This window comes from Haliea sp. E1-2-M8 (assembly GCF_030649675.1).
GTDB lineage: Bacteria > Pseudomonadota > Gammaproteobacteria > Pseudomonadales > Halieaceae > Haliea.
The window spans coordinates 1-55,437 of sequence record NZ_JAUTDR010000021.1; the positions used below are offsets into that span (position 1 = coordinate 1).

Consider the following 55,437-nt stretch of genomic DNA (forward strand, 5'->3'; position numbering starts at 1 on the left):
GCGCTTGAACCGGCCCTCGGCAATGGCACCCAGTGCCCGGTTGTGCGACTCCAGTGAATAGACCTCGAGATCTCGGCGGGAGAAGCCCCATTTGTCGGCGATCATCTGTGCCGACTTGTACTGCGTCGGCGGTTCGGTGCCGTACCTTTCTACCCAGCCTGTTGAGCCAGAATATGGATCGGTGAATCCCATCGCCTCTGCACAGATAACTGCCGATGAGATCGGAATCTGTGACATTGTTTGTACTCCGCCGGCAATCAAAACATCCATTGTGCCGGACATCACTGCCTGTGCCGCGAAATGCACGGCCTGTTGCGAGGAGCCGCACTGACGGTCGATGGTGGTACCCGGAACAGTCTGCGACAGTCCTGCAGCAAGCCAGGAAGTACGCGCTATATCACCGGCAAGCGGCCCGATGGTGTCCAGGCAACCCCAGATCACATCATCGTATTCATCATCAGGGATGCCACTGCGCTCGACGATGGTTTTCAAGACATGAGAGCCGAGGTCGGCAGGATGTATCGCCGCTAACGAACCGTTTTTTCTCCCGGTAGGGGTTCTCAGTGCGTCGACAATGAATGCGTCAGCCATGTGCTTGCTCCAGCGGTGGATTGAGAGACCGACCTTACTGTGGCGGCGTCAGTGTTAGCGGTAATGAAAGCCTCTTACACCACACCGACTCACAACGTGCCTGTCCATAATGTGGAGGCGTCATCTTTAAGCGTAACACGAATAGTATACAATTATAATTATATAATATACGATTATAACACGTTGTCGATTTTGTAGTGTTTCGGCATCAGCTTGCCCTGCGAGACATAAGCTCCTCTTTATTGGTGTGCAGACTAGGGCGATCTTATGGAGGAGCACGTTGACTATGGATATCTGGATTAAGGGGGTTCAGGTCACAGCGTGGGATGTCGCCATTGATCGCCCTTGCGTAGCAGAACTTCAATCACCACTTGGATTTTCGAGCAGCGATAGTGACCAACTGTATGTGGGATTGAGTTCCCATTTAATTGATGCGGTTTGACATTCGATCTATGGAGCGAACCTTGATGAAGAAACTACACTTGTATCCCACGCTAGACATTGATGAGCTGGAGTACCCAAAGGAGAGAGTCAGCTTGTCACTCGACTCCTCGGCACTGGAGTTTTTTACGGATTTTCACGACATAACACCCCTGATCATTCCTGACTCTATGACTGCGGTTGACGCGCTCAAATTGATGCGGCAAACCCATGTGCGTATGAAATTTGTCGTAGATAATCTCGGACAATTCGTCGGTGTAGTGTCTGCGGATGACCTAGTCGAGAGCAAAATCGTCATGAAGGTTGCTGAAGGCTACGCAAGAGAGGCCCTACAAGTTCGCGAGTTCATGGCGCACAAGAAAACAATGAAAGCACTTGATTTTGAGGAGATCGTGTCAGCTCAGATTTCCGATGTGATTGCCGTGCTGAAGCAGAGCGGGCAGCAGCATTGTCTGGTAGTGGACCAGAGGAATCATCGAGTACGCGGCATTTTTTCGGCCAGTGATATTTCGCGAAAGCTTCATCTTCCGATTGATATTCAGGAAAAATCGAGCTTTTATAAAGTATTTTCAGCTACTACATAGTTTGCGTTTTGATCTGCTGTTAAAACAAACCCATTTACAATGGGTTAACTCGATTGATCCCACCCGCCAGGAGCGTACACCCTCTCAGCTGACCAGTTTCGGCTTGAACGCTACCTGGCTAATTTACGCGCATGTTTCCAAGTGTACTAGGCCAGAACCTAAAGGATACACTGGGTGATCGATATAATCATGAAAACCATGTGAAGTGGTTTAATGGATGCCAGTAAAACCGCCCAGAGTAAGGATGGCCGCATGGAACTCTGTGTGCTCCGGAACCGTAATTTTTCCGGTATCATAATCCCAGCCCTCGGCCTCTCCTTGTTGGCTCGTCTTTGTGATTGAGAGACATCCTGCTATTCAAGGTGTAAAGTTGTAGAGGTCTACACCAAAGCTGATCCATTACACATGGTTTCCGGACACGACATCTGTCCTGACGGAGGGGGGAGGCAGGATGCACTCTCTCCTGTTCAGCCTGCTTTTAGTCGTATCCCGGTCACGCCGGGCTATTTTTTACCCATAAATTTTCCTGAAGAGCTTTTCTTATAATGACCGGGTTAGAACGCTCGCCGAGGGACAAGGAAATAGCTTTAACGGTTTTCATCGGCGAATTTGCTGCTGAATCACTCGACCCCTGCCTGCCTGACCTACCAATTCGCCAGGGCACGCCGTCTCCATCCTTACGCTTCATTTGACGCACTCCAGCGGCCACTTACACCAGGCTGATTCGCTTCTTCCCCTGGAGCTGATCAAGCCAGCGCAGAGCTGACTGACCCCGTCCCCAGGTTTCAAGTGTGGCTGTTCCATCCGGCCGTACCGTAATATCGGTTTTCATACAGCGGCCCCGGACATAGTCAGCGCGCAGGTGCAGCCCATTTCGGTCAAAGCTCAGACTTTGGAGGAAATCACTCACGGTAAAACGGTCGTTGGCTGCGAACTCCTGCCGCGAGTTCCCGCGTGGTTGCGCATCGTTAAATGACAGTACCGCGAGGGTGTACAGAAAGCCCAGGGCCCCCCATTCAGCAATCTCTGCAGGTTCGGTATCCACGTCTTCCCCGATAAAGACAAGATCAGCGCGCACGGCAACATTTTCGCCGTCAGGAGCCGCTTCGGTGTGCGCATCTAACAGGCGAAACGGGACCAAGGTCCCGGTTGTCAGGAGGTGCTGCCAGGCTGTGGGTGAGGTGCCATCCATGGGGGTCGGTGCTCCTTATCAGTGCTCGCGTTCCAGGTTAAGTTCGTCCCACATCCAGCTGAAGTCATAGCCGACACCTGAGCCGCGACCATTGGTGTTTTCCAGGTGTTTGAGCCAGCAGATAACCTCGCTGCGCAGCGCGGGATCTGCCGCGCACTGCCGCGGGCTCAGGCCCTTGAGCATGGGGATCGGCTCATCCAAGGTAGTGCGGTAGTGGTGGGTCAGTTGTGCTGTGATCGCCGCCTGAGCCTCGACGGGAATATCGGGTCTCGGCATCGGTTTGTCACTGTGATCCGCCATTCGCGACAGGTTTTCGTGAACTGTCAGGGGGGATCCGACAAGGTCACCGAGGAGCGTGCTTAGCAGGGCGGCGCCTCGTTCAGCTCGCTCATCCGAGTTGGTTTCAAGCTCCAGTGCGGTCTCATCCAACGCAATATGTCCCAATACGCTCACGGGCTCGTCAGCGCCGATGTCCTCGTAGGCTTTGGGAAACCAGGTCCATGACAGCGCCTCTCCCTCTCTGTACAACACTGGCGAGATATCGAGGGTAAGGGCGATGTCTTCGAGAGTGCCCCGCAGTGGCAGCCGTACCCGGCTCGGGACAATGGACTCCGCGTCCCTGTTCTGCAGGATCGGGGGCGGCCTTGTTGCCTGAAGGTAGGCGTCCATCGCCCAGATCAGGAAAGCCACGCCGGCCAGGTCCGACGCCTGTGTCTGGCGGATGATATCGTCGAGATTATCGGGTATCAGGTCGATCTCGCCCTGCTCAAGCAGGTCCTGCATCAATTGTCGGGTGTCCTCGGGTATGGCAGAGAGTATCCGCTGGACACGCGCGGCCAACTCCGGACGCAGGGGCAGCATGGCACCGCTGAATGTTGGGCTGTTCCCCGCGTGCAGCACCCGAGCAACCAACCCGTCCCAGATGTGGAGGCTCTCCGTCGCAGCTTTCTCCTTGACGCGTATCGGCTCGTCCTGCGTGCCATAGGGGCGAATCTCCGCGTACGCGCCGGGCTTGACCGCGGTAATCTCCCAAAAACCCAGTTCAGATTCGCCGAGGGCCCGTAAATACCGACGACCTGCGCTACCTTCCCGCCAGCCGCGGTGGGCAAGATAGGCCTCGATCAGATTGTGCTGCTCGTTATCCCACAGGGCTGTGGCATATTCCTCAAAACCGAAGCCGATGACCATGTGGCTGTAAGGTCCGGAATAGAAGAACGCTTTCAGCTCGTCGACGCTCACCTCGAGTTTCTTGGCTAGCGGGCCAAGCAACTCGTCCTGAACCTGGTCCCATCGTCCCGCCCACTCATGGTTCGGCCCGGTATAGTCCATGAGGTGCTTGATGGCCTTGTCGATCTCCCGGCGGGGTTTACGCTCACTCATAGGTTTCCATGTACAACGTTATCAAGGAAAGAAGGGATCCCGCATCCAGCCGGTAATGATTGCGAGATCATCAGTGTCCAGGGTACGGACCGCCTCGAGTATGCTCAGCGGTGCCTGATCACTTCCTGTCCAAACGGCGCGGAAAAACGCGGCCATGATCCGCTGTCCGTGGGAGAAGACAGCCATGGCGTGGTCCAGGCTAGCCTCATCAAGACAGCGGCTCTCCCAATCCCAATAACGGCTTAGGTAATCATAGGGCCGTATCAGGTCCCGGAAACGTCGTTGTTCTGGTGTCAGCTGAAAGTCGCCTCGACTGATTGTCATCGCAAGCACCGGGTTGGCCAGATAGCCGTTAGCGGAATTTGCTGGGTATTGTACGCATGTTTAATCAATTTAATAACGCTCCCTCCTTCGAAGGGTCGCGCCAGTGTGCGCGTGACCCAGAAGTCTTTTTCCACCACGGCGGGCGTAGTGGCGAGCGCCGCGGCCGTTTCGCTGAACAATTCCCGGCATTGTTCGATACTGAACCGAGCAACCGCCTCCATTAGTCGGCCTTCTGACAGATTTGCTTGATCAGGTGGTGGACCCAGCCGGTGATCTGACGAGTGTCCCGAGGGATTCGGTCGCGGTCCTTATCCGATAACCGGGCTCGAATAGCCTGCATGACCGCAGTGTCCACGCGTTCCTGCCCCAGAGCTTTGAGGGCGTGGACCAGAAGACCACTTTTGGGGTGCTTGAAGCCCACCTCCTTCAGCGCGGTCTGCGTGAACACCAACAAAGTTTTGCCGATGGTGTACTCCCGATTGGGACCGTCGGAGAGGTACACCCAGCGACCGGGGACCTGGGTGGACAAGCCCAACATGTTGAGGGCTGCATCGCCCGAGGGCTGTATTCGCCAGTTAAATTTGCGACCCAAAGCATGGGCCACCTGATCGATATCGGGGCTGAGCGGCTGGTAGTGTCCCCATGAGTGGTGTAAATCTTCACGGTGGTGGCGGCCACCGTGGGTCTCCGTAAACTGGAGGTTGCGAAACCTTCACCAACTACGGAGAGACACCACGATGACCGAGGACAGGATGGCATTGATTGAGCTGGCTGAAAAGCATGCGGACGATGACTTGCTGAGGGAACTGGGCCAACTGGTCCTGCAGCGACTGATGGATGCTGAAGCGGAACAGCGTTGCGGTGCCGGTCGGCATGAGCGCAGCGAGGATCGGGTCAACCAGCGGAACGGGTACCGCGAGCGCACCCTGGAGACGCGAATAGGGACAATGGAGTTACGTATTCCGAAGCTACGCACAGGCAGTTACCTGCCGAGCTTCATTGAACCCCGCAAAGCCTCCGAACAGGCGCTGGTTGCTGTTGTGCAGGAGGCCTATGTGAAAGGCATATCGACCCGCAAGGTCGATGACCTGGTACAGGCGATGGGAATGAGCGGTATCTCCAAGAGCCAGGTCTCACGGCTGTGCGAGGAGCTGGATGAGCGCGTAGAGGCGTTCCTGAATCGCCCGCTGAGCGGCCCCTGGGCCTATGTCTGGCTGGATGCCACCTATCTGAAATCACGCGAGCGTGGTGCTGTGAGCAGCCAGGCGGTGGTCGTTGCCGTTGGCGTCAGCAACGAAGGACGCCGGGAAACCTTGGGCATGGCTGTGGGTCCGGCCGAGACAGAAGCCTTCTGGACGGAATTCCTGCGCAGCCTGGTTCGGCGAGGCCTGACGGGCGTGCGGCTGGTAATCTCGGATGCTCACGAGGGCCTGAAGCAGGCCATTGCCAAGGTCGTGTCAGCCGCTGCCTGGCAACGCTGCCGGGTGCACTTTATGCGCAATGCGCTGGCCCACGTGCCGCGCAAGCAGCATTCCATGGTGGCAGCTGTCATCCGCACGGCGTTCGTTCAGGAAAACCAGGCAGAGGCGCGCCAGCAGTGGCGGGAAACGGCGGACAAGCTGCGAGAGCGTTTCGCCAAGGTCGCGGACCTCATGGATCAGGCCGAGGAGGACGTGCTCGCCTTCATGCGGTTCCCGAAGGAGCACTGGCCGCAGTTGGCCTCGACGAATTCCCTGGAGCGATTGAACAAGGAAATCAAACGTCGCTCGCGAGTGGTCGGTATCTTCCCGAACAACGCCGCCATCATGCGGCTGGTGGGAACATTGCTGGCTGAGCAAACAGATGAGTGGCAAGTGACTCGCCGCTACATGAGCCAGGAAACGCTGGCGCGCGTGCTGGGCGACGAAGACCAGGCGAACCTATTGGCACAACCAGAGGCCGCCTGAGGGATGAATCTGGAGACCGGAATTACACCACTTGACGGGACACTACCGCGCGGCTGCTGCAGGAGGTCGCTGTAAGGGGGGTAGTCGTACACGCCCCGGCATATGCGCCGGATACGTCCTGCTTTGCACAGGCTCGAGAGGGCTTGGGGGATGTTGTCTTCCCCGAACTCCGCCGCGAAATCAGTCTTGGTGAAGGCCCACCCCCTGCCGCGGCCATATATTCGGGAAATTATATTATTTTCAATGGGTTGCATGATATATGCGCACCTTGCGTTTTCAGAAAAAAAGGCTGTTTTTCCTGAAATAAGCACAGCATAAAGGGCGGAGGAAATTGATAGAGGGGCGACAGTTACCGGCGGCGCTTTAGTCGACAGTAGGAGGCAGAGGATATCGTGTGGTACAGTATCCAATGGTAATACCTTTGAATACTGAGGTGGCAAGATGGCAACATCAGTAAAACTTGACGAAAACCTGAAAGGCCGGATCCAGCACTTGGCTGAAGTGCGGCATCGTTCATCGCATTGGATTATGCGGGAAGCGATCCGTGAATATGTTGAGCGTGAAGAAAAGCGCGAATCTTTCAAGCAGGATGCATTACGCGCCTGGGAATCGTACCAGGAAAATGGACAACACCTGACGCTTGAAGAAGCCGATGCTTGGCTGGATAAGCTTGAAGCAGGTGACGATGTGGAGTTGCCTAAGTGCCACGACTGATTTGGTCGCCTTCAGCGCTGACTGACGTGCAGCGACTTTATCGCTTCCTTGTCATAAAAGATCAAGAAGCAGCCCGACGTGCCATCAAAACACTACGGGCAGGCGTGAAAATACTCGCACACCAGCCGGAGGCAGGACGTCCTGTTGAAGACATGGATCCGGTGTTTCGGGAATGGCCGATTGATTTCGGAAATAGCGGCTATGTAGCGTTATATCGTTTCGATGGTGAAACAGCAATCATTCTTGCTGTGCGACATCAGAAAGAAGCCGGATACTAAAACAGATGACGGCCAATGAAAAATTCCTGACCCAGGAGGGTATAAAGATTTCTGTGTAAATGGCCGGTTCATCTCAGACCGGCACCCTGTCATCGTACAGGATGAACAAGACAACTAAAGCCAGTCATCTACTTCCTGCCGCCCGATGACTGCCATGATCTCGACGGGTTCGCCGACCACACGATAATTCATGCTTTCGGAGCCACACACGCTGCGCCGGTAGCCTTCACGAATATCAGCTGCAGGGTACAAATGAGGTTGCTCTGCAAGCTGTTTAAAATGGTGAAAAACGCGGCGTAGTATTTGTCCGCTGCCTCCAAACCCCAATTTTCTAGGCCATAGAACCATATGCGTTCCAGGTCGGCTTTAGCTTCTGGGGCGAGCCTATAGCTTACCATCCTGCCGCGCTTTCTCTTTGAATCCTTCGAGCATTTCCTGCGGTGATTCTTTGACCCATCCGTGCTGTTCAACGGACAGTTCTGCAGCAATCAGCTTGGCGCGAAGCACATCAATTTCATTCATGCGCAATTGTTTTTCCCGCAAGGCTTCTCGGATCAGTTCGCTATCCGTGCCGTAGTTGCCCGTCTCCATCTGCGCTTGTATCCAGCGGTCTTGTTGGTCAGTTACGGTAATGCTTTTTTTGACCATTGCCATCAGAAGCCATCCAATAAGAAAGAGAATGTACTACTTTATCCTACTTTCTATCAGTCTCATTGAAAAGGGCGGGATGTCTCGCAGCTAGCATATGCTATTTAACATAATGCACATTATGCGCACTAACATATTGATATAAAAGGGATTAATAGAACCGCCAATATTGTCTACTAACCCTTGTTTTCGGTCAAGTATCGATGTGTTGGGACATTTGATCCCCTTGCCTATGACGGACGTCGCTCAAGGGTAGATTTGACTCAAACACCGGCAGCTAAGTGCCAAGAGCAGACATTTAAAGTTTGAATCTGACCTCGCCAGATCTAAAGAGTATCTTATTCGTTATCCTTCAACGATTTTTTTAGACGCCTGATTCTTCTTTTTAGCTCATCTTCTGGCAGCCTGACCAAAGGGTCCTCATAAAACAGAATAAGGGCATCAAGTATGAGCTGACGGTCAATATCTGTATGTTTCAATATCTCGTCAATCGCCCATAGGACCCCATGCGTTTCGATCTCTTTGGTTTCAGCAAGCTGTCTGAGCGGCTGATCTCCCGTAAAGAGAATGGATTCTTCAGTCGTTTCAGCAAGAACGAGTGCAAAACAGTCATTGAGCTTGAGCCGCCTATTCTCGTTGTAGTAATCCATTGCCGTTGTAACATGCTCGCCAGGGAGTACCGTCACTTCCATTCCGGAAGCTATCAACATGGCCTTTTCCTCGTCTGATATTGAGAGAAGTTCTTCTTCAAATAACGGCTGCGGCATTGCAAAAGAATAAGGCAGGCCAAAAATAGCTTCGAGAAGACCGCCCTTGTGCAAATCAATCAGGCAGGAGCTGTCACTAATTATTATTCTCATATTCTTCTACATTTCCCTGTAATACTTGTTCCATTTTAAAATATGGAATCTGTAGAAATTCGGATGCTTTAGCAGGCGAAATCAGCTTTTCAGACAGAGCCCAATAGCAAAGTCTTTCAAATCGCTTGGGTCTTTCGAATGTTCCTTTCTGATTCTCGGCTTCTAGCGGCCTTGGTTCTTCGCGCCGCCAGGAACGGGCAAAAGTCTGGAACGCATACGCAACGGCAGATTCACTCAATATGCCTGCCTGCTTAAAACGCATAAGCATAGAGGCGGCAGATACACGATAGAGCCTTTTGAGGTCTATGAGTTCGGGAAAGCTGACACTATGCCGCTGACTGCCGATTTCTCCCCTTAGGTGCTCGGAATTAACCAGAAAGGAACCGGCAAAGATGTCAGAGGCCTTCTCATGATCTATAGGGGAAGATTCATCAATGAGACGATGGCCCAGCTCATGGGCCAAAGTGAAGCGTCTTCTTTCAAGCGGGAAGTCCTTGTTTACAACAATAACGGGGACCAAAGCTTTACCTTCCCCCCTATCAACCAAACAGGTCAGACCGGAAACCTTTTCTGGCAATTCGATCACAAGGACCTTAATCCCTTTTTCTTCCAGCAATTCGGTCATGTTGGGGATAGGATCAATACCGAGATCCCATTCTTCCCTCAATCTTTCCGCAAGCTGCTCTGCCGCTTCAAGAGTTTCAAGTCGCACGGGATCAAAGGGCTGGTGCCATTCGGCACTATCCAGCTCCAAAATCTCTTCCACGGACAAATAGCGCTCGACACGCTCAATGACAGTCGCTTCGACGCGAGAACGGTCCTTAACGGAAGTTCCTGATTTCTTTCGAAACTCTACGCCGCTTAGTTCTTTCACCTGATTGCTAAGAAGGTACTCAAGATTAACATCAAGAACCTTTGCCATAGCAGTCAGTACATCGGAGGCGGGCATCATTTGATCACGCTCATACTTGCCAATAGCCTGTGCACTCACCTTGTTGTCCAATGCGTCAGAAAGGCCGCGCAAAGAATAACCCGCCTTCTTTCTGGCCAGCTTCAATCGGTCAGCAAACATTTTCTTCTCCTTTGGACTTGACAGTTTACAGTTCTTATTCTTATACTTTAATTGTAAACCATGTACGCTGATTTTGTCAACTGATGTAAACCATACCTTGAAGGAGGTAAAGATGTCAAAGAACGATCGCTATGTCACGAAACATCCGGATGGTTGGGCCGTGAAAGGACCTGGGGCTTCCAAAGCCAGCAGCGTTCACGGCACCCAGAAGGAAGCGGAATCAAGGGCCAAGAAGATTGTTCACAATCTCGGCGGCGGTGAAGTCCGCATCCAGAACCGTCAGGGTAAATGGCGGGATTCGGATACTGTTCCGCCAGGCAATGATCCGTGTCCGCCGCGTGACAAGAAACACTAATCCAAGTTTTTAAACCGCTTCATAAAGGAGAAACGTTATGAGCAAAGAAGAGGCCCCTGGCCAAAACAAGACCTACGACATCATTGTTAATGGTCGCCCCAAAACTGTGACCGATCACAAGTTGACTTACCTTGCAGTAGTGCAGCTCGCCTACCCTGGTGAACAACCTGCTGACGGCATTGTATTCACCGTGACCTTTTCCAATCCGCACGGCAAGGACGGATCAATGGTAGAAGGTGACACCCAAGTCATCAAGGATGGGATTATCTTCAATGTCCGAAAAACTGATAAGTCTTAGCCATGATCTCAAAAAGCTCCGTGACCAAGGTCTGGAGCTTGAGATCAAACACAGCTATCTCATCGTTCATTCTGTTCCGTATGTGAATGCGGGTGGCGATATTGCCTTCGGCGCACTCGTCACAGATTTGAACATCAATAATGAAAGAACACTCAAACCCAAAGATCATCAGGTCTGGTTTACGGGCAGCTTTCCACACTTTAAGGCCGGGAAGCCGATTGAGGCGCTTCGTCATACCGACCAACCGCAGACCCTATGTGACGATGTAGTGTCAAATCACCGTTTTTCTTGCAAACCCCAAGACGATTATCCGGATTACTACGAGAAAATGACGCGCCATGTCGAGATTATTCAAAATCCGGCGCGGGCCATTGACCCTAACGTCACGGCCTATACCTTCAAACCTGTTATCGGCAACGAAGAGGAAAGCGTCTTCCTGTATATGGACACAGCCTCAAGCCGCTATGGACTGACAGGACTTTCTCAACAATGTGCCATGAACAAGGCCGCGATAGTCGGCCTTGGCGGGACAGGCTCTTATATACTGGACTTGATTGCCAAGACTCACGTCAAGGAAATTCACCTGATTGATGGTGATAAGTTTGTCCAGCACAATGCTTTCAGGGCACCGGGCGCTGCGTCCCTGAAAACGCTCGAAAAAATGCCTTCAAAGGTGGACTACTATGCGGGCATCTACAGCAATATGCGCCGTGGCATTATCCCCCATAACACCTTCCTTGATAGTGAGACCATAGAACTACTTGCAGACTGCGACTTTGTCTTCATGTGCGTAGATAAGCCACCGGTCCGCAAACTTGCCTTTGAATTCTTAATCGACAGAAAAATTCCCTTTATCGATGTGGGGATGGAACTTGAATATATTGAAGAACAGCAATGTCTTATCGGTGATTGCAGAACCACGCTTTGCACGCCCTCGAAGACTGGCCATCTACCCAAACGAGTATCGGTCAGGGATACGATAGCCGATGATATTTATGATGCCAATATCCAGGTTGCCGAAATGAATGCAATGAATGCGGCCTTTGCCGTCGTGAAATGGAAGAAATTCTGCGGGTATTATCAGGACCTCGCTCAAGAACATCACACTGTCTATTCTCTCAACGCCCACGGGCTTTCACGGGATGAAATGTCAGAAACAGAAGACGCATGAAAACGACAAGAATAGATTATGAGTTAGTAGAATTTATTCCCGAGAAGCTTGAGGATGGGGTTTTGTATATTTCAGAGCCTTATAAGACAGCAGCCCATAAATGTGCCTGCAGCTGCGGCGAGGAAGTCATCACGCCTCTTAACCCCACCGACTGGAAAGTGAAGATACAAGGCGGCCGCGTGTCCCTGAATCCTTCCATAGGTAACTGGAGCTTTGCCTGCCGCTCCCACTACTGGATCAGAAATGGTGAGGTCATCTGGTCCTACGCTTTGAGCGAGACAGAGATTCAGCAAGGACGAGACTGGGACAAAGTACTAAAAGAAGCTTATTTCAATAAGGTCAATGAGGAAAAAGGACAAAAGCCTGCTGGATTCCTTGGTAAATTACAGGCAGTTTTGAGCCAGATGATCACCTGGCTCAGGCATTAATTGGTTATTTATATATTTTCAAAACATACAATCCATTGACTATTTTTAGCTTCATCGATCATATGTTTTGCGCCATTGTGTTCACAGAATTAAATTGTACTAAATCAAGTAATGTGCCACCAGCGACCCTTCCCAATGACTCAGCGAAGGCCCGCTTTGGGTCGGAGGACTAAACCGCTACCGCGGTAGGGGTGCTCCGATTGAGGTGCGGTACCAGACGATAGACTCCAAGTGTTTTCCTATGCTGAGTATTGAGGCAGCCCGCCTCGCTCAATGCAAGGAGAATCGTCATGAATCAAACCACACATACCATCAGCCCGCTGCGTCAACGCATGATCGGCGATATGAGGTTGCGCAAACTCAATCCAAAGACGCAGGCCGCCTATCTCAGAGCCGTGGAGAAGCTGGCCCACTTTTTGGGCCACTCTCCGGATACGGCCTCCGCAGAGGATCTGCGACGTTTCCAGCTACACATGGTCGATGTCGGTACCTCCAGTGTCACACTGAATGCCACGATCACCGGCCTGCGGTTCTTCTTTGACGTCACACTCGATCACCCCGAGGCGATGAAGAAGATGAGCCACGTGTACCAGCCGCGCCGGATACCGGAGATCCTGAGTGTGGATGAGGTCGCCCTCCTGCTGCAATATGCCGGCTGCCTGAAGTACCGGGCGGCCCTCGGTGTAGCCTATGGCGCCGGCCTACGCGCCAGTGAAGTCTGCCACCTCACGATCCCGGACATCGACAGTAAACGGATGGTCCTGCGCGTCGAGCAGGGTAAGGGCAAACAGGATCGCTATGCAATTCTCTCGCCCGTGCTGCTGGAGCTGTTACGCGCCTGGTGGCGCGATGGACGTGCCAAGGGGCAGTTGTTGCACGGGGGCTGGGTGTTTCCGGGGCAGAACCCGGTCAACCCTCTGACACCCCGATCACTCAACCGTATTTTCCACCAGGCCTGCGACGCAGCCGGGATCCGCAAGCGCGTTTCATTGCATTCATTGCGACACGCCTTCGCCACCCATCTGCTGGAACGCCACGAGGATATCCGCGTGATTCAGGTGCTCCTCGGGCACAAGAAGCTTGAGAATACCGCTCGCTATAGCCACGTAGCTACCCAGTTGTTGAGCGAGGTAAAAGGCCCTCTGGAGTATCTTCAGTTCGCTTCGCCTGCCTGATCCAGCGCAGTCGTGACTCGACACACTCTGGAGGTTGCGGACATCTTCCGCGACCATGGCGCAGCGTGGCGCCAAGAACAGGCCGGACATCTCAGCCTTGGGCAACTCAAGGTGATGTCAGCCATCGAACGCTGTCGGTGTGCCGCGCTCGGTGGCCACCGGCTGTGCTGTGAGGGCTGTGGCACCACGCAGATCGCCTACAACTCCTGCCGCAACCGGCACTGCCCCAAGTGTCAGACGGGAGCGGCTCATCGCTGGCTGGAAGATCGCCAGGCAGAGTTGCTGCCGGTCGACTACTACCATGTGGTTTTCACCGTGCCCGCACCCATCAGTGACATCGCCTATCAGAACAAGGCCGTGATCTACGCGATCCTGTTCAAAGCCGCAGCCGAGACCCTGCTCACGATTGCCGCGGACCCGAAGCATCTTGGGGCGCATATTGGTGTCACCGCCGTCCTGCACAGTTGGGGATCGGCATTGACTCACCACCCCCACATCCATTGCATCGTACCGGGCGGCGGCGTGTCACTGGACGGTAAACGCTGGGTGGCGTGCCGACCTGGGTTCTTTCTGCCTGTGCGGGTCCTGTCGCGACTGTTCCGGCGCCGCTTTCTGGAGCGACTCATTGATGCTCATCGCGACGGGAAGCTCGCCTTCTTCGGGCAACATCAAGCACTTGCCGAGACGGGCGCCTTCGCCGATTTCCTCAAGCCACTGCGCCAGATCGACTGGGTCGTGTATGCCAAACGCCCATTCGCTGGCCCAGAGGCCGTACTGAACTATCTGTCCCGCTACACCCATCGCGTGGCCATCGCCAACAGCCGCCTGATTGCCTGTAATGAGCGCGGGGTTACCTTCAAGTGGAAAGACTACCGCGCTAAAGGTCGAACCCGGCACAAGACCATGACGCTCAGCACCGGCGAGTTTATCCGTCGCTTCCTCATCCACGTTCTGCCCAGCGGCTTTCACCGGATACGACATTACGGATTCTTCGCGAATCAGGGTCGCGCCAGGCAACGGGGCCGTATTCGGAAGCTCCTGTCGCTACCACCGACAATCAACCCCCCACCGGATCCTGAACCCCCTGTCGCAGCCATCTATGTGTGTAGGTCCTGCGGTGCGTCGATGATGATCATTGAGACGGTCCCGCCAGATCACCCCGTGCGGGCACCGCCGGTACACACGCCATGAACAACAGTTTATCGATAACAACAGTTCGCGTGCGTTCGCCACAATGTCGAGCGCTGGTACTGCTTTGTGTGTCTCGTTATTTGGAGGCACAAGAGTCACGTTCTCTGCAACTACCAACCGTCAGAAATGGAATAATGCAGAGGCGGCACCACACGCTTGGCAGGCCTTGTGATTCATCTCTGACGCCAGAAATACTCTCGACCCCCAAGAGGTTTCCTACTATCCCCATAGATCAGCGCATCGATCCCGCGGTTTCCTCCCCCGAGGCTTAGAAGACACCTGCTCAACGAATGACCGCGTAGCTTCAACGCCATCACTCTGCGAGCAGGCGTCTTCCAACCCTTAACAAAAGTTGCCCATAACGCCGTGATTGGCTGAATGACGACCGTCAAGACATAGGCCCGAGGCATAGTGTGCCAGATCAGATTCGTGTTTTCACAAAAATGGAATGACGGGGCTTCGTCCAGGCGGCATGCAACCGAGCACGAAATCTCAGATTGACCCCCTCTCTTGCATCCGCCGCGACTGCGCATTCTCTATATTCTGGCGGCGCCTATTTACATGCCATTGGAACGTAACTATTATTATCTCCATTCCATTGGACCATAAAGGGTGGATCACCAATGCCTTCCCAACGCGGCCGACCGTTTATTATAAAACCAGACGATGTGCGTCTGTATTACGAGTCGATGTACGCAGTTGTCACCTCAATGGAGTGGCCATGGACTGAGCGAGGGATTCTAGGCCTGGAAGAGCCACCAGAGCGTGATGACGATCTCCCGACAGCCGAGGGACTGATGCACAAGATGGTGACCTACCTGAATCCAGAGGCACTTAAGGCCGTCAAGGCAAGGGCCAGAAAAGTTCGGCATCGACAGAAGAAAAAGCCCGTATGCTTACACCTTGAATACGACGCTTGGGCCCTCCTGAAAGAGTATGCTCAGGAGAAGAACATCACCCTCTCTCAGGCGGTCAGAGAATTATTCCACAACCGAGCGGCTGCCAAAGCAGGGTGAACGGTAATGGTGTCTGGGCATCTCGGGCGGTAGGTTCCACCGGCCTGCGCCTATCCTACCTCTGAGGGGTCTGGCGTCGCATGGTCCGCGTTCTCAGGTCTGTTCCAGAACCCAAACCTCGAAATCCCGGACACCGTTAGTGGCGACAGGCGTCGCATAAAGAGCCGTTGTATACGCACTATGGCATTTAGGGTCGGGGCATCGGCACAGAAGATCCGCGCGCATATTTTTGCAGTATGAGACCAGCTTACTTTTTCTCGCTGGACTTGCGGGCAATTTGGACAAGATCCGCCTGCAGTGCCTTGATATCATTCTTGGATTCTTTCAACTCCGCCTTCAAGCCCTTGAGTTGTTCATCCCGCTCGCTCACCCGGATCGTCAGCGCTGCATTTTCGCTGCCCAGCTTGGCGCTATGAGTCCGCTCTTTATCCAGCATCGACTGGATATCATTTACCGCCTTATCCCTGTCAGCCAGGAGCTGTCGCAGTTCGCTGATACACACTTCCAGCCGACTGATCTCACTCAGGGCTTCGTCGCGCTCGCTGGTGGCGGCGGTGATAGCCGCCTCCGCTTCTCGTTGAACGGTATCGACCGTCATCGATGCCAGTTTGCTGGCGGCGGTCCATACCTGTCCTACCGAGGTTTCAATGGCTTTCTTGAGTCCCGCGGGCATTTCCAGCGCAGCGGCCACGTCTGCCTTGCGCGCTTCCCGCCACTCACGCATGACCGGGGAGATGTGGGATAGGGACCCACCGCCCATACGCTCACGCACCTGGTCGTTGGTTGGGTTGTCGTTGCCCTCGGCGGCCAGGGCGTTAGCGGCAGCGGCGATCTTGTCTTTGATGTCCGGCTTTATCTTCATCTGACCCCCCATCTATCTGTATTGTATGTATGTAACATACATACAATACAGATAGAATGCAAACCCCCCACTGCCCTCCCCCGCTCCCCAAGCCGGTAGTGCCCACCTCTGGGTGAAGTACCGGTACTCGCCGGGTGGTCGCCGCGGTGCTCAACAGAATCTGCGGTGCATTGTCGTTGTCCCCACACGTATCAAGCCGCAGCAGGCGCCATTTATCGGCCACATACGCTTGGCTACCTAACGTCACAGACCACAGACAACGTAACAAACATTAAATTGACGAGCCCTGGCCCACCAGTCCATCGTTATCAGCACTTGGTGGCTACTCACAGTAGCGTCTAAGCAGCGGCCAGTCCGCATGTGTCTGTCGAGCTCAGGCTTGGCAGTTGTATCACCCCGTCGGGTAACTCACCGGCGGGTGATGTTGCTCGATGGTTTTCTTTCAGGAGATTTCCATGAGCAATATCGCAATGTACGTTGGAACGACCTACGGCCCTGGTGACCAGCCGATCCCGCGGTTCAACTGCCCCGTGATCATGGGTGGGGAGCTGGCCTATTTGGTGGGAGTCTGTGGTAACGCAGACCGTCGCCAGATTGTCAGGGACGCCGCTTCGGCGGCCGAACTGGCATCACGCTTCGAGGATAAAATCGAGTACCTCCAGTTTCAGACGCTACTCAGTTTTCCAAGAGGCAACCAGGTAAGAATGTTGGCGGTGAGGTTAGTCGATGCGTCCGAGGCCTTTGAGGTAGGTCCGGACGAGGATCACAAGGTCATACACATCGACTTGCCCCAATCGACGATGATCGAGGCCTCATAGCGTTGATCAGGAAACATCAAGGTTATGGAATTATCGCAATAGCGCGCTAGTACCTGTTCTCGTAGGTCATCCCTCTAAAAGGAGTCCCAGGGCTCCTTTTTCCTAACGCACTACGCACCAATGCGAAATCATCTGGCAATGCCGGCCCTCCATGCGCAGCGAAGGCTTTGGCAGCGCGCAGACCCCTGCCCTCCTTGGAATCACGAAAGCAGGAATCGCCTGTTTACACCCGGTCGTCAGGCAACCTCGCCACTACTCAGCAGACTTCCCGCGACGTAAAAAACATGAAATTGACACGATAGCGCTCAATCGCCATCGTTTGGGGTGCTTAGTGACTGCTCTCAGCAGTATTGAGCGGCGGAAATTTCCGCATGTCCCGTTGGGGTTTCGACCCCACGGGACGAGGCTCTGACGGATCACTCAACAAAGGAGATAGATCCATGTCGATGCACCATGTTACCCAAGAGGAGACCGCAGCCGAGGCGACAATGCCAGAACGGATCGTGCGCCACCTCGTGAAGGACGATCGCCGTTTTGGCATTCTGCCTAAATATGCTGGCAAACATTTCCTAGCCTTGGAATGCACCATTTTCAAAGTGATGGGAGAGTATTGCGAGCACTATAAGGGCGGCTTATGGACTATGTGGGAACTGTCCAATGGCAGTTTCTACATGAGCCCTCAATTATCGGACAGTGATGTGATCATGCGCTGCTCCGGTAATCATTATGAAGGCTCGATGTCCGCGGATGCCGCGGGGATTGTATCCTGCCTGGTCGCCTTCAACCGACTCACTTGGTCAACCCGTGACGAGCGCCTCTGCGATCTTTTCTATGGCCTGCGGGACTGGGCCATTCAGCATCCTGAANCTGTGTTTTTATGGGTCTTCCCCTATTCGGGTGGATCCATAGCCATTTCTCTGCTCTCCCCCTAAAATTCCAGGCTCCACATCCTCGGAGGGAGCCTGGTTAGCCAATGGATGAATTGTCACTTTACGAACGCATTCTTGGGCTGCGTGATCCTTGGGCTGTTGAAAATGTCGAACTGTCCGAGGATGGGGTAGTTCATGTGTATATCGAGTACGATCGGAATACCGAAACCCTCTGCCCTGCGTGCGGTTCGGCATGTCCTCGTTACGACACCCGTGATAAGCGTTGGCGACATCTGGACACTTGCCAGTTCCAGACCATTGTCCATGGCGCTGTGCCCCGGGCTCAATGCCATGAGCATGGCGTCTTACAGGTCGAAGTTCCTTGGGCGGAAAGGAACTCCCGATTTACGCTGCTGAGTCCAGGTGGCCTCGGCGAAGGTGAAGTTGGAGGCGCCCAAGGTGGCGACGAAGATCTGTGCCTGGCGGATCTCGCCGGTCATGGCATTGATCACCGGTACGGTGGAACCGCCGTAATCCACAAAGCACTTCTCGCCGGCCCGGTGGTGCTGACGCATCGAGCGCTTCTGTTTGCCCTGCCACCGCCGGAACCGATCGCAGAACTGGGAGTAGCTGTAACTGCGGTTGGGGTACTTCTGGGTGTACTCCTCCCACAGCAACTGCTTGGTCATATGGGGACGCTTGAGCTCCTGGTGGATGACCGGCCAGTCCGGCAATTGGTGGCGGCGCGAACTGCGGGCATCAGCGGCTGGGTAGAACAGGTTGGCGAGTTGGTTGTCATCCAGGTCGTCGGGCAGGGGCCAGCCGAGTTCCAGGGCTTGGGCCCGCGTGAGCAGCTTCTGGATGCCGCCGACGCTGAGCTTGGTGCTGCGACTGATCTCGCGGATAGACAGGCCGGCAAAGAGCCGGAGCCTGAGGACGTCTCGTATTTTACGCATTGCAGTTCTCTTGCCTGGCATGGCTGCCCCCAAAAAGCGTGGGAGCTTACCAAATCATTTAAAGATCAATGCGTTGAGAGGGATTCCGGTTGAACGTGAACACCCATTCCGGGATGGTGAACACCCATTCCGGAAATCTCCGAAAAGTGCTCACGTTCAACCCGGAATGGGTGTTCACGTTCGTCCAGAATAGGTGTTCACGATGGGCCGGAATATGCAATGAGCCCTCAATTATCGGACAGCGACGTGATCATGCGCTGCCCCGGTAATCAGTATGAAGGCTCGATGTCCGCGGATGCCGCGGGGATTGTATCCTGCCTGGTCGCCTTCAACCGACTCACCTGGTCAACCCGTGACGAGCGCCTCTGCGATCTTTTCTATGGCCTGCGGGACTGGGCCATTCAGCATCCTGAATGCCGGGAGATCCTGAGAGCCATCGACTAAGAGCCACTACCCTGCCCCGGTCTACCGGGGCAGTTTTTCTGCTGCTCCATGCACGAAATCATGCCTGCTTAAACGTAAAGAACATTAAATTGACGAGCCCAGCACAAACAGTATGCTGAATTGGCTTAGTGGCTGCTCTCAGCAGCATTGAGTGGCGGACTTATCCGCATTTCCCGTTGGGGTTTCTGACCCGGCGGGGTGAGGCTCTGGCGGATTGATCTATTTCAAAGGAGATTAATCATGTCAAATCATTTGAGTGTGTATGTTGTGACTGAGTTCGAAGCTGATGGCGAGAAACGGAAAAGCTATACCCGAGTGGGTAAGGTGTTTCCGCACGCCAAGGGCGAAGGTTTCAATATCCAGATTACTGAGGGCATCGCCGTCAGTGGTAATCTGGTGGCCTTCCCACCCAAGACCAAGGACGAGGTGAGCAACTTTTTTGACGAATAGTCAGAGCCGACAAGGGCCGTGAGCGGAAGCGAGCAGATTCCGCGCAGGGCATTGGGCTCGCGCACGAAGATGTTGGACATGACCTCATCGCCCCAGTCCTCGGGAATCTCCATCCAGTGCCGGTGCGCCGACTGCAGGAAACGCAGATAGCTCAGGTCGTGCACCCGGGAAATGGGGCCGGCGCCCCGATCAACCGGCTCGGAGATCTTCACCCCCAGCTCTCGCAGCCCCTCCAGCATATGCCCGGTGCGGTCCGGTACTTCCTGTGGCTGGCGCATCTGGCCGCGGGTGAAATAGGTCTTGGGAATGTGCTGGTCCTGGGCGGAATGGAAAAAGGCCTGCATCGCTTTATCTCTTCGCTGTGTGCAGCCAGTATAGAGAGCTGGTTGCGAAGGTCAAAAGTCGATCCCGCTACAATTGTACCGGCGGATTTCGGTGACTACGGCGAAGAAGTGCAGATCAGCGACTACCGGCTGTCAGGGTAGTGCCAGCTGCGACCACTTAATGAGACAAAGGAAGTACGCGATGGACAGTTTTACGCGCCGTTATCTTTACCTGCTCGGGGGTATCCTGGTTCTTGTCCTGGTGATCTGGCTGGCCGGGCGGGACGGGCGGGTAGGAGAGCTGAACGCGCAATTGGCTGCAGACCAATTGCTGGCGGAGTATCCCTACCCGTTTCGGCTGCTGGAGATCGAAAACAGGGTGGCAGTGATGAGCAGCCCTCGCTCGGCTCAAATGTCGGTAATGCATTTCTTGTACGCGGCCTTCCCCGAGCTACAGGGCAAGGACGTGCAGCATCCGGAGATGGTAGCGGCCCAGTCGCAGCTGGGGGACATGCAGTCCCGCGCCGCGGCTCTGGTACAAGCGAGCCCCGAGGTGGACGGGGTGCGCTGGCAGCTGGATGAGCGCTGGCTTGCCGAGCGGGACGTGATGCTGCAACCACGATGAGTTGCCGGTTCGCGGCGGCGCTGGAAGTAGACGGTGTTCGGAGCCGTCAGAATTCCACGCCGTCCGGCACCGAATAGCTGTCCAGCACGTCGATGTAGTTGGCGCGCGCGTAGTCGGCGGGATTCGGAGCGTGGCGGCAGCTCAGGCTGCCCCGCAGCTGGTTCACGGAGCTGTATTCCTTCTCCTCCAGCCAGCGCTGCATGTCGGCCAGCAGGGTTTCGATCAGTCCCGGCCCCTGCTGCAGCAGGGCGCTGCACAGGTGCACCACGTCGGCCCCGGCCAGCAGCGCCTTGAGCGCATCCGCGGCGGTGTGGAAGCCGCCGGTTACGGCTATGCCACAGTCCGTGTGGCCGTAGAGCATACCCGCCCAGCGCACCCGCAGCAGTGACTCGATGGAACTGGAGAGGTTCAGCGTCGGCACCATCGCCAGCGTGTCCAGGTCGATGTCCGGCTGGTAGAAGCGGTTGAACAGGCATACCCCCTGTACTCCGCCTTGCTCCAGCGTGCGGATGAAATCCAGCGGCGCGCTGAACTGGGAGGAGAGTTTCACCGCCACCGGGATGCTGACTTTCGGCAGCAGTGCCGCAACGATGTCGAGGTAGCGCTGCTCGACCGCGGCTCCGGTCTCACTGCTGTCGCCAGGCACGTAGTACACGTTCAGCTCCAGCGCATCGGCCCCTGCGTCCTGTATCGCCAGGGCGCACTCCAGCCAGCCGCCAGCGGTGACGCCGTTCAAGCTGGCAATTACCGGAATTTCCAAGTATAAGAAGAATAAACGCCCTTTTTGCCTGAGTCCAGCAGTAGTTAGCTGTCAGTGGCCCGCCTCATANGGTCCTTGTTTTAAAAATAACGCCGCAAGGCAACCTCCTGATGGGATACGTCCCATTGGGCGTACTCCGGGAGCTAGTTTTGAACGAGGTACGAAAAGATGGAAACCTTGCAACTGCAATATACGACGAAGGATGATGTGATCGACGCGGCTATCTGCTTCCTGGAAGAGAGGGCAAAAACCTATGATGGACAGCCCACTTTCACCGACCCGCGAGAGGCCAGGGTAGATGCACGTCTGCGCATTGCCGATCGGGACCGAGAGGTGTTTCTGGTGTACTTTTTAAACACCCAGCATGCACTGATCGCCGCGGAGGAGATGTTCTGGGGTACGATAGATGGCGCTGCTGTCTATCCCCGGGAAGTGGCCAAAACGGCCTTACAGCATAACGCTGCTGCTGTCATCTTTGCCCACAATCACCCCAGCGGGATCGTAGAGCCCAGCTCAGCCGACCGACACATCACGACTCGCCTGGTCGAGGCACTGCGATTGTTGGATATCCGAGTACTGGATCACATCATCGTATCCCACAAGGATACGATGTCCTTCGCCGAAATGGGCCTCTTGTAGGTCGAGCATATTGCTGCTTCACCCCATTCAGGGAGTCTTCGGATTCCCTTTTTTATGGGGCGCCAGGCACCCTCCTCACAACCGCAAATCCACCCCGTCCTTCGGCAGCACATACTTCAGGTCATACAACACGTGCTCCGCCCTGCCCCAACGCCGAATACCGGCCACACCGAGCTCACGAAACTCGCAGTGGGCCACGGCCAGCACAATCGCGTCGCAGGTGTCGGGCTGTGCCAGTATCTGGATGCCATACTCGGCAGCGGCTTCAATGGGGTCGTCCGGGAATACCTCTTTTTGCTAGATAACGTTCTTCGAAGAACGCTATAGTAGTTACATGATGCGTCCTACCCGACAGTCCAACGAATCGCGAAGATCCCGGCTAATCAGGCAACTGGCCCCGGCCATGCAGAATGTGCCTCGAGATCAGGTCCGCCAGGCCCCCTACGCCATTCGCGCCGACGTACCCAAGGCGCAGCATAAAGCGCTCATTGACCATGCTATTGAGCTTGCTGGTCCGCCAGGAGCGGTCATTGGCCGCAGCATTGCGACCCGGGATGGCCACGCGGTGGAAGTGCTTTTAGGGTGGGAGCGCCTGCAAGCCTACCTACATCAGGACGCCTTCCCCCGAGCTCAGGCCATACCCATGGGCGTACTTGAATGCAATGCCGCCGAGGCAGCCTTTTATGCCATCGAGTTCGCGGCGCAGGACCAGAAAGCTGCTGGGTTCATCAGCACTCCCCTTCTCTATGCGGCGGCGGCCCTCACGGCCAAGGAGCATTTTGGGAAACCGGGCCTGCCCTGGACAATCCAGACCCTCGCCAATGCGCTCTGTATCGCACGCCCGACGCTGTCCAATCGCCTTCGTCTGCTGAAAGGCCTGGCCCCCAAAACACGGGAACTGCTCCAGGCGGGACTGATCAAGCCGGAGTTTGCCAAGATCCTGCTGGCGGAGTCTTCCCCCGGCCGGCAGGAACGTCTGGCCACGCAGGCCGCGAAGGGCATGATGTCGAGTCGCGCTCTGTACCGCCTGGTACACCCCGATTACCAGCCGCCACAGACCGTGGCACAGCCGCGGGGCAGCAAACCGAACCCTTTGGGAGATGTGGGCCCGATGGAACGTGCGCTGTCGGAGCGATTCGGCACCCCAACCAGTATCGTACTGGACGCTGCCCGCCACACCGGCACGGTGGAGATGGACTTTCACAGCCTGTCGGAACTGAAGGGGCTCCTCGCAACATTGGAGCGCCAAGTACAGACGGACACGTTACTTCGGGGCCACCTGACCTTCCGCCTCGACAACACCCGGGAGGCCAACGCCATCCTGCTTGAGTTGGGTGCTAACACCGACCCCATGCTGGATTAATGCCATCAAGGCTGCCGCGACACACCCTGGCCATGTGCACACCACAAGCCCAGCCGAGAGAGCGCGCAAAAATGCAGATTTTTTAGTCTATTATTCTTATTTATCAATCACTTATCTTAAAATGGGAACCGTGCACATTCACAGTTTCAGGGCCGCGCGGATCGCCTCTTCAACCGCTTTAATCTGCCGCTCAGTCAGCTCAAAGAGATCCACTTTGTACTGGCCCTTGTTGCTTCGATGAGCGCCGATCACTGCCCGCTTCCGCCCCTGTACATCCACAATGTCCCACGCCTGCGGCGTACGCGACTTCTTGGGTTTTATGGCAGCACTGCGTAAGGCCTTCAGCAACGCCACCCCATCCTCGAATCGCGGTTGCTCCGCAAACTCCCTCACTATCTGCTTACGGGCTGTTGGCGCCAATGCCGCCAGCGCCTTCTGGATATCGAGCCCCGCCCGTAAACTGATGGCCACCGGAGACGCCACGAGTAGAACCACATCCTCGGGCAGCTCCGCCAATTTCAGGTATTTCCCCGCCAGAGTCCGGTCAACCCCCTCGATACCGGCTAAAACCTCCAGCGTCACCTGGGGCTGCTCGGCACGCAGCCTCGCAAAGTACATCGCCCGCTCCCAGGAGGAAATATCCTGCCGGTCGTCATTTTCGCTGTCAGCCAGCCGCTTGGCATCGGCATCCGTGATCTGATCGCAATACCAGGCTTTGAGTAGGCCACCACCCTCCCCTGCCTCTGCCAGCAATTCCGCCACGTACCGCCGCCGGGTGCCGTAAATGACCTCGTACTGTTGTTCACCAGCCGGCTTCTTAAGCTGCCGCACCAGTACGGGGTCCCGCTGCCCCTCTTCCCGGATCGACCGCAGCAGTTGCTGCACCGCATGGTCGTCGGGCGACAGCAGGGTCTGAATACGCTTGTTCAGGGGTGATGCCACACAGAGTTTGGGATCGATTTCGATCAGGTCGCACTCGACCTTGATCTTGGACACAGGCAAATCCAGATAGATGCGCTGCTGCCGCTTGCCACGGGTTGTCAGCGCCGGCGAGTTAATCGGCGAGGAGACCCGCTTTTGCGCGGCCGTCGTGGCCGCCACCTCCTCTGTCTCCGCCGGCGCGCTATCGAGTTGAGCGGAGAGTGAGCGAATACCAAATTTCTTCTTTTCAGTCATCAGTAGATCCCCTTCTCTTCTAGCACCGCCTTCTTGCTCGGCCAACGCGGATACACCACCCGCGCCAGAATCTCATCAAACACCGTCTGGAAATTAGCCATCGCCCGCTTGCGGGCTTCCCGATTCACGTTGGCATCCCCGGCGTTGACGTCAAAAACCGTACGCCGCATCAGCGATAAATTGCTAACCACCGCCTCGTGCTTCTTGATCACCGACTGCATGCAATCCACACCGAAGGTCTTGCGAATCTGGTCCAATACAAATTCACTACCCAGGGTTGCGGTCTTTTCCGAGGCGGAAAACCGGGTCGGCAGGAACAACATATCCGGCAGTACGATGTCATCACCAAAGTTGTTGTACAGGGTCTCGGATTGCTCCCGGTACAGATCACCAAAAGACAGCGTCGAAGCAAAATCCGTAATCTCGGTAGGCACCGGCACGATCACGGCATCGGACGCGAAAATGATATTGAGTGGCAACAACCCCAGGGACGGTGTCCCATCCATAATGACGATATCGAAATCCTCCTTGATTTCACTGATGGTGTCCTTGACCCGGTGAAACCAGTGCATCATTTTTGCCACCCGGTCGGTTTCAGAACGCGCCTCCATGATGGCATTGGACAGGGCATACTCCACGCCGGCCAGCTGCAGCGTGGAGGGGATGATTTTAAGATTGGGCAAATGGGTGTCACGAATGACATTTTTTGCCCAGCTGGCGGGGAAGCCTTCCTCTTCCAGAATGAACGGGCCCAGTGATTGCTCGTGGCAGGTTTCAAAATCCGGGAGGATGCCGCAGTTGTGGGTTAGTGAGGCCTGGGGATCCAGATCGACAAACAGCACTCGGTAGCCTAAGTTGGCGTAGTAGGAACCTGCATACCAGGAGGTCGTCGTCTTCCAGCAGCCGCCCTTGAAGTTGGTAAACGACATCACCATCGGGATTTCGTCGGGCTTGCGCCAAGGCCGGGTACCAAAATACTCCTGCATCCCCAGCACCTGCTCCAGGGTCGCGCCCAGGCGGCGGTGAGTTTTGGGGTCCAGGTCCGGGGGAGGGAGGCGGCCTTCTTTCTCGGCCATGTAGATGGTATTGGATTTGGCACCGACCAGCTCGACCAATTCCTCACCCTTGTAGCGCCTTGGCGGCATCTGGTCTTCTGCGATAGTCTTGATCCCACGGATCAGTTGATGACCGGTCTCCAGATACCGGCCCAGCTTATTGAAATTTTCCTGGCTGATCGGCATATTGATATTCTTCCCCTGGTGAAATCTGTCATTGTTATTCTAGAGCAAAAAATCAAGGAAAAATATCAATTCCACCTGCAACGTAACAAAAATGAATTCACGGCTTTCCTCTGATGCCTCAACGCATGCCGAAATCGTCCGATAAGTGGGCCAGAGGTCGTTTCACGGCCCATCACCCGTTAACGTAGGGCCACAATGGCGCTGAAACCGCAGGCCTGTGGATAAAAAGAGGGCGGGGCACCCGGCAAAAGCACAGTGAACCATGACATAAGCGCATTGAGCGGGGGAAAAGGACAGGGAACCATCACTAAAAGGACAGCAAACTCTGGGTAAGGACAGTGACACATCCCGTTAAAACAGTGAACGATCTGAAAGAACAGCGAATCATGGCGAGAAGGACAGGGAACAAAGCCAATTCGACAGTGAGACATCCCTTAAGGACAGCAAACTGTAGTAACAGGGCGCTATCACATTGATAATAAAGGCGTTTTTCCGCTATATTCAGGTATATTCACCTGATTTAAACTACTCACTACTATTGGTATGCTACTCACTAATGGGTCCAGTTGATATTTTCAGCAACTTAAGTGCGTGAAAATGTCAAATCAGCGCATTAGGAAGCAACGTAAGTAAATTTACCGTTGACACCCCGTGTTTTTATCAATAAATTGCCCTGAGATACATGGTTTTCTTCCTCAAAAGAATCCATACATGGCGGCTAAACCCCTTTATTACTGCGTCTCACCCCAAACATCAGCCCAGTTACCCCTGCTGATCAAGGACGCGTCGCTCAAATTCAAGCTCCGTGAATTCCTGATGGTGCTGATAGGTGCCTGTCAGGATGCACACGACCAGCGCCTCAGCCGGCAGGCCTTCATTGCGGCATTGGAAGCCGCAGGTCATGCCGCCAGTGCCGGGCTCATTGGCAAGCGCTTCAAGGAATTGGAGCAACTGGGTGTTCTAACAGAAGCCGATACTTATATCGCTGGCAAGGCCTGCCGCGTAATGGAACTGACCAGCCTACAGCCGGTCCTGGCTCACTTCGGCCAGAGTGAGCGCAAAACCTTGATCCCCTCACACCGGCCCCTAAAAAAGCAACTCTCACTGGCGATCGATCAGCTGGAGAGGGAAGGGAGCTACCTGTCCCTCTCGGAGGATGTGCCACCGAGGATCGAAAGCCTCTTTTGTATTCTCGACGCGGGTATGAAACTCTCCGGTCGTGATAAACGCAAGGACATCCAGTGCAAGTACCAGTTTTTTGAAAATGACTGGATTGAGATCCAGACGTCGACACAGACACGTGACGACAGTGACATCGCCTTCCTGTCTGATGAGCGCGCGATGCGCGCGCTGAACGGCATACTGCTGGATCAACTGGAATCACGCTTCGGCTCGCTAAACGACTTAAGCCTCCTGGATCTGGGTCTTAAAGACGAATACTTCTTTTTCGATCTGTATGAGCTGTGCCGCCGGATGGGACTGCGGCCTAATGATCAGAACCGCAGCATTGTGCGGGGCATGCTGGCTCGCTTGCGCGATACGGAATTCAAAGTGAACGCGAGCCAGTCGCCGTATTTTATGGACAACTTCACCTTCGGCGCGGAAACCGCCCATTACCGCTATATCACCGAGTTTTACGCGAAAAAAGACTACGATGACGATGGCGCCGGCAACCGCGTTGTCACCGCCGATCGCTTCTACATGGTTAAATTTCACACGGCGATCCTGGCCAACCTGGTCTCCGGTGGCCGCTCATTTATCAGCCATGATGGCCTGATGTCCGAACGATCCGGATTGGCGCATCGCCTGAATAATTGGGCCAAAGCGGTGATCGGTGTACGCCCTAAGCCCACCCGTAGGCCGTTCACCTACACGCTGGACGAATTCCGCGAGCGGGTGATCCCCTCGGCGCGGATGGATAATTTCGAGCGTGATTTTCTGAACCTCATCCAGCGCCAATGCCAGGAGGTCGATGAGCAGGGTCAGCCGCTGCACGAGGAAGCAACGCCGGGCTGGCGGCAGGATGGGCCCAATATCGGCTGGCTCTACGGTTATTACTACCAGGTGGAATGGAACGAGGAGAGGATCCGCGAGCATCGCCGGATGCGCCGTCTGCGCTCCAGATCCGCCAAGCTTTACCCCCTGATCACTATTTGGCGCGATATCCGCGATTATTATGTCGGTGACAACAGCGATCACAACAAAGCCCTGCGTCGCCAGGCGGCAGACATGCTGGTCTAGCGGCGATGGAGCTGGCCTGGACACCCTCGACCAACGCGCGGCTCACCCTAAAACAGTTGGGTCTGTCACAGGCGCAGATTACCCAGGCGGTTGATCACTATACGGGTCGGGAAGGCGAGAAGACCGACAGGGAATTTATGCGCTTTGCACGGTATCAGCTGACATCCTCGTTGCTGGACCAGCACCTACAGCAGACGGCCAGCATCCCCGTCAGCTGGCAGCCCGAAGAGGGTACCCGCCGCGAGCTTCGCTCGGCGGGTTACCAACCAGAGGCCATTGCCCACTACCGGGACCTGTTTGTCATCAACACCCGGGAGCAGGGCAGGGCACTGCGCTATCCCGACGCGGCGTTTTTGGCATTTTGTCGGCGCCGCCCGTCGGCCTTGGCGGGGCCGATGCCTAGTGATTGGATTCCTCGGCTGTCCACCGTTCAACAGCTTATCGACGCAGGGCGGTACCCGCCCGACTGGATCACGGCGCACATCGAGACCTTCATTCACCACCACCAGCACAAATGTTCCCCTGACTGGGATCAAACATTCCAGGCGTGGGTCACCCACCGGGCAAGGTGATTCGCGTGTGGCACCTGTTCCGCAACGGTCCAAAACAGCCTCCCGCAAGCGAACCCCCAGGTCGATGCACGGATGCGCTTGATCAGGCGCTGTCTGCGCTTTTACAGGCTGACGGCACACTCTCACGAGCCGACTTCACCACCCTGACGCTGCCCCTGTTAAAAAAAATGCATTCCGAGGCCGTGGACAGGGTAGGGGAGGGCACCGCCGATGCGGGCCTGGCTGATGTAATCATGAGGATGGCCGTAGCCTGTCGGCGGGCATGTGATACCCGGATGCCGCAGGGCCGTGCGGGATCCGATTACCGCCGCTACGAGACGGTCTACAACTACGCCTTGATCACCGCAATGGCGGTGGCCTGGCACATGGAGGCTGCCGGGTTGCCGCGGGGCGCTCACGAGCCACTGGCGTTATCTTTGATTCCCCCTGCAGGCCTGCAGCGTCTGCAAGCCGATCCCATGGTCTGGAACGACTGGCTGGCCTTTTTTACGGACGGCGACGACGGTGGCCTGCGGCGCCTGGCAGGCCGTGAGTGGACCATGGGCGACAAAGCAGGAGCGGGCAGGGCAGATAACCGCGAGTCGCATCAGCCCGTCAACGCTGTCCTACCAGGGCCACCACCCTGCGCCCAGTCCGTTCAACCGCTCGGAAACGAGACAGTCGATAGCCAGTGCATCACGCCCCATAAAAACCAGTGGGCGGGGCCCCTGGCCGCGGGCTGGCAGCTGGTCGATACCATCCGCGATGGCCTGCGTGATGGCTCCTTGGCCTTCAACGGCAAGGCCGACTGGGTGCAGGTGGACCGGGAGGGACGTACCTTCCTGCAGGTACCGGAGGTCTTCGAGTGGTGTCAGCACCGACTGGGTGGCGATGATACCGCCAAAACCCTGATCAACCGCTTCGGTCGATTGAATATCTGCACCAAAACGCGGCAGGGCGAAAATATCCTGCGGGGCGGCCGCCGCAACCAGAAACAGTATCAGCGAGGCTTCGTCGTAGAGGACCCGGCGATCTTCTGGGAGGGTAATGCCCCTGCGGATCACTTCTATATCAAACGCCTGACACAGCATGGGTTCGGGACATCCTGAGAGATGCCGGCCGATAGCACGGCGTGACAACGGCCGTTGCCTGTTCTATAGTTAACTATTATTATCTCTGTTAGAGGTAGTTAGTCATGTTAACCGAAGCCGATCGCAGCACACTGGCCCGGGCCGGTATTACCGATATCGACCGCCTGGCCGCCGCCGCCGCGGCATTTTTGCGCGCGCATCCCATCTATGAGACGGCGCCAGTCATCAACGCCTTGTCCCAAACCGAGGAGACCTTCCTCCGTGACGCGGGTGCCCGGGGTGTCGGCACCTGGTCGGAAGGCGCCGCCGCCGACAACGTCGCGGTGATCGCCGGAGAATTTGCTCAGATGGTTACCACGGCATTGAGCCAAAAGGCCGTGGCGGACCTGCTGGGGGTCGGCACCAGCCGCATTCGTCAGAAGCTCGAAGCCGCTGAGCTCTACGCCATACGCTCGACGGGCGGGCGGGTGTGTCCGGCGTTTCAGTTCGGGCCGACCGGCGCGCTACCGGGCTTGGAGGCCGTTCTGAGGGCCCTGCGCCCCGAGGTGCACCCGGTGGCGGTTCAGCGCTTTTTTAGGAACGTCCACCCGGATCTCGAATCCGAGACCCTGAACCGCGCCCTGAGCCCGCAGGAATGGCTACTGACCGGCCACCCGGTTGCCGCCGTCGTGGCCCTTGCCAGCGACGTCTGATGCCCAAGTTCCCTGAACCGCCGGGCCTTGCGGCCCTGCGGGCAATCACGCCCGTCCTGCACACGGTGGCGGCCGGTGTCACGGTAACCCGCCTGTGCTTTGCCGGCGGTGATCACCCGAGCTCCTGGGATCGATTTCGTTACTTTGGCCCCACCAACAGCCGCTTCGACCACCAGCTGCCGGACGGGCAGGGCAGGGCGTACGTGCAGGACCGGGGCATCATGTACCTGGCCGCCGGCCCGGAAGCGATTCCGACCTGCCTGGCCGAAGTCTTCCAGGCGACCCGCCTGATTGACCGTCATGCCCGGGATCCGGTGCTGGCTGGTTTCGCGCTCGCAACCGACCTGACCCTGCTCGATCTGACCGGACCCTTTGCTACCGCCATGGGCGCCTCGATGGCCCTGCATGCGGGGCCTCGCCCGCGCGCGCGGCGTTGGGCGCAGCAACTTTATGACGCCTACCCGAACATTGACGGCCTGCTGTACTGCGCCTCCATGTACGGCAATGCACCCGCTATCGCGTTATTCGAGCGCGGGGCGCGGGCCATTCCAGCACGCCCGGTCTTTCATCGAGAGCTCCGGGATGCCGTGATGGCCAATATCCTCACCCAAACCGGCCGGCTGATCGGTTACGAGGTGGTCTGACCGCAGGGCGGCTGGACGTGGCGGCAGGATCAACACGCTTCAGGGCCAGGATTTGAAGGCACCCGTTGTCACTTCCGTGAGCATTCCTCTCTTGCTGGCGTCACTACGAGCAGTGGAGCGCAGCGGAAGTGGTGTAGTGACGCCAGCCCGCTGGCGTGGGCGAGCCCGGTAACCACTGGGCTCGCGCGGGCGCCACACGCCCGCCTTGCTGGTGACACGCTAGTGACGTAAAGAACTTGAATATTGACCCCAAGCCACCCCGCACGGCCTAATGGCTGTGCTTAGTGGCTGTTGCCAACAGCATATAAGCACGCGGGCTACGCCCGCATGGCTGGTAAACCAGCAAGTGGTATCGGCGCCCAGCGGCGATATCCAGGTCGGCGACGCCGACGCAAACCCAGGGGGTTGAAGCGAACTCCCTCTGGGGGCGCGCTTCACCATTCGTTGTAATCAGTGAATGCAGAGGAGGTGTCATCGACGATAACAGCAACACGGTCTGCTGCGCCGCAAGGCAGCATAAGTCCGCTGTCCAGGGACATGTCCCGGACCGCTAGACGGTTGGCGATTCCCCACAGGGTATGCCGTCGTCGCCTGGGGATGCCAGGCACATAGAAAACGCTTTCGGCTCGTTTCCTGCTTCGCAGGATCACATAGCGCTACGGCCTGTGTGAGAGCACGAAAACTTACCAAACGGAGTCAGTACTAATAACGACCCGGTTTGGACAGCGGAACAGACCGGCGTCTGTCAGTCGCAGCATCGCGGCGTATCGGTGCACGGTGGGTACGAACACGCGGTAATGGCATCAGGAGACTGTGTCCGGAGGAGGGCAGTGCGCGACCTAGACTACAGCTTGCAGCAGATGGTGAAGCAGTCCCGTGAAGGCTCCTTTGGCACCCGGGCAGCGCGCCAGGCGATTCTGCTGCAGGCCGCCAAGACCCTGCACGAGCTGGGCTACCGCAAGATGCGGCCTGAGAGCATCAAACCCAAACACGTGCAGGCCTTGGTGGAGCACTGGAAGGAACAGAAGCTGACGCCCGGCACCATCAAGAATCGGCTGTCACAGGTGCGCTGGTGGGCGGGGCAGGTGCAGAAGCCGGCTGTCGTCGCCAGGGACAACGACCACTATGGTATCGACCGCCGACGCTATGTGACGGGCGAGGATAAGTCCAAATCACTGGACAGTGAAAAATTGGGCCGGGTCCGGGATGAGCACACGAAGTTGTCGTTGCAACTGCAGGCGGCCTTTGGGCTGCGCCGCGAGGAGTCGATCAAGTTTTCGCCAGTCTACGCGGATCGGGGAGACCGGATCGTACTCAAGGCCTCCTGGACCAAAGGCGGCAAAAGCCGGGAAATCCCCATCACAAACGCTCAACAGCGGGAACTGCTTAACCAGGCCCGGCGCATAGCCGGCCTGGGCTCACTGATTCCCGTCAATAAAAATTACATCCAGCAACTGAGAACCTATGAGCGCTCGAGCATGCGAGCGGGTCTGGATAAAAACCACGGTTTGCGCCATGCCTACGCCCAGCGCCGCTACGAGGAGCTTACCGGCTGGAAATGCCCGGCTGCGGGGGGGCCGAACCGCAGGGCATTGAGTGGCGATCAACGTAACCTCGACAAGGCAGCCAGAGAACAGATCTCCAGGGCGCTGGGCCATGAGCGCCTGGCCATCGTGGCCGTCTATTGCGGCTGAACAATCACCATCGGCATGATTGGATTGCATGCCGTTCAAGAGCGGTTACACTGGGGCGCTTGGCTCTTTGGACACCCGTTTCATGCTCACGCGACATGAACACCTCGCTGTTAATACCCACAATGTCGGCAAGCACAGTCTGAGCATATCAGACCGCTGTATGCCCTGTGTGGTCCACGTCGAGATCGCTCGGGCCTGTAGCGCCAAGCTGGGTCAGTAATGCGATGTTGACTGAGCGCCTTTCCACGGGCATCTGCTCCGGTTAACCGAGACCCATGCTTCGTTTAAAAAAACGCGCACTCATCCGCTGCCTGAACCAGGTCGCGATCGTGCTGTTGAGCCCGTTGGTGCTGCTCGGCAATGCGGCTGCCGATGTCCGGTTTGTTGGGGGCGATAGCGAAGTCAGGGGCCGGCTGATTGAGCTGGTCAGCACACGGTGGCCGGGTGATGAGCTCGCCGCGATCGATCTCACCATCACGATTGGCGCCAATGCATTGGACGATTACTGTTCAGTGGGCGAATCGATGGGTCCCGTGCTGGCGATTCACCTGTATGCCTCTCACTACCGGCAAAGCACAGCAAACTGCCGAGTGCCGATAGCGGCCATTCCGGCCGATCCACCCCTAACCTACCAAATACAGTTGTCACAGGCCCTGTTTCCGAGAAGCCGCACGGCGATGCTAGTGCGTAGCGACGCAACGCCCCTAAGCGAACAGGCCGTAGACACCCCCTTATCAATACCGTCGGTTGGCGTTGCCAAGGGCTTGGGACGACTGGTCAAAGAGGGTCGATGGGACGTTTTCCTACTGCCCGTTGATCACGAGGTCTTCTCCGGTGCCGACTATCGGTTGGTCATCGAGACGCTGTTTAGACACCGCAAGCCAACCATCGTGTCGATCAACTCACTGCTCAGTGTGGGTGCGATCGCGGCTACGTTTTACTCGCAGAGTCAGCTCGACCACGCGCTGCTCCTGACCCTAGAGCGTTACCTCTCGGACGGGGTGCTCGAAGCAACGACTCCCGAGCGGGTCAATGTCACCGTTAACCGAACAGTACTCAGAAACCTGTACGGACGGACTATCACCGCAGAGGAGCTGCGGGCACTGGAAAACGAGGTCAACGGTGGTTAAGCGAAAACTTAAACTGTCGCTGTTCGTGATCACACTGCTGCCGTCACTGGCGGGTGTCATGCTGATCAGTGCCATCTCGTGGCGACTGTTTGACCCCGCGGTCGAGCGATCATCGGAAGTGGCCCTGCAGATGATGGAGGATATGATCAGGACCACGGGGAGTGAATCCCTGCGCTATCCACTGGCCATTGGCGATGAGGCAGGTGTGCAGCGACTCGCTGCCGCGATGGCAAGCAACCAGCTGGTATTTGCCATTCAGGTGGCGGATTCCGAGGGGAGACTCCTCGCGAGAGAACAAAATCCTAGCCTGCCTATTGCTGACGGAGTGCGCATTCTTGAATACCGCGAAGATCTCTACATCGAAGCGATGGATATAGACGAGGTGCGCGGCGATGACAGCACCCCAGGCATCTATGTGGGTCAGGTGTTGTACCAGCTATCGCCCCATGTCTTGGCGATGGAAAAAGAAAGGCTGGTGAGTGAATACCGGGTATTGATCGGTGTGTTCCTCGCGCTGGGCCTGGCACTCATCTTCGGCGCGACACGCATATTGTGGCGCTCGGTGGGCACCATTAAACACGGCCTCGGAAAAATAGCCGATGGCGAAAGTGGCGTCATTGTCGAGGACGATTCCTTTGTGGCGGAATTCAGCCTGATATCCCGTGGGGTCAATCACTTGTCGGACAAGATTGATCTGGCCAGGGTCAAGCAAGAGAAGGCGATGCTAGACCTGGAAATGGCGGCGGCACGAGCCCAGCAATCCGACCGCGATACGCGCGCATTCTATGAGATGGCGACACGTGAAATTGCCGAGCCCGTGATGCGGGTCGTGGAGCTGCTCACGTTACACAAGGAAGCCGATTCCACACCGGTGTCCCTGGATGTGGTGCTGGATAACGCGGAACGGGTCAAGCTGTCTGTGCTGGCCATGTTGGGAAAACTCAATGATGACCGGGATACCCTCGCGGATATCGAGGGCGACTTGGTGGAGTACTTCTACAGGTTCGAAAAGCGCTTCCGACCACGCTGCGAGGTCAGAAAATTGGCCTTTGTGGTGGATGCCAAGGGTGAACCCTGTCGCAGTACCTATAAGTTTGATATCCGGACGCTGGATATCGTGCTGGAGAAGCTGCTCGATAACGCGCTGCAATATACCCCCGAGGGTGAAATCAGGGTCAACTGGCAGATTGAGGAGGATGCTGTACGTCAGCAGCTGCTGGTCTCTGTCAGAGACAACGGGATAGGGATTGCCGAAGACGATCAAGAGCGGGTTTTTGAACGCTACACCCGCGGCGAAACGCCAGACGGCGGCGGGACGGGAAGCGGCCTTGGTCTGTATATCGCCAGGGAACTCCTTAAACGACAAGGCGGAACCCTGACCGTCCGCAGCCAGCGCGGGGTGGGTAGCGAATTCACCCTAACGCTGCCCGTGGTGGCCGGTGCCGAAGCCGCGGTTGAACAGCTCGATCTCAGCGGCAAAACCGCGCTGCTGGTCGGGACGACCACACGGGATACCCGAGTGATCGAAGGCCTGTTGACGTCCTGGAACATGCTGTGTCTGTGTGCCGATACGGCCATTGAAGCCCTGGCCCTGCAGGCAGAGCACGCGGTCGATATTGTCATTCTCGATGAGTGGGTGGACGACATCGATGTTGACAATTTTGCCACCGAATCAAAGAAATGGCGGCCTGAGGTGTTGGTAGGACTCCTCACCGAGGAAGCCGACCAGCCCACGTCCGGTTATTGGATGCTGGCAAAACCTGTCGCCAAAAAGGACCTGTTCAACCTGGTAAGAAAGGTAACCGTGGCACGCGTCGCGGGGGTTGAGTACGGCTTGTTGGATAAGCTGGGCGCTCGATCGGACCCCAACCGCGACTAAAAGAAGGAGGCTTTGACGGTCAAAAAGATCCGGTCCCGGCCTTCTACCAGGGCGATATTGGGGTTCACCGCGGACAGTTCCGTAAAGGCGTGGATGCCGGCTGGGTAATGTCGGTAGTTTAACTGCACATCGAGATCCCCATGGGACCACGCGATGCGGTGAGACAGTGTCGCGTCGAATCGATCGTAGGATCCGTCCGCAATCTCCGAGGCCCCGTAATAGACGGCCGACAGGTCAGTATCCCGATTTAATGGCACAATGCCCCACAGCGAGCCGGAGTGGGTGGGCCGTAGCGTGGCTTCAAAGGGAGTATCCGTCTCGGCATCCAGGTAGAGATACGATGCGCCCCATTCAAAGCCCCGGTCGGTCTGGTGGCGAATGCCGACCTCAAATCCCTGATTGCGCAACTGGCCGTTGTTGGAGAGTCGGAAGTCGACGTAGTTGAAGGGTTCCGAAATCAGTTGGCTGTAGTCCTCGTAGAAAATCTTCACATCGGCTTGGAGCTGATTGAAGCGGCTGACCGTGATACCCAGCTCCGTTGTTGCCAATTCCTCGGGTTTTAGGTTCTCCGGCGACAGGGCTCTGCGCGTCAGATACCCCGCCTGTCTGCCAAGATGATCAACCTCACCGGCATCGTAGGTGACGAAGTAACGCCAGTCTCGATCAGTCTCGTAGACATCCGGCAAGCGTTCGGATGTTGAGTGCATCAGTCGCAGCACAACGTCCTGTTGGAGCTGATAGTTGGCGGCCAGCCGATAGGACCAGGCCGCCGAGACATCGGTATTGCTGGCCGTCTCAACGGCCAGGGTGCCGTTGAACACCCACCGGGGGGCTGGCGTGTAACGCAGCGTATCGTAGAGCTGCACAGAGTGCTGATCCACGCTGCCACCGAGGTAGGTCTCGGCGGTAATATCGTTGAGGGTATAGGACACGCCGAAGGAGTTTTTCAGTGAGTCGGTAAGCTGGGAGACCACGTGGGTATTCAGTTCGTAACGTGATTCGTCCAGATCCTGATCCGTGATACCGCATCGCGGTTGCAGCAGGGACAGCCCCCAGCTCTGTAGATAGGGACCCAGCGCATCGATCTTGGCCTGCTCTGCCGCGGTCGGTGTCTGCACGATCGACCCATCCAGGCGCAAATCCCCGGTAATCATGGCAGCAATAACGGCCCCGCTGTCAGAGACGGAAAAATTCACGGAGGGCAGTGCATCAATGTCGGCCACTCGGGGGTCGAAGGTGAAGTTATTGCCACACAGGCTGATGGCCTGGTCGCGGGAAAAGGTACTCGCGTTGAAGCCGAAGACCACTTCATGGGACGCACCCGCGGTATGTACGATCCCATGCACCTTGGTGGATAAGAATCCTGCGGTTTCCTCGGCGTCCGGTGAAATCCGGAACTGGCTTAACGCGAGATCCACGAAGGCGTCGTCGGCTTGCAGCTGGTCAAAGCCCGGGAGCTGATAACTGGAGTCGGCATAGGCGCCGGCGATATCCAGCAGCCAGGTGTCGTTGAGACGCTGCTCGAGGTTCACCATGATGGAGTCGGTAGACACATCGTTATTGTAGGGCCCGAGCTGCCCCTGTGCGCCATCAAAACCCCCGTTAGACCGGTGAAAATAACGCAGGCCCATTTGAGTGTCGCCCATCAGCCAGCCACCGTGGACAAACACGTCGCGCGTATCCGCGTCGCCGACCCGGGCGGATGCGGACATGCCACGGGTCGCAATGGTGTCCTGGATCAAGTTAACGGTGGAGGTCATGGAATTGGTGCCGTACTCGGGACTGGTGCCACGAATAACCTCGATGTAATTCAGATCCTGCAGGTCGATGGGCAGTCGGTACCAGTGTGCGCCCGCGTAGCCGGGACGGTGCAGGCGGTTGGAGTTATAGAGTATCTCGCTGCGCCTGGGGACATTCACATTGGCCCCATGGTAGCCAACGGAGACGTCCGAGCCGTGGGTCTCACTGGCGGTCATGCCCGGGACAAGGCGAAGGGCGTCCACCAACTCGGTAATACCCAGCTTGCGCAGGGTAACGCTATCCAGCGAGGTCACCGCATTGGGTGAGTCGAGAAACGAGGAGGCCATGCGGGCGGGGGAGACATACATGACCCGCTCCACCGGATCATACTCGCTGGCAATAGCGGTTGTTGCCAGCTCGATATCCTCGGCAAGCGCTCCAGCGGTGGCGGCAATACTCAAGGTGGTGGTGAGCCAGGACGTCATCGATGGGGGTACTGTTTTCATGAGTCGTCCCTGTCTCGGTAGCGTCGGGCTGCTTGGCGATCGCTAGAGCCGCGCAGTTAACCACACTACGGTGTGAATGCCGGCACCGGTGATTTCGGAAAGCACCGGAATGTAGGCCCCATGGTCGGGGTTATAGGTTTCAATCACCTGCTCTGGAAATTGATAGGTGATCGCAGCCTCCTGTAAATAGCCCAGATAGCGTCGAGAGGGTAATTGGGGTGCTGCCAGGCTGGGGGCCGATATCAGCGTCTTGGCGATCACGGCCGATCCACTCGGTAACTGTACTTCGACGTCTTGGACAGCGTAGTTGGTGCCTTCACTGCCAACGATCTTGTCGAATTCATCCGCGGTTAAGCGGTGCACCACCCCATGGGCGACTGAGCCGGGACTCAGGGCCAGATTGGCGAAAGCGGGCTCCACACCCCGTATCCCATCAAGATCAAAGCTGACGGTGTAACCGCGCAGGACGCCGGCCTCGCTGGAGACTCTCGCGACGCCGCGCACGCGGGTCAAGTAGCGCTCGTTCATGTTGGACCCATAGGCGAAGTACGCGATGGTGGGCGCCTCTGAGGGCTCGGGCGGCAGGGGAGGGCGAAGGATCAGCAGATTGATGGAAAGAACGACGAGCAGCGGGCTCACGCAAAGCGCGGCCAACAGCCGCCGCCAGTGATGACGTAAAAAGTGTCCTTGGCTCATCTAAATAGCGTCCAGTATGGCCAGATCCAGGAAGGCAACCGCGGCGGCATGGATGGTGCTTTCATCCGGGGCCTTCCCCTTGCCAATTTTTAACGCATAGAAGCGGGCAACGCGAATCACGACTTTGGTCCACAGGAGGAGGTTGTCCTCGTCGAGGGGATTTAAGTCTTTCCCTTGCATCGCCCGCGTGACCACCGTCTGCACCAGGCCCTGCTCCGGCGAGGATAGGCCACATTTGGCCAATTCAGCACCGACGTCAAATTTAATGTATTTGCCGGACAGGTAATCCAGCAATTCTTCCCGGGTCACGTTCACTGGGTAATTTTTCACAATATACGCTGCCAGGGATTTGAGGTTATTGCGCCGCGGGCTGGTGCCCTTGAACCACCGTCCCGCGGCCACCGGCTGGATGCCAGCGGCCTCAACCAGCCAGGTCGACCGGCCCTCGCCATGGGGCGGCACGTCCAGAGCATCCAGCAGCGCTTCCAGTCGATCCCGAAACACCGTGTTCTCTTGAGACATCGCTTCCAGGTCCAGAAGCATGCTCTCAGTTATCAGTTTGGAACCGATCATTGGGTTTTTGAGGTCTCCGCAAAAAATGTCACCCGGAAGTTATACAGGTTGTTGACATACCTATAAATATCGTTAAGTATTATAAACCGATAGTCAAAGTATATGTAAGTTAATTTAAAAGATGCGCGCCGCATCTGAAATGAACACCCTGTTTGCTGGAGGTCAGTCATGACAATTGAGGAAGTACTGCAAATCTGGAGGCCGGCAAGGCTGGCCGAAGTCCTGGATACCACCTCGCAAAATATCAGCGGTTGGATCAGCGACGGCAGGATACCCCGCTGCCGACAGTACGAGATCCAGGTAAAAACCGGCGGACAGCTGATCGCCGATAGTTTTGATCCTGAGCTTGATTACATCGCCATCGCCAACAGGTGTGCCCGGCGCAACGCCTATGAGGTTGAAGCCAACGCAGGATCATTGGCGTGAGACCCCGGGCCTCTGTCGTGGTGCTTTCCTGGCTGCTTGCGGGGCCGGTATGGGCCGAATCCATGACCACCGTGCCCTCCGAGTCAGTCGACACACCGCACGTGGACGTGCGCCTTGCAGCCGAGCACTGGGACCTGACAGAGGAAGAGTTTCGCGAGTATCAAGCGCTGATGGCAGGCAGGCGAGGCCTGTGGAGTCCGGGCATTGATCCGATCACTGCGCTGGGCGTCAGCGCGGACACCGAAGCCGAGCGGCGCCGCTATGCCGAACTCTATGTTAGGGCCGAGTTTCAGCGCACCCGGCAGGAGCTTGCCTTTCAAGTCGCGGTGAATGACGCCTGGAAGCGTCTGTACGCCAATACGCCCCCCGTACTGCCTTATGCGCCGACGACCGCGGACGCGGGTAAGGCCCAGCGCTATGCACTGATTGTCGGCGCCGAGTGTCCGGCGTGCATGGAGCTGATGTCGGAGCGGTTGGACAGCCTGCTGGCAGAGGCACCCGAAGGGGTGGATGTGCACGTGGTGCGAACCCAGGGCAACGATGCCGCTCTGCGTGACTGGGTCACCCGTTTCCCGATGCTGGAAACGGCGCTCCGGCAGGGGAGGGCGACGATCAACCACGGTGAGGAGGGAACCGCCGTGACCGAACTGCCGGCGGTGTACCGCAAAAATGGAGCCAGCCAATGGGTGCGAGAACAGTAATGATGACGCTGCTGGTCTCGTACTCGGCCTCGGTCGTCGCGGCTGAACGTGAGGTCTACGAGCTCGTGTCGCGGTATGTCGGGGTACCCAATGATGTGCTCTACGCCATGGCGCAGGCGGAATCGGGCCGCGCGGTCGCAGGGCGGATTGAACCCTGGCCCTGGACGCTCAACATCGAGGGCAACGGCCACTATTTCGATGATCGAGAAGCCATGTTCGACGCCATGATGACCGCACTGCGGGGTGACAAGCTGAGCGTCGACGTGGGACCGATGCAGCTGAACTGGTCGTGGCAATTCGACCGCCTGCAATCACCGTGGCGCATCACCGACCCGGTGATCAATATCAAAGTGGCCGCGGAGGTACTGCGGGACCACTACGAACGATCGGGCGATTGGCGCATCGCGGTGGGTCATTATCACCGGCCATCCGAGGCCAGTGCCAAGCATCGGTTGATTGCCGAAAAATACCGGCAACGGGTCTGGTCCTTCCTGGACGAAGACAGTGCCTTTAAGCCGCTCATCCGAGAGCTCGCCCATGTGGACTAACGCCATCGGGATAGTCCTCGGGATGATCGCCGCCTCAGCCTGCTGGTCACAGCAGCCTCCGCGGATAGCGCCGGACGTGGTGTACCGGGGCGGGGATTCAATACCCACCCAGCCCTACATCGCCCGGGTGCTGCAGGGGCGGGACGGCGCATCGGTGCCGGCGCTGCCGATGTCGGAAGGCGTTCGCCCACTGGAAGAAGCGCTGCCATTGGCGCCCAGCCCGCTCGTGCCAGGCGCGCCACACTATGTGCTCCGCGAGGGCATGATCCGCCCACTGTTTATTATGGGCATGGATCCGCAGTCCCTGGATTGGCTGGTCGGCGCCTCGCTTGCCCTGGCAGCGCTCGGCGCCCAGGGTCTGGTGGTGGAAGCCTCCGACCGGCAGGACTGGTTGGCGCTACAGGCGGCGGCCAGTGAGGCCGGCATTACCTTGTCGCTCTTCCGAGCGGACAGTCTCGCCGACCTGTACGCGGTGACCACCTACCCGGTGCTCGTCCTGTCACCGACTCACGCAGCGCTGCTTGAGGATGCGCCGGTGGAGAGGGCGCCGTGAGTCAACCGATAGAAGCGCTGTTGCGCCCGCCGGTGGAGCAGGGGGCCATTGTCACGAACGTGGCCGTGGGGCTGCTCAGCGTGACCGCGCCTCAGATCCTCCTGGTGTCTGGCGGTATTGGCTACGCGATTGGCGGGCTCTGCTTTCTCCGTGCCGGTGTACTGACGTATCAGGCAGCGAAGCTGCTGCGGTATCAGCGCCGGTTACGGGTGCTGCCGCCCTATGTCATCAATCCCCGGAAAATCCGGGCACAGCCTGGCACCCTATTCCTGGGCCAGGGTTTCCACTGGGGCGCCAAACACACCCAGCGCTTTGCCGATATTCAGCGCACGGAATTTGCAGGCTTTGATGCGCGCGGCCCTCTCTACCGACTGGTCCGCCGGGCCATCGACGGTCTTTCCGGCACGCCCCTGCGGCCCTTGATGGCCCCGTTTAACAGCCAGTGGCTGATCAACCCTTTCCCGCCCCGGCCCTACGTTGAGGGCAGCCCCGAACTGCATGGCGTTGGCTTGTATGAGAAGGAAAAGCCGGTGGCCGTGCAGCAGAGTGAGCGGGTAGCCCACACCTTTGTGGTCGGCACGACGCGGGTGGGCAAAACACGTCTGCTGGAAGTCATGGCCACCCAGGACATCCACAACGGCGAGGTGGTGATTGTCTTTGACCCGAAGGGGGACGGCGATCTGCTGGCCCGACTCTACACCGAGGCGAAACGGGCGGGCCGGGCGAGTGAGTTCCAGGTCTTCCACTTGGGCTTTCCGGAGCAGTCGGTGAGCTACAACCCGGTGGGCAGCTTCTCCCGGGTGACCGAGGTGGCGAGCCGGATCGCGGGCCAGCTGCCCAACGAAGGCAATTCGGCGGCCTTTCGGGAGTTCGCCTGGCGCTACGTCAACGTGATTGCCAAAGCCCTGGATGAGCTGGGCGACCCGATCAACTACCAGAATCTGCTGGCAATGGGCTCCAATATCGATGGCCTGTTGATCCGCTACCTGACCCATGTGGCCGAGGCCCAGGGACTGGATCAGTGGTCTGAACAGGTCGCGCAGCTGGTCGAGAGTGAGGCCAGGATGCCGGCCCAGTTCAAAGGCCGGGATCGCCAGGCCTGGGCCTGTGTCGAGATTTATCGCAACGGGGCCCTGAATGACCAGACCGCGATGTCGTTGATCAAGACCTTCGAGCACGACAAAAGCCACTTCGACAAACTGGTGGCGAGCCTGTTTCCTTTGCTGGAAAAACTGACCTCCGGGCCGGCCGCCCGGCTGTTGTCGCCGGAGAGCATCCGCAGTGATGACGACCCGCCCGCAGACCGGCTCTCCTGGAAGCGGGTGATAGAGCGCGGCGGCATTGTCTACGTTGGCCTCGATGCCCTGTCGGATCCGGATGTGGCCAGTGCGGTGGGTAACGCGATGTTTGCGGATCTGACGTCGGTGGCGGGCAGTCTGTATAAGGACGCTCAGGCGGGCGAGCGACTTAAAAAAAATGTCTGCATCCACGCCGATGAGTTCAATGAGCTTGCCGGGCGCGAGTTTATCCCGATGCTAAACAAGGCCGGCGGCGCGGGGTTTGAAGTCACGGTCTACACCCAAACCCTGTCGGATATCGTGGCCCGCTTTGATTCACCGGCCCGTGCCGGTCAGGTGATTGGCAACCTGGGTACGCTGATCATGCTCCGGGTGAAGGAGCAGGCCACCGCGGAATTGCTGACCTCCCGCCTAAAAGACGTGGAAATCAACCACATGATGCTGGAGTCCGGGTCTACCGACAGTTCCGACCCGGACAGTGACGTGCATTTTGTCTCCAACACCCGCCAGCGGATCACCAGCCAGCGTGTGCCGATGATTCACACCGGCGACTTGGACGCGCTCCCGAAAGGCCACGCCTTCGCGCTGCTGGCAGGCCAGCTCTACAAGCTGCGACTGCCACTGTTTGACGATGACGCCGAGTTGCCCTCGGGTCTGGAGGCCATGGTGGAGAGTATGCGCCGTCAATACCAGGGCACCAATACCGAACACTGGGCGTACACCCAGCCCCTGGGGTGGTCCGCTTGACCCGCGACGCGCGCCACCGCGATACCGCGAGGGCTCGAGAACCCCAGCGCCGAGGCCTGATGGCGACCGTGTTCGCCATCGTGACGGGGGTCTTCGGTGCCATGGTGATGGCCTTGGCGCTCAGCGTGGTCCTGGAATGGCTTGGCATCGCGATCGGCTGGTGGGGCCCCAGCCACGCCCTGGAGTTACTGTCTGTCGAGCGCGGCTACATTGAGGCCATTGAGCAGTATCCACTGACGCCGCTCGGGCCGGTGGCTGTGTCGGATTGGGTCACCGAGTACCTGGATGACGGCTTGTCCTGGTTGGGGTTGACGGCGCATACGGGTCTCTACGTGCTGGCTGCGATCAATGCCGTCAAGTTGGTGGTCTTGCGGGCGGTGCTGTCGCTGTTTGCCTTGCCGGGCTTTCTGCTCATCGCCCTGGCGGCATTTTTTGAGGGCCTGGTGGCCAGGGATATCCGCAGGTACACCGGCGGGCATGAGAGCTCCTACATCTTTCACAAGGCCAAGCGCTGGGTGATTCCCTCTGTCGTCCTGACGGTCACCCTGTATCTGATGGTGCCTTTTTCACTGCCACCGGCGGTGGTGTTCGCCCCGACCATGCTGCTGGCAGGCGTCATGGTGTACGTCGCCACCAGCCGATTTAAAAAGTTTGTGTAGGAACACGACAACCGATGCCACAGATGACAGCACAGCAGCAAGCCGCCTTTAACGCTGCGAACAGTTCGGGGCAGGAGGCGGCTGACGTCAACGTGCTGGTGGTATCGATCCTGGTTGCGCTGATGCTCACCTGGCTGGTGTGGGTGTGTCTTGGCAGTTACCAGATGTTGAGAAGTCCCGGGGTCAGGCCCCAGGACGCCGTCATGAAGATCGGTCGGGCGGTGTTTGTTGCGCTGGTGATCATGGGGATCGCAACCGGTGCATGGAACTAACGAGAGGAGAGACACGATGCAATCACATCACGTAAAGGGCTTCCGGCGCGGGGTCATTGACCGGGCACAACAGACCCTAACCACCGCCTTCGCCATGGCCGTGTTCGCGCCGATGGCCAGCGCGGATCTGCCAACCCAGGCCGCACCCTCACGGGGCGGCAGCGACGGCAACTACATCGAGCTGATGCAGAATTACGCCTATGACGCGTTCATTTTTATTGGCTTGGTGATCGCCACCCTGGCGTTCTTTGTGGTTGCCAAAAACACGATTGGTGCCTACAGCGAAGTCCAGGACGGCAGGGGTACCTGGGGTCAGGTAGGCCTTAACTTCGGGGCCGGCGCACTGCTGCTGATCTTTGCAGTGTTTCTGCTCACGGAAGCGGCGTCCATTCTCTAATGGCCCCCGGTCCCCAGGAAGTCGATTTCATCCCCGACCGGCTCAACGAGGAGCCGATCGTGTTCCTCAGCATGACCAATTCCGAAATCAAAGTCGGGGCCTTATTGGCCCTGGCGGTCTGGATACCCCTCTGCACGCTGCTCGGGTTGGTGGTTGGGCAGGTGTTTCTGGGTTTCGCGCTGTCGCTCGGCATGGTGTTTGTCAGTCTGTGGTTCACCGGGAAGCGGCTGCGGGTGATCAAGCGGGGCAAACCCAAGCAGTACCACGTGATGGCGATCAAGGCTCGGTTACAGGATTGCGGACTCCTACCCAACACCCTGATCCGGGAAAGCCGGGTATGGGATATCAAACGATGGAGGCAGCGGTGAGCCAATACGATAATTTGGTGCATTCCAAGGAGGCCATGATACGCCTGCTGTATGGCGTGGTGGCGTTGCTCGCCATGCTCCTGTTGGTGGCGTTGCTGGGCTGGAGTCGTGCCCCTGACAACATCCGTCTCCACTATCCACCGGATCTGAGTCGCGGCGCGGTGCAGAACCTGGGGGATATCCCCAAGGTGACGATCTACACCTTTGCCTACTATATCTTCCAGCAACTGTACCGCTGGCCGACCGACGGTCGAGCGGACTACTACGACCGCATTCACACCTTGCGCAATTACCTGACGCCTGCCTGTTACGAGGATCGTCTGGCAGACCATGACGCGCGTCAGCGCAACATTGCCGGGCGGCAACGCTCGGTCTGGGAGATCCCGGGCCGAGGTTTTAGCAACCAGCGGGTGCAGGTGACCTCCGCCACCTCCTGGTTGGTCGGTCTGGATCTGCATATCCGGGAAACCTACCGCGGTGAGCGGGTGAAGGATCTGTTGATCCATTTCCCCATAAAAATCGTCGCCTATGACGTGGACCCGGAAACAAACCCCTGGGGCCTGGCGATTGACTGCCTGGCGGACGCTCCTCGGGCAATTGACATCGAAACGAACGGGGAGGGGAGAGAGTGAACGCTCGCGTAGGGTTGGTCATGGTCGTACTGACGACAGTGTTGCTGGCGGGCGCAGGAACCGCCAGTGCGGAAACGCGCATTTGGCGCAAAACGCCGATCACGGTGGAGCTGATTGTCGGCGTGGAGCAAATGGTAACCCTGCCTGCCGATGGCGCGGTGAGCTTACCGCCGATGCTCGCGAATGCCAATGTGTTTCGGACACTGGCAACGGGTGGGGCGGTGTACTGGATGGCCCTGGAGCCCTTCGACAATGAACGTATCCAGGTCCGCCTGCAGACCGGTGAGTATTTGCTGTTTGATGTCACCGCGCGCACGGTGAAGGCGCCCCCCGCGAAGGTGAGCACGCTCAGCATTGTGATGGAAGGCGACACTGCCCCGGAACCGCCGGGAGCATCGCAGGCGCCCCCCACTGCCACGATCTTTGAATTGATCCGCTATGCCGCGCAGTCGATTTACTCGCCCCAGCGGCTGATTGCCGCAGTGCCGGGTGTGACCGGGGTGCCGGTGGGGCTGTCGGGCAATTTCAATCAACTGTATGACCAGGGGGATCTCCCTGGGCTTGTGATCCAGCCCTTGCAGGCGTGGTCATCGGGCGAGCTGTACGTCACGACGTTTGTGGTGACCAATGAGCACAGTCAGCCGGTCACGCTGGATAACCGCAAGGTCCGCCACAGTCCCTATGCGCACCGCACGGGTGTGGACCCGCATTTCATCGCCAGCGCGTTTTACGACAGCGAACTGCCAGCACGCAGCGCCGGCAACAATCGGACCATCCTGTTTGTGGTGACGGACCGCCCGATTCGGTCGGTGATTCGGGGGATATAGGCATGGCGATGGAGCGAAACAAGATTGCGCAGTACGGCGGCGTGATACTGCTGGTGGTGGCGCTGGTGCTGGCCCTGAAAAGCTGCGACCGGGGGCCGCGGACAACAGAACAGGCCATGGACCTGTCAGGCGGCAACCCCGTCGATGGTGAGCTGGCCGCGGCCCTGGGTGTGGAGGCTGACACCGAGGGCGATACGGTGCGGACCCTGATCGCGCAGGTGAAGCAGTGGCGAGAAGAGAATGCTGCGATACGCGAGGAGAACAAGGCGCTCAGAAACAACAACGATGAGCTGCGCAACATGGAGGGCCGCATTGGCAAGGGCCTTGAGCACGACATTCAGCAAACGCGCAAGCGCGTTGAGTCGGAAATGGAGGGCGAGTTTCAGCGTTTGCAGCAACGGCTGAATGCGATTGAGCAGCAGACGACCCAGTTGGCGCAGCAGCCGTTCGCTAGTGTCCGAGGCGGGAGCGGGACCGGTGAACTCACCCGGGAGGTGGTGTGGGTATCGCCGTTGGGGGAAGGCGCCGGGGCTGACGCCGGCCTTCTCGGCAGTCTCAACGGGGCGCGCACGACGTTGAGCAATCGCATCGGTGCGGACCAGCTGCCCGGCGCAGGCACGAGGCGCGATGCTCAGCACGCTGAACCGCAGATACTCCCGCGTTACACCCTGCCTAAAAACGCGACGCTAGTGAACGCCACGGCGTTAACCGCCCTGGTGGGCCGGGTGCCTCTGGGGAGCAAGGTCACAGACCCCTACAGCTTCAAAGTCATCCTCGGCGAGGACAATCTGGCCGCGAACGGGGTCGAGATCCCCGGTGTCGCCTACGCCATCGCCAGTGGCCGGGCGGTCGGTGACTGGACACTCGGGTGCGTGCGCGGGGACCTCTACAGCCTGACCTTTGTGTTCGAGGACGGCACCATCCGCACGGTGCCCAAGCCTCAGGCCATTTACGAGGGCGGCGGCTCTCAGGCGGACATCAAGATCGGTGAACTCTCCGATGCACGCGGGAACCCCTGCGTGGTGGGGCAACGGATCACCAACGCCTACAGCTACCTGGCCCAACGCATCGGTGTGGTGGGCGTGGCGGCGGCGGCCGAGGCCGCAGCGGCCAGTCAGACGACACAAACCGTGTCCGTGGGCGGCGGCGGTGTGGGATCAACCACCACCATCGATGGCTCCACGGGAGAATTCATTCTGGGGCGGACCCTCGCAGACAGTTCCATGGAAGTGGCGAAGTGGTTGGACGAACGCCAAGCGCAGCAGTTCGATGCGATCTATGTACAACCGGGTGCCAGTGTGAGCCTGCACATCACGGAGCAGCTGGAAATCGATTACGACAGGGCCGGTCGCAAAACCACGTACGCCGGCTTTACGCGAGGAGGGTATCGTGAACTTGATTAGACCATCAGGATGGATGGGCCTGGGACTGGCTCTGGCACTGAGCGGAGGCTGCGCCTCACAGGACAGCATTTTACCGGCGTCGGAGAAGACGATGGCGGATATCTACCGGAGCGCCCTGAACACGGTGCAAGCCGGTGATGTGGACAGCCTCGATCCCGCTGCTGTCTGTGCCCGATTGGTGCTGAACGAGGGCGTGGCAGCCTGCGAGGCGAAGGTGCGCGCGCATGCAGAGCAGGTGTATCGCGCACTGGATACCCAGCCGCTGCCCGAGCCATTGGACTACCTCCCCTATACCCGCACCGTCGACAACGAACTGGAGGCGCTGTTTCCGCGCCTGGCGAACCCGGATCTGGTGATCTACGTCTACCCGCATCTGGCGACCCGCACGCGGGCGCCGATTCCCGGATACAGCACCGTGATTCCCTTGTATGAGCGGGTGGAATACCGGCTGCCGGGCGAATCACTCAGGGTCACGCCGGTTCCGACGGGCCTGACACCGGCAAGCCCGGTAGCCATCGAGACGGGGGAGGGCGAATGACGGTCCCGCAGAGCACAGAGGCGTTGGCGCGGGTTGAGGCGGTCAGCAAACGGCCCTTGTCTAGGCGCGAACAACACTCAGGCTATCGCCGGCGGCGCTCCTTTGTGGATTTTCTGCCGTGGGTCGAGTACCTGCCCGAGCACAAAGCGATCCTGTTGCAGGACGGGGTGTCGGTTGGCGCCGTGCTGGAGATCGAGCCCATGGGCACGGCCGGGCGCAGCGAGCAACGCCTGGCGGAGGCACGTGACACGCTGCAGGATGCGCTGCAGGACTGCTTCGATGAGTATGACAGCGCGCCCTGGGTCATGCAGACCTACACCTTTGATGAGAACAATCTGGCACCCTCGGCAGATCAGATGGCGGCCTATGTCAAACCTAGGGCGCGCGGCACGGCCTATACCGAGGCCTACCTGTCGATGATGCGGCGCCACTATGCCGGTCTCAGCAAGCCCGGCGGACTGTTTTACGACGACGTGGTGACGCACACCGATTGGTCCGGTGTTGTGCGGCGCAACATCCTGGTGATCTACCGCAAATACAACACCCAGCGCAAACGCCGGAAACAGGACGAGGAGGTGAGTCGGGACGTGGCCTTGCTCAACCTGTCCGATGTGGTGGACAAGCTCGGTTACGCCATCAAGCCTGTCGGCGTGCGCCTGCGGCGCTTCTCGGGTACCGAGTTTCACCAGTGGATGACCGCGTTTTTCAATCCCTCGACAGAGCTATTTGGCGGCGACATCCAGACATTTGTCACGGCCACCGCGCAGGGTGAGGATGCCTTGCCCTATGGGGACCAGTTCGCGGAATCGATGTTCTACTGCTACCCGCGCAGCGACCAGGTCAACAATTGCTGGTGGCTCGATCGCTCCGCCCTGCGCTGTGTCTCGATTGATGGCATCCGCCGCCGGCCGTCGGTGGGGCATGTGACCGGAGAAATCCAGCGAGGTGATGCCACCAATACCCTGCTGGACACCTTGCCTGCGGGCAGCGTGTTCGTCAGCACCATCGTGGTGGTACCCCAGGACACCATGGAATCGCATATCCAGGCGATTGACGACGCGGCAATCGGTGAGAACAGCGAATCCATGCAGGTCCGCAAGGACTGCCTGAAAGCCCGGGAAATTCTTGCGGAACGCCACAAACTCTACCGCGCACAGTACGCGGTGTACGTCCGGGGCGAGAGTGTCGAGGAATTGAATGATCGCACCACCGCCGTACGCTCCCGCCTGTTGAACTACGGCTTTCGTGCCATTGCTCCGAAAGACGATTTTACCGGCTTGGATGCCGCCATTCGTAATCTTCCCATGGTCTATGACCCTGCCCTGGATCAAAGCGAAGGATGGCGCGGGGCACAGATCACGCTGGTTCAGCACATCGCCAATCTGTCCTGTTTCTTTGGGCGCACGCGGGGGACGGGACACCCGGGGATTGCGATGTTCAATCGGGGTGGAGAGCCGATATTTTTCGATCCCCTCAATCCCGCCGACCGGCAAAAAAACGCCCACATGCTCATTTTAGGCCCTACCGGGGCCGGCAAATCCGCGGCGGTCATCAGCATGCTGGCCCAGGTGGTGGCGATCCATCGGCCTCGGCTGTTCATTCTCGAGGCCGGTAACGGCTTTGGGCTGCTCGGTGAGTGGTTTGCGAGTCTGGGGTTGACGGTGAATCAGCTGTCACTCAAGCCAGGCTCGGGCGTGTCTCTGGCGCCGTTTAGGGATGCGTATGTGTTGGTGGAGGAGGCGCCGCCGGTGGCCGATGCCCTCGTTGAGGTGGCGGCGGAGGATGAGGACGATGAACCCAGAGACATCATGGGTGAGTTGGAAATCGTCGCCATACTGATGATTACCGGCGGGGAGGAGCAGGAAGCCAATGACATCCGCCGTGCCGATCGCTCCATGGTGCGGCGGGCGATCCTGCATGCTGCGGTTAAGGCCTATGCGGCATCGCGGGTCACCCTCACCGAGGACGTGCGAGATGCCTTTCATGTCCTCGCCGGCGAGGCCAAGACAGATCAGGAAGCCGAGAAGCTGCGCAATATGGGCAAGGCCATCGACTTGTACTGTCACGGCTTCAATGGCGAGGTGTTCAACAGCGCCGGCAGTGCCTGGGACGAGGTCGATGTGACGATCATCGATCTGGCTACCTTCGCCCGGGAAGGCTACGAGGCGAACCTGGCCATCTCGGTCATTAGCTGTCTGAACATGATCAACTACATTGCCGAGCGTGATCAGTTCACAGACCGCGAGATCGTCGTGACGATCGACGAGGCGCACATCATCACGACCAATCCTCTGTTGGCGCCCTTTCTGGTCAAGATCGTCAAGATGTGGCGCAAGCTCGGGGCGTGGCTGTGGAGCGCGACGCAGAACATGGACGATTACCCCGCTGCGGCCAAGAAGATGCTGAACATGGTCGAGTGGTGGCTGTGCCTGGTGATGCCAAAGGAAGAGGTCGAAGCCCTGTCGCGCTTTCGGCAGATCGATGACGCCCAGCGGGACATGCTGCTCTCGGCCAGCAAGGCGCCGGGCAAGTATACCGAGGGCGTGATCCTGTCCGAGAAGGCGGAGTACATCGTCCGTAACGTGCCGCCCTCGCTGATGCTGGCCCTGGCGCAAACCGAGAAGCATGAAAAAGCCCACCGCAACGCACTGATGCAAGCGCACGGCAGCACGGAGCTGGAGGCCGCTATCCAGGTCGCCGAAGAGATTGACCGACTCCGGGGGATTGCTGATGCCTAGGCTATCGCGGGCCCTCTGGCTGGCAGGGCTGTGTGTTCTGACTGCGCGGGCTGACAACGTAGTGGTGTTTACCGCTGAGGGTCTGCCGCCGCTGTCGGGTCTGGAACGCGCGGATCAGGTGTTTGTGCTGGATGACCTCCAGCGTCATCTGGATGCGCTGCGCTTTGATTATCCCGGTGACGACGCAGCGGCTCTGGAGCAGGCGCGCGCCCGGCTCAATGCGCCCCCCGGGCAACTGCAGCTGCAATCGATCCGAACGGCGGCCAATGCCGCGGCGATGGCCTGGCTGATGGGTGTCGAGCAGTTGCCCGCAGTCTGGATGCCGCCGGGTCTGGTGGTGTACGGCGTGTTTGATGTCGCCGAGGCTATCCATCGCATCGAGGTCTACCAGAATGCCCAGGCACGATAAATACAGCGCGCACGCAGGCCCGTGGAGGGCTCTGGTTCTCGGCGGTCTGTTGGCGGTAATGACCATATCGACACCGACCCATGCCCGCGGCAGCACCATTACCTCCCAGCAGATCATCCAGGAATCCCTGGACCTGGCCTGTCTGGATTATCAGGTGATCGGTGGTTGCCTGTGGATGACCTGCACGATTTTAGGCTGCGAATTTGATGAATCCATCCGGGTGCAACACCAGATACCGGAGGTGGTCGTCACCTCGTACCCGTTCCTGGGCAAGAGCCCCTGGGTGGAGTCCAACCGGCTGGTGCGTCCGACGGCCTTTGCCCAGGACGGCGGTTTCAGTGATGAGGGCGGGTCGATGCGGCGCGAGCAGACACTCAAATTCAAGAACGTGGACGTGATCGGCAGTCCCGCTTTGCTGGGCTACTGGTCGGCGGCCCAAGCCAGCGACACATTGCCCTTTTGTCGCCCGGTCACCTACCCCATGACGCCCTACTTTATCAGCACACTGGATCCGGCCTGGCGTGATCCCACCATTGAAACCCCGCTGACGCTGGCCAACCTGTTCAACACCGTCGGTAAAGGGTCTAGCCGTTTTGCCGGGCTGTTCCCGCGTATCGGCTTTGTCAAACAAAGCCACGATTACAAGTCGACCCTAACCGCGGCGATCCGGGCGATGGATTTTGTACGCCAGGCGCGTCAGCCCCATGTCTATCTGCCGCTGAATGCCAACGCGACCCGCGCGCAAGGCCAGTGGCCGCCAACGGCGAGTACGCAGCGACACTGGCAGCAGCTGACGCCCACGGTGCAGAGCTGCAAACAATTGCCGGATATCGATGACACCGTGTATCTCACCGACCCCTACCGCGGCCGGGTTAACCAGACCTACGGCAATAGCTGGCAGATCTGGCGGGAATACCGCTGTTGCCCCCGCAAGGGCACGGCCCTGGTCATGTATTTTTAGAGGAGGTCTCGGGATGTTGTTACGCACCACCGCGCTACGGGCTATCACAGCCCTGTCACTGGGGTTCAGCCTGGGTGTCTCTGCCGGCGCCGCGAAGGCCATGGATGACGCACTCTACTACCAGATTGGGGGCGGTGAAGCGATCACCCGGCCAGCCAGTAACCGGAGTACGACGATCGTACTCGGCGGCGATGTGGCCTGGAACACGGATCTCATGTGCGGCAATTTCGATATCAACCTCTCGGTCTCTGAGCAGTTGCGGGGCATCAAGGGTGCCTTTTCCGAACTGATGGGCAATGTCATCAACTCCGCCACCGGCGCCGTCGCCTCATTGCCGGCCCTGGTACTGCAAAAGGTGAACCCGGCGCTGTATGACCTGCTGCAGAACGGGGTGTTGCAGGCCAGTGAGGAGTTCCACATCGCCAGGACGTCCTGCGAGGAGATGGTGGGTAAGATGGAAGGGGTACTCAATACCAAGGATTGGGAGACCGTGGCCCGCGGGGGCTGGTGGGGCCGGGAATCCAACAGCGGCGGTGAAATCCTGGAAACGCGGGATCGCGCCAGTACCGATGGCATTGATGGCGGCGTGGTCTGGACCGGAGGCGTTCCCAAGGGTGGCCGCAACCAGCCCCCGATCGCCATCGTCGAAGATACCGCCAAGGCGGGTTACAACCTGCTGATGCAGCGCAGCCCGACCAACGCCACCAGCATGACGAGCACCTGTCAGGGTGCGGCCCTGTGTGAGGAATGGGCATCGCCCCAGGGACTCTCAGACTGGGTGGTGCAGGTGGTGGGCGACAAGCAGATACGCACCTGCAACGGCTGCGAAAAGATACGGGTGAAATCCGGCATGGGCTTGAATCACGAAGTCGCGCGAGAAGCGGTCGAAATCGATTCGTACCTGGACATTCTGGTCAGCCGCACGGCGGCGCCCACCCAGGACGAGCTAAAACAAGTGTCCGGTGGTCCGGGTATGAAAATCACCCGCGGGGTCATCGAGGCATTGCGGGAGGAGCATCCGAGTGAGCGGCCGGCGATCCTTCAGCGCCTGGCCTCTGAAATGGCCCTCTCGCGCACCCTGGAACGTGCGGTGATTGCTAGGCGTGCGCTGCTGGCCGGTCGGCAGGAACCCAACGTGGCCAATAATGAGGCTGGTCAGCGGGAGATTGCCAACTTCGTCGCGGAGTTGGAGCGCGAAATCGACAGCCTGATGTATGAAATGGAGATCCGTCAGCGGGTCGCTTCCAGCATGACCGCCACGCTCTTGGCGCGTGCTCAGGTCCGCGAGCAAGTGCCCATGGTGGATCCGGTGCCCGCCAGTCGCCTGCAAGATGGCGCGGTGGAAACCCCGTAAGGCCATGACCCTGCCTGTGTTAGCACGCACGGTGCTGTGGATCCTGGGCGTTACGTTCCTGGTCTTTCTGTTGACCGTCTTCGCCTGGCAGCTGGGCCTTGACCCACAGGCGCCCGGTGCCTGGATTACGGCGGCTGACGCGGCGCTATCCCCCTGGCGGCATGGGATGCAGGCCCTTCGGGTAGGGCTCTGGTGTGGGATTGGCTGGTATTGGGGTGCGCTGTATCGCTATGTCCCGCAGCGGGAAGACGCGGCGGAGGCTGACCGCCGGGCGGCCTGGTGGTCGCTGCGAGGCCGGGTGATCGGCGGCCTGCTGACCTGTGAAATCCTGATTTTTATCAGTCACCTTCTGTGAGACCAGCCCATGGGTGTGTCCAGCTATTTTGAGTTTGTTACCACGCTGTTCGGGTGGATCCTGTACGACCGGATCTGGGCCATCCTGGTGGACACGGGCATCGTGTTTATCCCCATCATTGCCATGGTGATAGGCAATATCCTGGACAGCCACAAGGGCGGTGATGACGAGGGCGGCGCCGCCCTGCAGTCGCTCAAGAAAATCGAGGCCGACTTTATTGCCATGCTGGGTGTGTTGATCTTTGCGGGCATTCCCATGCTGGACGTGCGCTTGACCGATATGGAATACGCCAAACCGGCCCTGCGGTGCAACGACACTGCCCAAACCGTCCGGGGCACCGATACGGGAACGACCTACGACACAACGCTTACCACCCTGGGCGAGGAGGAGGGCCGCATCCCGCTTTGGTGGGCGCTGAGCCACTGGTTGAGCAAGGCAATCACCGCGGCGTCGGTTGCCGGTATTCCCTGTTCCTACGATGTGGCCGCGGTGGAATACACGTTGGCGGAGGCCAACATTGAAGATCCCGATCTCAACAGGGAGCTGGGTCAATTCACCGAGGATTGCTGGCGGCGCGCGTATTCCCGGTACTCCCGGGAGGACAAATCCGGCATGAATGATGCA

General features: G+C 57.9%; 63 protein-coding genes and 2 pseudogenes (1 of these 65 only partly in view). 45 read left to right on the top strand and 20 right to left on the bottom strand.

Translation table 11 applies throughout. The features are described 5' to 3' along the window. A partial coding sequence (locus Q6D67_RS16090; protein WP_304706691.1) for a beta-ketoacyl synthase N-terminal-like domain-containing protein occupies positions 1-591 on the bottom strand: 591 nt, incomplete at its 3' end. 467 nt (positions 592-1,058) lie between these two features. On the opposite strand from Q6D67_RS16090, the gene Q6D67_RS16095 reads away from it, so the two are divergent. Next, on the top strand, positions 1,059-1,616 hold the full coding sequence (locus Q6D67_RS16095; protein WP_304706692.1) for a CBS domain-containing protein: 558 nt from the start codon (positions 1,059-1,061) through the stop codon (positions 1,614-1,616). A gap of 493 nt (positions 1,617-2,109) precedes the next feature. Here the strand turns inward: Q6D67_RS16095 and Q6D67_RS16100 are convergent, their stop codons facing one another. From Q6D67_RS16100 to Q6D67_RS16120, 5 genes are all read right to left on the bottom strand, one after another. Beyond that, complete coding sequence (locus Q6D67_RS16100) at positions 2,110-2,304, bottom strand: hypothetical protein (protein WP_304706693.1); 195 nt, start codon at positions 2,302-2,304, stop codon at positions 2,110-2,112. A gap of 21 nt (positions 2,305-2,325) precedes the next feature. Continuing rightward, positions 2,326-2,808 carry a hypothetical protein gene (locus tag Q6D67_RS16105; protein ID WP_304706694.1) on the bottom strand — a complete coding sequence of 161 codons (483 nt, stop codon included), beginning with the start codon at positions 2,806-2,808 and terminating at the stop codon, positions 2,326-2,328. An 18-nt stretch (positions 2,809-2,826) separates the two neighbouring features. After that, on the bottom strand, positions 2,827-4,188 hold the full coding sequence (locus tag Q6D67_RS16110) for a hypothetical protein (RefSeq protein WP_304706695.1): 1,362 nt from the start codon (positions 4,186-4,188) through the stop codon (positions 2,827-2,829). A 21-nt stretch (positions 4,189-4,209) separates the two neighbouring features. Then, a complete protein-coding gene (locus Q6D67_RS16115; RefSeq protein ID WP_304706696.1) occupies positions 4,210-4,512 on the bottom strand; it encodes a hypothetical protein in 303 nt (100 codons plus the stop codon). A 220-nt stretch (positions 4,513-4,732) separates the two neighbouring features. Further along, entirely contained in the window at positions 4,733-5,125 is a 393-nt protein-coding gene (locus Q6D67_RS16120) for a DUF6088 family protein (RefSeq protein WP_304706761.1), read from the bottom strand. Between the two features lie 124 nt (positions 5,126-5,249). Between Q6D67_RS16120 and Q6D67_RS16125 the strand changes: the two genes are divergently transcribed. From Q6D67_RS16125 to Q6D67_RS16135, 3 genes are all read left to right on the top strand, one after another. Then, complete coding sequence (locus Q6D67_RS16125; protein WP_304706697.1) at positions 5,250-6,458, top strand: IS256 family transposase; 1,209 nt, start codon at positions 5,250-5,252, stop codon at positions 6,456-6,458. Positions 6,459-6,899: 441 nt separating this feature from the next. Beyond that, positions 6,900-7,172 carry a CopG family ribbon-helix-helix protein gene (locus Q6D67_RS16130; protein WP_304706698.1) on the top strand — a complete coding sequence of 91 codons (273 nt, stop codon included), beginning with the start codon at positions 6,900-6,902 and terminating at the stop codon, positions 7,170-7,172. Further along, complete coding sequence (locus tag Q6D67_RS16135; RefSeq protein WP_304706699.1) at positions 7,160-7,450, top strand: type II toxin-antitoxin system RelE/ParE family toxin; 291 nt, start codon at positions 7,160-7,162, stop codon at positions 7,448-7,450. The genes Q6D67_RS16130 and Q6D67_RS16135 overlap by 13 nt, the downstream gene beginning before the upstream one ends. A 114-nt stretch (positions 7,451-7,564) precedes the next feature. Here the strand turns inward: Q6D67_RS16135 and Q6D67_RS16140 are convergent, their stop codons facing one another. From Q6D67_RS16140 to Q6D67_RS16155, 5 genes are all read right to left on the bottom strand, one after another. Beyond that, the gene (locus Q6D67_RS16140; RefSeq protein ID WP_304706700.1) at positions 7,565-7,702 is read right to left on the bottom strand and encodes a type II toxin-antitoxin system RelE/ParE family toxin; all 138 of its coding nucleotides are present in this window, start codon (positions 7,700-7,702) and stop codon (positions 7,565-7,567) included. Beyond that, complete coding sequence (locus tag Q6D67_RS21835) at positions 7,639-7,848, bottom strand: type II toxin-antitoxin system RelE/ParE family toxin (RefSeq protein WP_370551979.1); 210 nt, start codon at positions 7,846-7,848, stop codon at positions 7,639-7,641. The genes Q6D67_RS16140 and Q6D67_RS21835 overlap by 64 nt, the downstream gene beginning before the upstream one ends. After that, positions 7,835-8,104: a type II toxin-antitoxin system ParD family antitoxin gene (locus Q6D67_RS16145; protein ID WP_304706701.1), complete on the bottom strand. Its 270-nt coding sequence runs from the start codon at positions 8,102-8,104 to the stop codon at positions 7,835-7,837. Before Q6D67_RS16145 ends, Q6D67_RS21835 begins: the two co-directional genes overlap by 14 nt. A 332-nt stretch (positions 8,105-8,436) precedes the next feature. Further along, positions 8,437-8,958: a PIN domain-containing protein gene (locus Q6D67_RS16150; protein ID WP_304706702.1), complete on the bottom strand. Its 522-nt coding sequence runs from the start codon at positions 8,956-8,958 to the stop codon at positions 8,437-8,439. After that, on the bottom strand, positions 8,942-10,030 hold the full coding sequence (locus Q6D67_RS16155; protein ID WP_304706703.1) for an XRE family transcriptional regulator: 1,089 nt from the start codon (positions 10,028-10,030) through the stop codon (positions 8,942-8,944). Before Q6D67_RS16155 ends, Q6D67_RS16150 begins: the two co-directional genes overlap by 17 nt. A 112-nt stretch (positions 10,031-10,142) precedes the next feature. On the opposite strand from Q6D67_RS16155, the gene Q6D67_RS16160 reads away from it, so the two are divergent. The 7 genes from Q6D67_RS16160 (at position 10,143) to Q6D67_RS16190 (ending at position 15,664) form a co-directional block, all read left to right on the top strand. After that, a complete protein-coding gene (locus Q6D67_RS16160; RefSeq protein WP_304706704.1) occupies positions 10,143-10,385 on the top strand; it encodes a DUF2188 domain-containing protein in 243 nt (80 codons plus the stop codon). Positions 10,386-10,422: 37 nt separating this feature from the next. Further along, positions 10,423-10,683: a multiubiquitin domain-containing protein gene (locus Q6D67_RS16165; RefSeq protein ID WP_304706705.1), complete on the top strand. Its 261-nt coding sequence runs from the start codon at positions 10,423-10,425 to the stop codon at positions 10,681-10,683. Continuing rightward, the gene (locus tag Q6D67_RS16170) at positions 10,658-11,854 is read left to right on the top strand and encodes a ThiF family adenylyltransferase (RefSeq protein ID WP_304706706.1); all 1,197 of its coding nucleotides are present in this window, start codon (positions 10,658-10,660) and stop codon (positions 11,852-11,854) included. The genes Q6D67_RS16165 and Q6D67_RS16170 overlap by 26 nt, the downstream gene beginning before the upstream one ends. Then, positions 11,851-12,282, top strand: a complete 432-nt coding sequence (locus Q6D67_RS16175; RefSeq protein WP_304706707.1) for a DUF6527 family protein — start codon at positions 11,851-11,853, stop codon at positions 12,280-12,282. Before Q6D67_RS16170 ends, Q6D67_RS16175 begins: the two co-directional genes overlap by 4 nt. 290 nt (positions 12,283-12,572) lie before the next feature. Next, entirely contained in the window at positions 12,573-13,457 is an 885-nt protein-coding gene (locus Q6D67_RS16180; protein ID WP_304706708.1) for a tyrosine-type recombinase/integrase, read from the top strand. Between the two features lie 12 nt (positions 13,458-13,469). Continuing rightward, positions 13,470-14,648 carry an IS91 family transposase gene (locus Q6D67_RS16185; RefSeq protein ID WP_304706709.1) on the top strand — a complete coding sequence of 393 codons (1,179 nt, stop codon included), beginning with the start codon at positions 13,470-13,472 and terminating at the stop codon, positions 14,646-14,648. A gap of 623 nt (positions 14,649-15,271) precedes the next feature. Further along, positions 15,272-15,664, top strand: a complete 393-nt coding sequence (locus tag Q6D67_RS16190) for a hypothetical protein (RefSeq protein ID WP_304706710.1) — start codon at positions 15,272-15,274, stop codon at positions 15,662-15,664. 247 nt (positions 15,665-15,911) lie between these two features. Here the strand turns inward: Q6D67_RS16190 and Q6D67_RS16195 are convergent, their stop codons facing one another. Continuing rightward, entirely contained in the window at positions 15,912-16,526 is a 615-nt protein-coding gene (locus Q6D67_RS16195; protein WP_304706711.1) for a DNA-binding protein, read from the bottom strand. Positions 16,527-16,981: 455 nt separating this feature from the next. Between Q6D67_RS16195 and Q6D67_RS16200 the strand changes: the two genes are divergently transcribed. From Q6D67_RS16200 to Q6D67_RS21840, 3 genes and pseudogenes are all read left to right on the top strand, one after another. Then, positions 16,982-17,344 carry a hypothetical protein gene (locus Q6D67_RS16200; protein ID WP_304706712.1) on the top strand — a complete coding sequence of 121 codons (363 nt, stop codon included), beginning with the start codon at positions 16,982-16,984 and terminating at the stop codon, positions 17,342-17,344. Between the two features lie 440 nt (positions 17,345-17,784). Beyond that, a complete protein-coding gene (locus Q6D67_RS16205) occupies positions 17,785-18,276 on the top strand; it encodes an antirestriction protein (RefSeq protein WP_304706713.1) in 492 nt (163 codons plus the stop codon). Between the two features lie 41 nt (positions 18,277-18,317). Further along, positions 18,318-18,560 (top strand): annotated as a pseudogene (locus tag Q6D67_RS21840) (transposase family protein); the annotation flags it as partial. A 24-nt stretch (positions 18,561-18,584) separates the two neighbouring features. Here the strand turns inward: Q6D67_RS21840 and Q6D67_RS16210 are convergent. After that, positions 18,585-19,190: pseudogene (locus Q6D67_RS16210) on the bottom strand (IS21 family transposase); the annotation flags it as partial. Between the two features lie 168 nt (positions 19,191-19,358). Here Q6D67_RS16210 and Q6D67_RS16215 point away from each other — a divergent pair. Further along, a complete protein-coding gene (locus Q6D67_RS16215; RefSeq protein ID WP_304706762.1) occupies positions 19,359-19,613 on the top strand; it encodes an antirestriction protein in 255 nt (84 codons plus the stop codon). A 305-nt stretch (positions 19,614-19,918) separates the two neighbouring features. Here Q6D67_RS16215 and Q6D67_RS16220 read toward each other — a convergent pair whose 3' ends face one another. Further along, complete coding sequence (locus Q6D67_RS16220; protein ID WP_304706714.1) at positions 19,919-20,407, bottom strand: hypothetical protein; 489 nt, start codon at positions 20,405-20,407, stop codon at positions 19,919-19,921. Between the two features lie 181 nt (positions 20,408-20,588). Here Q6D67_RS16220 and Q6D67_RS16225 point away from each other — a divergent pair, with 181 nt between their 5' ends. Continuing rightward, positions 20,589-21,011, top strand: coding sequence for a hypothetical protein (locus Q6D67_RS16225; protein ID WP_304706715.1), 423 nt, complete (start codon positions 20,589-20,591; stop codon positions 21,009-21,011). A gap of 46 nt (positions 21,012-21,057) precedes the next feature. Here Q6D67_RS16225 and Q6D67_RS16230 read toward each other — a convergent pair whose 3' ends face one another. Next, positions 21,058-21,771, bottom strand: a complete 714-nt coding sequence (locus Q6D67_RS16230; protein ID WP_304706716.1) for a hypothetical protein — start codon at positions 21,769-21,771, stop codon at positions 21,058-21,060. Between the two features lie 168 nt (positions 21,772-21,939). Between Q6D67_RS16230 and Q6D67_RS16235 the strand changes: the two genes are divergently transcribed. Next, positions 21,940-22,410 (top strand): RadC family protein, encoded by a 471-nt coding sequence (locus Q6D67_RS16235; RefSeq protein ID WP_304706717.1) that lies wholly within the window; start codon positions 21,940-21,942, stop codon positions 22,408-22,410. 403 nt (positions 22,411-22,813) lie between these two features. Next, positions 22,814-23,773 (top strand): hypothetical protein, encoded by a 960-nt coding sequence (locus Q6D67_RS16240; protein WP_304706718.1) that lies wholly within the window; start codon positions 22,814-22,816, stop codon positions 23,771-23,773. Between the two features lie 138 nt (positions 23,774-23,911). Here the strand turns inward: Q6D67_RS16240 and Q6D67_RS16245 are convergent, their stop codons facing one another. Both Q6D67_RS16245 and Q6D67_RS16250 read right to left on the bottom strand, forming a co-directional pair. Further along, complete coding sequence (locus tag Q6D67_RS16245) at positions 23,912-24,994, bottom strand: ParB/RepB/Spo0J family partition protein (RefSeq protein ID WP_304706719.1); 1,083 nt, start codon at positions 24,992-24,994, stop codon at positions 23,912-23,914. Next, a complete protein-coding gene (locus Q6D67_RS16250; protein ID WP_304706720.1) occupies positions 24,949-26,190 on the bottom strand; it encodes an AAA family ATPase in 1,242 nt (413 codons plus the stop codon). Before Q6D67_RS16250 ends, Q6D67_RS16245 begins: the two co-directional genes overlap by 46 nt. Before the next feature lie 711 nt (positions 26,191-26,901). Between Q6D67_RS16250 and Q6D67_RS16255 the strand changes: the two genes are divergently transcribed. The 8 genes from Q6D67_RS16255 (at position 26,902) to Q6D67_RS16290 (ending at position 36,112) form a co-directional block, all read left to right on the top strand. Further along, on the top strand, positions 26,902-28,431 hold the full coding sequence (locus tag Q6D67_RS16255; protein ID WP_304706721.1) for a hypothetical protein: 1,530 nt from the start codon (positions 26,902-26,904) through the stop codon (positions 28,429-28,431). 5 nt (positions 28,432-28,436) lie between these two features. Continuing rightward, complete coding sequence (locus Q6D67_RS16260; RefSeq protein WP_304706722.1) at positions 28,437-29,003, top strand: DnaT-like ssDNA-binding domain-containing protein; 567 nt, start codon at positions 28,437-28,439, stop codon at positions 29,001-29,003. Between the two features lie 5 nt (positions 29,004-29,008). Continuing rightward, positions 29,009-30,091: a hypothetical protein gene (locus Q6D67_RS16265; RefSeq protein ID WP_304706723.1), complete on the top strand. Its 1,083-nt coding sequence runs from the start codon at positions 29,009-29,011 to the stop codon at positions 30,089-30,091. A gap of 86 nt (positions 30,092-30,177) precedes the next feature. After that, the gene (locus Q6D67_RS16270) at positions 30,178-30,765 is read left to right on the top strand and encodes a hypothetical protein (RefSeq protein WP_304706724.1); all 588 of its coding nucleotides are present in this window, start codon (positions 30,178-30,180) and stop codon (positions 30,763-30,765) included. Then, complete coding sequence (locus tag Q6D67_RS16275; protein ID WP_304706725.1) at positions 30,765-31,409, top strand: hypothetical protein; 645 nt, start codon at positions 30,765-30,767, stop codon at positions 31,407-31,409. The genes Q6D67_RS16270 and Q6D67_RS16275 overlap by 1 nt, the downstream gene beginning before the upstream one ends. 830 nt (positions 31,410-32,239) lie before the next feature. Then, positions 32,240-33,103, top strand: coding sequence for a phage integrase N-terminal domain-containing protein (locus Q6D67_RS16280; RefSeq protein ID WP_304706726.1), 864 nt, complete (start codon positions 32,240-32,242; stop codon positions 33,101-33,103). A 275-nt stretch (positions 33,104-33,378) separates the two neighbouring features. Continuing rightward, entirely contained in the window at positions 33,379-34,233 is an 855-nt protein-coding gene (locus Q6D67_RS16285) for a hypothetical protein (protein ID WP_304706727.1), read from the top strand. Next, positions 34,136-36,112, top strand: coding sequence for an ATP-binding protein (locus Q6D67_RS16290; protein ID WP_304706728.1), 1,977 nt, complete (start codon positions 34,136-34,138; stop codon positions 36,110-36,112). Before Q6D67_RS16285 ends, Q6D67_RS16290 begins: the two co-directional genes overlap by 98 nt. Here Q6D67_RS16290 and Q6D67_RS16295 read toward each other — a convergent pair. Genes Q6D67_RS16295 through Q6D67_RS16305 form a run of 3 tightly spaced genes read right to left on the bottom strand, consistent with a single transcriptional unit; the run spans position 36,109 to position 39,597 of the window. Next, complete coding sequence (locus Q6D67_RS16295; protein WP_304706729.1) at positions 36,109-38,358, bottom strand: TonB-dependent siderophore receptor; 2,250 nt, start codon at positions 38,356-38,358, stop codon at positions 36,109-36,111. The two genes, Q6D67_RS16290 and Q6D67_RS16295, sit on opposite strands and share 4 nt — an antisense overlap. Before the next feature lie 42 nt (positions 38,359-38,400). Next, positions 38,401-39,054, bottom strand: a complete 654-nt coding sequence (locus Q6D67_RS16300) for a gamma-glutamylcyclotransferase family protein (RefSeq protein ID WP_304706730.1) — start codon at positions 39,052-39,054, stop codon at positions 38,401-38,403. After that, a complete protein-coding gene (locus tag Q6D67_RS16305; protein WP_304706731.1) occupies positions 39,055-39,597 on the bottom strand; it encodes a hypothetical protein in 543 nt (180 codons plus the stop codon). It abuts the gene before it with no gap. A gap of 198 nt (positions 39,598-39,795) precedes the next feature. Here Q6D67_RS16305 and Q6D67_RS16310 point away from each other — a divergent pair, with 198 nt between their 5' ends. The 19 genes in view from Q6D67_RS16310 to Q6D67_RS16400 are tightly spaced (at most 58 nt apart) and all read left to right on the top strand, a layout consistent with a single transcriptional unit that may run on beyond the window. Then, the gene (locus Q6D67_RS16310; RefSeq protein WP_304706732.1) at positions 39,796-40,053 is read left to right on the top strand and encodes a Cro/CI family transcriptional regulator; all 258 of its coding nucleotides are present in this window, start codon (positions 39,796-39,798) and stop codon (positions 40,051-40,053) included. Then, a complete protein-coding gene (locus Q6D67_RS16315; RefSeq protein WP_304706733.1) occupies positions 40,050-40,754 on the top strand; it encodes a TIGR03759 family integrating conjugative element protein in 705 nt (234 codons plus the stop codon). The genes Q6D67_RS16310 and Q6D67_RS16315 overlap by 4 nt, the downstream gene beginning before the upstream one ends. Further along, entirely contained in the window at positions 40,736-41,302 is a 567-nt protein-coding gene (locus tag Q6D67_RS16320; RefSeq protein WP_304706734.1) for a lytic transglycosylase domain-containing protein, read from the top strand. The genes Q6D67_RS16315 and Q6D67_RS16320 overlap by 19 nt, the downstream gene beginning before the upstream one ends. Further along, entirely contained in the window at positions 41,292-41,855 is a 564-nt protein-coding gene (locus Q6D67_RS16325; RefSeq protein WP_304706735.1) for a DUF2859 domain-containing protein, read from the top strand. Before Q6D67_RS16320 ends, Q6D67_RS16325 begins: the two co-directional genes overlap by 11 nt. Beyond that, complete coding sequence (gene traD, locus Q6D67_RS16330; RefSeq protein ID WP_304706736.1) at positions 41,852-43,900, top strand: type IV conjugative transfer system coupling protein TraD; 2,049 nt, start codon at positions 41,852-41,854, stop codon at positions 43,898-43,900. Before Q6D67_RS16325 ends, traD begins: the two co-directional genes overlap by 4 nt. Continuing rightward, positions 43,897-44,559: a DUF4400 domain-containing protein gene (locus Q6D67_RS16335; RefSeq protein ID WP_304706737.1), complete on the top strand. Its 663-nt coding sequence runs from the start codon at positions 43,897-43,899 to the stop codon at positions 44,557-44,559. Before traD ends, Q6D67_RS16335 begins: the two co-directional genes overlap by 4 nt. A 14-nt stretch (positions 44,560-44,573) precedes the next feature. Then, complete coding sequence (locus Q6D67_RS16340; protein ID WP_304706738.1) at positions 44,574-44,831, top strand: DUF3262 family protein; 258 nt, start codon at positions 44,574-44,576, stop codon at positions 44,829-44,831. Between the two features lie 16 nt (positions 44,832-44,847). Beyond that, positions 44,848-45,228, top strand: a complete 381-nt coding sequence (locus Q6D67_RS16345; protein ID WP_304706739.1) for a TIGR03745 family integrating conjugative element membrane protein — start codon at positions 44,848-44,850, stop codon at positions 45,226-45,228. Next, the gene (locus Q6D67_RS16350; RefSeq protein ID WP_304706740.1) at positions 45,228-45,596 is read left to right on the top strand and encodes a TIGR03750 family conjugal transfer protein; all 369 of its coding nucleotides are present in this window, start codon (positions 45,228-45,230) and stop codon (positions 45,594-45,596) included. Before Q6D67_RS16345 ends, Q6D67_RS16350 begins: the two co-directional genes overlap by 1 nt. After that, entirely contained in the window at positions 45,593-46,228 is a 636-nt protein-coding gene (locus Q6D67_RS16355; protein WP_304706741.1) for a PFL_4703 family integrating conjugative element protein, read from the top strand. Before Q6D67_RS16350 ends, Q6D67_RS16355 begins: the two co-directional genes overlap by 4 nt. Then, positions 46,225-47,055, top strand: a complete 831-nt coding sequence (locus Q6D67_RS16360) for a DUF3438 family protein (RefSeq protein WP_304706742.1) — start codon at positions 46,225-46,227, stop codon at positions 47,053-47,055. Before Q6D67_RS16355 ends, Q6D67_RS16360 begins: the two co-directional genes overlap by 4 nt. A 2-nt stretch (positions 47,056-47,057) precedes the next feature. Beyond that, on the top strand, positions 47,058-48,458 hold the full coding sequence (locus Q6D67_RS16365) for a TIGR03752 family integrating conjugative element protein (protein WP_304706743.1): 1,401 nt from the start codon (positions 47,058-47,060) through the stop codon (positions 48,456-48,458). Next, positions 48,445-48,996 carry a TIGR03751 family conjugal transfer lipoprotein gene (locus Q6D67_RS16370; RefSeq protein WP_304706744.1) on the top strand — a complete coding sequence of 184 codons (552 nt, stop codon included), beginning with the start codon at positions 48,445-48,447 and terminating at the stop codon, positions 48,994-48,996. Before Q6D67_RS16365 ends, Q6D67_RS16370 begins: the two co-directional genes overlap by 14 nt. Beyond that, positions 48,993-51,734 carry a conjugative transfer ATPase gene (locus Q6D67_RS16375; protein ID WP_304706745.1) on the top strand — a complete coding sequence of 914 codons (2,742 nt, stop codon included), beginning with the start codon at positions 48,993-48,995 and terminating at the stop codon, positions 51,732-51,734. The genes Q6D67_RS16370 and Q6D67_RS16375 overlap by 4 nt, the downstream gene beginning before the upstream one ends. Further along, on the top strand, positions 51,727-52,143 hold the full coding sequence (locus tag Q6D67_RS16380; protein WP_304706746.1) for a DUF1525 domain-containing protein: 417 nt from the start codon (positions 51,727-51,729) through the stop codon (positions 52,141-52,143). Before Q6D67_RS16375 ends, Q6D67_RS16380 begins: the two co-directional genes overlap by 8 nt. 58 nt (positions 52,144-52,201) lie before the next feature. Further along, positions 52,202-53,104, top strand: coding sequence for a TIGR03756 family integrating conjugative element protein (locus Q6D67_RS16385; RefSeq protein WP_304706747.1), 903 nt, complete (start codon positions 52,202-52,204; stop codon positions 53,102-53,104). 13 nt (positions 53,105-53,117) lie between these two features. Continuing rightward, entirely contained in the window at positions 53,118-54,458 is a 1,341-nt protein-coding gene (locus Q6D67_RS16390; protein WP_304706748.1) for an integrating conjugative element protein, read from the top strand. A gap of 4 nt (positions 54,459-54,462) precedes the next feature. Further along, the gene (locus Q6D67_RS16395; protein ID WP_304706749.1) at positions 54,463-54,813 is read left to right on the top strand and encodes a hypothetical protein; all 351 of its coding nucleotides are present in this window, start codon (positions 54,463-54,465) and stop codon (positions 54,811-54,813) included. A gap of 9 nt (positions 54,814-54,822) precedes the next feature. Further along, positions 54,823-55,437: the 5' portion of a conjugal transfer protein TraG N-terminal domain-containing protein gene (locus Q6D67_RS16400; RefSeq protein ID WP_304706750.1), read on the top strand. It continues 1,026 nt past the right edge of the window; the window shows 615 of its 1,641 coding nt (coding positions 1-615); the start codon lies at positions 54,823-54,825; its stop codon lies beyond the right edge, outside the window.

What these genes read in the sequence shown, in the direction of transcription:
- Q6D67_RS16270 (WP_304706724.1), top strand. Translation starts at nt 30,178, where the DNA reads ATGTTAACCGAAGCCGATCGCAGCACACTGGCCCGGGCCGGTATTACC.
- Q6D67_RS16285 (WP_304706727.1), top strand. Translation starts at nt 33,379, where the DNA reads ATGCTTCGTTTAAAAAAACGCGCACTCATCCGCTGCCTGAACCAGGTC.
- Q6D67_RS16180 (WP_304706708.1), top strand. Translation starts at nt 12,573, where the DNA reads ATGAATCAAACCACACATACCATCAGCCCGCTGCGTCAACGCATGATC.
- Q6D67_RS16190 (WP_304706710.1), top strand. Translation starts at nt 15,272, where the DNA reads ATGCCTTCCCAACGCGGCCGACCGTTTATTATAAAACCAGACGATGTG.
- Q6D67_RS16115 (WP_304706696.1), bottom strand. Translation starts at nt 4,512, where the DNA reads ATGACAATCAGTCGAGGCGACTTTCAGCTGACACCAGAACAACGACGT.
- Q6D67_RS16310 (WP_304706732.1), top strand. Translation starts at nt 39,796, where the DNA reads ATGACAATTGAGGAAGTACTGCAAATCTGGAGGCCGGCAAGGCTGGCC.
- Q6D67_RS16200 (WP_304706712.1), top strand. Translation starts at nt 16,982, where the DNA reads ATGAGCAATATCGCAATGTACGTTGGAACGACCTACGGCCCTGGTGAC.
- Q6D67_RS16340 (WP_304706738.1), top strand. Translation starts at nt 44,574, where the DNA reads ATGCCACAGATGACAGCACAGCAGCAAGCCGCCTTTAACGCTGCGAAC.
- Q6D67_RS16195 (WP_304706711.1), bottom strand. Translation starts at nt 16,526, where the DNA reads ATGAAGATAAAGCCGGACATCAAAGACAAGATCGCCGCTGCCGCTAAC.
- Q6D67_RS16125 (WP_304706697.1), top strand. Translation starts at nt 5,250, where the DNA reads ATGACCGAGGACAGGATGGCATTGATTGAGCTGGCTGAAAAGCATGCG.
- Q6D67_RS16160 (WP_304706704.1), top strand. Translation starts at nt 10,143, where the DNA reads ATGTCAAAGAACGATCGCTATGTCACGAAACATCCGGATGGTTGGGCC.
- Q6D67_RS16375 (WP_304706745.1), top strand. Translation starts at nt 48,993, where the DNA reads ATGACGGTCCCGCAGAGCACAGAGGCGTTGGCGCGGGTTGAGGCGGTC.
- Q6D67_RS16260 (WP_304706722.1), top strand. Translation starts at nt 28,437, where the DNA reads ATGGAGCTGGCCTGGACACCCTCGACCAACGCGCGGCTCACCCTAAAA.
- Q6D67_RS16225 (WP_304706715.1), top strand. Translation starts at nt 20,589, where the DNA reads ATGGACAGTTTTACGCGCCGTTATCTTTACCTGCTCGGGGGTATCCTG.
- Q6D67_RS16255 (WP_304706721.1), top strand. Translation starts at nt 26,902, where the DNA reads ATGGCGGCTAAACCCCTTTATTACTGCGTCTCACCCCAAACATCAGCC.
- Q6D67_RS16220 (WP_304706714.1), bottom strand. Translation starts at nt 20,407, where the DNA reads ATGCAGGCCTTTTTCCATTCCGCCCAGGACCAGCACATTCCCAAGACC.
- Q6D67_RS16100 (WP_304706693.1), bottom strand. Translation starts at nt 2,304, where the DNA reads ATGAAGCGTAAGGATGGAGACGGCGTGCCCTGGCGAATTGGTAGGTCA.
- Q6D67_RS16275 (WP_304706725.1), top strand. Translation starts at nt 30,765, where the DNA reads ATGCCCAAGTTCCCTGAACCGCCGGGCCTTGCGGCCCTGCGGGCAATC.
- Q6D67_RS16150 (WP_304706702.1), bottom strand. Translation starts at nt 8,958, where the DNA reads ATGAGAATAATAATTAGTGACAGCTCCTGCCTGATTGATTTGCACAAG.
- Q6D67_RS16110 (WP_304706695.1), bottom strand. Translation starts at nt 4,188, where the DNA reads ATGAGTGAGCGTAAACCCCGCCGGGAGATCGACAAGGCCATCAAGCAC.
- Q6D67_RS16390 (WP_304706748.1), top strand. Translation starts at nt 53,118, where the DNA reads ATGTTGTTACGCACCACCGCGCTACGGGCTATCACAGCCCTGTCACTG.
- Q6D67_RS16130 (WP_304706698.1), top strand. Translation starts at nt 6,900, where the DNA reads ATGGCAACATCAGTAAAACTTGACGAAAACCTGAAAGGCCGGATCCAG.
- Q6D67_RS16395 (WP_304706749.1), top strand. Translation starts at nt 54,463, where the DNA reads ATGACCCTGCCTGTGTTAGCACGCACGGTGCTGTGGATCCTGGGCGTT.
- Q6D67_RS16235 (WP_304706717.1), top strand. Translation starts at nt 21,940, where the DNA reads ATGGAAACCTTGCAACTGCAATATACGACGAAGGATGATGTGATCGAC.
- Q6D67_RS16345 (WP_304706739.1), top strand. Translation starts at nt 44,848, where the DNA reads ATGCAATCACATCACGTAAAGGGCTTCCGGCGCGGGGTCATTGACCGG.
- Q6D67_RS16155 (WP_304706703.1), bottom strand. Translation starts at nt 10,030, where the DNA reads ATGTTTGCTGACCGATTGAAGCTGGCCAGAAAGAAGGCGGGTTATTCT.
- Q6D67_RS16095 (WP_304706692.1), top strand. Translation starts at nt 1,059, where the DNA reads ATGAAGAAACTACACTTGTATCCCACGCTAGACATTGATGAGCTGGAG.
- Q6D67_RS16105 (WP_304706694.1), bottom strand. Translation starts at nt 2,808, where the DNA reads ATGGATGGCACCTCACCCACAGCCTGGCAGCACCTCCTGACAACCGGG.
- Q6D67_RS16290 (WP_304706728.1), top strand. Translation starts at nt 34,136, where the DNA reads ATGTCACCGTTAACCGAACAGTACTCAGAAACCTGTACGGACGGACTA.
- Q6D67_RS16240 (WP_304706718.1), top strand. Translation starts at nt 22,814, where the DNA reads ATGCAGAATGTGCCTCGAGATCAGGTCCGCCAGGCCCCCTACGCCATT.
- Q6D67_RS16300 (WP_304706730.1), bottom strand. Translation starts at nt 39,054, where the DNA reads ATGAGCCAAGGACACTTTTTACGTCATCACTGGCGGCGGCTGTTGGCC.
- Q6D67_RS16145 (WP_304706701.1), bottom strand. Translation starts at nt 8,104, where the DNA reads ATGGCAATGGTCAAAAAAAGCATTACCGTAACTGACCAACAAGACCGC.
- Q6D67_RS16250 (WP_304706720.1), bottom strand. Translation starts at nt 26,190, where the DNA reads ATGCCGATCAGCCAGGAAAATTTCAATAAGCTGGGCCGGTATCTGGAG.
- Q6D67_RS16175 (WP_304706707.1), top strand. Translation starts at nt 11,851, where the DNA reads ATGAAAACGACAAGAATAGATTATGAGTTAGTAGAATTTATTCCCGAG.
- Q6D67_RS16295 (WP_304706729.1), bottom strand. Translation starts at nt 38,358, where the DNA reads ATGAAAACAGTACCCCCATCGATGACGTCCTGGCTCACCACCACCTTG.
- Q6D67_RS16320 (WP_304706734.1), top strand. Translation starts at nt 40,736, where the DNA reads ATGGGTGCGAGAACAGTAATGATGACGCTGCTGGTCTCGTACTCGGCC.
- Q6D67_RS16350 (WP_304706740.1), top strand. Translation starts at nt 45,228, where the DNA reads ATGGCCCCCGGTCCCCAGGAAGTCGATTTCATCCCCGACCGGCTCAAC.
- Q6D67_RS16305 (WP_304706731.1), bottom strand. Translation starts at nt 39,597, where the DNA reads ATGCTTCTGGACCTGGAAGCGATGTCTCAAGAGAACACGGTGTTTCGG.
- Q6D67_RS16170 (WP_304706706.1), top strand. Translation starts at nt 10,658, where the DNA reads ATGTCCGAAAAACTGATAAGTCTTAGCCATGATCTCAAAAAGCTCCGT.
- Q6D67_RS16385 (WP_304706747.1), top strand. Translation starts at nt 52,202, where the DNA reads ATGACCATATCGACACCGACCCATGCCCGCGGCAGCACCATTACCTCC.
- Q6D67_RS21835 (WP_370551979.1), bottom strand. Translation starts at nt 7,848, where the DNA reads ATGGTAAGCTATAGGCTCGCCCCAGAAGCTAAAGCCGACCTGGAACGC.
- Q6D67_RS16365 (WP_304706743.1), top strand. Translation starts at nt 47,058, where the DNA reads ATGGCGATGGAGCGAAACAAGATTGCGCAGTACGGCGGCGTGATACTG.
- Q6D67_RS16165 (WP_304706705.1), top strand. Translation starts at nt 10,423, where the DNA reads ATGAGCAAAGAAGAGGCCCCTGGCCAAAACAAGACCTACGACATCATT.
- Q6D67_RS16380 (WP_304706746.1), top strand. Translation starts at nt 51,727, where the DNA reads ATGCCTAGGCTATCGCGGGCCCTCTGGCTGGCAGGGCTGTGTGTTCTG.
- Q6D67_RS16325 (WP_304706735.1), top strand. Translation starts at nt 41,292, where the DNA reads ATGTGGACTAACGCCATCGGGATAGTCCTCGGGATGATCGCCGCCTCA.